At 71.5% G+C, this 56,078-nt stretch carries 53 protein-coding genes; 23 read left to right on the forward strand and 30 right to left on the reverse strand.

The features are described 5' to 3' along the window. Positions 1-656: 656 nt before the first annotated feature. From AB0B98_RS28165 to groES, 3 genes are all read right to left on the reverse strand, one after another. On the reverse strand, positions 657-2,372 hold the full coding sequence (locus AB0B98_RS28165; RefSeq protein WP_357366548.1) for a molybdopterin-dependent oxidoreductase: 1,716 nt from the start codon (positions 2,370-2,372) through the stop codon (positions 657-659). A 134-nt stretch (positions 2,373-2,506) separates the two neighbouring features. Beyond that, entirely contained in the window at positions 2,507-4,147 is a 1,641-nt protein-coding gene (groL, locus tag AB0B98_RS28170; RefSeq protein ID WP_238667598.1) for a chaperonin GroEL, read from the reverse strand. A gap of 70 nt (positions 4,148-4,217) precedes the next feature. Beyond that, positions 4,218-4,532 (reverse strand): co-chaperone GroES, encoded by a 315-nt coding sequence (gene groES, locus AB0B98_RS28175; protein WP_030330046.1) that lies wholly within the window; start codon positions 4,530-4,532, stop codon positions 4,218-4,220. Positions 4,533-4,791: 259 nt separating this feature from the next. Between groES and AB0B98_RS28180 the strand changes: the two genes are divergently transcribed. From AB0B98_RS28180 to AB0B98_RS28215, 8 genes are all read left to right on the forward strand, one after another. Next, a complete protein-coding gene (locus AB0B98_RS28180) occupies positions 4,792-6,003 on the forward strand; it encodes a methyltransferase domain-containing protein (RefSeq protein ID WP_357366550.1) in 1,212 nt (403 codons plus the stop codon). Positions 6,004-6,013: 10 nt separating this feature from the next. Further along, positions 6,014-6,493, forward strand: coding sequence for a Cys-tRNA(Pro) deacylase (gene ybaK / locus AB0B98_RS28185; protein WP_357366552.1), 480 nt, complete (start codon positions 6,014-6,016; stop codon positions 6,491-6,493). A 179-nt stretch (positions 6,494-6,672) separates the two neighbouring features. After that, positions 6,673-7,761: a substrate-binding domain-containing protein gene (locus tag AB0B98_RS28190; RefSeq protein WP_238667594.1), complete on the forward strand. Its 1,089-nt coding sequence runs from the start codon at positions 6,673-6,675 to the stop codon at positions 7,759-7,761. 112 nt (positions 7,762-7,873) lie between these two features. After that, entirely contained in the window at positions 7,874-8,692 is an 819-nt protein-coding gene (locus tag AB0B98_RS28195; protein WP_357366554.1) for an ATP-binding cassette domain-containing protein, read from the forward strand. After that, positions 8,689-9,951, forward strand: coding sequence for an ABC transporter permease (locus AB0B98_RS28200; RefSeq protein WP_357366555.1), 1,263 nt, complete (start codon positions 8,689-8,691; stop codon positions 9,949-9,951). Before AB0B98_RS28195 ends, AB0B98_RS28200 begins: the two co-directional genes overlap by 4 nt. A gap of 22 nt (positions 9,952-9,973) precedes the next feature. Continuing rightward, positions 9,974-11,155 carry an ROK family protein gene (locus AB0B98_RS28205; protein ID WP_357366557.1) on the forward strand — a complete coding sequence of 394 codons (1,182 nt, stop codon included), beginning with the start codon at positions 9,974-9,976 and terminating at the stop codon, positions 11,153-11,155. A gap of 19 nt (positions 11,156-11,174) precedes the next feature. Then, positions 11,175-11,471, forward strand: coding sequence for a DUF1707 domain-containing protein (locus tag AB0B98_RS28210; protein WP_238667589.1), 297 nt, complete (start codon positions 11,175-11,177; stop codon positions 11,469-11,471). 125 nt (positions 11,472-11,596) lie between these two features. Continuing rightward, on the forward strand, positions 11,597-12,337 hold the full coding sequence (locus AB0B98_RS28215) for a DUF4142 domain-containing protein (protein ID WP_357366559.1): 741 nt from the start codon (positions 11,597-11,599) through the stop codon (positions 12,335-12,337). Positions 12,338-12,370: 33 nt separating this feature from the next. On the opposite strand, the gene AB0B98_RS28220 is transcribed toward AB0B98_RS28215, so the two are convergent. Genes AB0B98_RS28220 through tsaB form a run of 4 tightly spaced genes read right to left on the reverse strand, consistent with a single transcriptional unit; the run spans position 12,371 to position 14,835 of the window. After that, positions 12,371-12,625 carry a hypothetical protein gene (locus AB0B98_RS28220; protein WP_039906914.1) on the reverse strand — a complete coding sequence of 85 codons (255 nt, stop codon included), beginning with the start codon at positions 12,623-12,625 and terminating at the stop codon, positions 12,371-12,373. A 14-nt stretch (positions 12,626-12,639) separates the two neighbouring features. Beyond that, a complete protein-coding gene (gene tsaD / locus AB0B98_RS28225; protein WP_357366562.1) occupies positions 12,640-13,686 on the reverse strand; it encodes a tRNA (adenosine(37)-N6)-threonylcarbamoyltransferase complex transferase subunit TsaD in 1,047 nt (348 codons plus the stop codon). Beyond that, a complete protein-coding gene (rimI, locus tag AB0B98_RS28230) occupies positions 13,679-14,161 on the reverse strand; it encodes a ribosomal protein S18-alanine N-acetyltransferase (protein WP_357366563.1) in 483 nt (160 codons plus the stop codon). Before rimI ends, tsaD begins: the two co-directional genes overlap by 8 nt. After that, positions 14,158-14,835, reverse strand: coding sequence for a tRNA (adenosine(37)-N6)-threonylcarbamoyltransferase complex dimerization subunit type 1 TsaB (gene tsaB, locus AB0B98_RS28235; protein ID WP_357278916.1), 678 nt, complete (start codon positions 14,833-14,835; stop codon positions 14,158-14,160). Before tsaB ends, rimI begins: the two co-directional genes overlap by 4 nt. A gap of 319 nt (positions 14,836-15,154) precedes the next feature. Here tsaB and AB0B98_RS28240 point away from each other — a divergent pair, with 319 nt between their 5' ends. Then, positions 15,155-15,859, forward strand: coding sequence for a helix-turn-helix transcriptional regulator (locus tag AB0B98_RS28240; protein ID WP_357366565.1), 705 nt, complete (start codon positions 15,155-15,157; stop codon positions 15,857-15,859). An 81-nt stretch (positions 15,860-15,940) separates the two neighbouring features. Here the strand turns inward: AB0B98_RS28240 and ung are convergent, their stop codons facing one another. The 6 genes from ung to AB0B98_RS28270 all read right to left on the reverse strand — a co-directional run bounded on the left by ung (position 15,941) and on the right by AB0B98_RS28270 (position 21,448). Then, a complete protein-coding gene (gene ung / locus AB0B98_RS28245) occupies positions 15,941-16,642 on the reverse strand; it encodes a uracil-DNA glycosylase (protein ID WP_357366567.1) in 702 nt (233 codons plus the stop codon). 65 nt (positions 16,643-16,707) lie between these two features. Beyond that, complete coding sequence (tsaE, locus tag AB0B98_RS28250) at positions 16,708-17,190, reverse strand: tRNA (adenosine(37)-N6)-threonylcarbamoyltransferase complex ATPase subunit type 1 TsaE (RefSeq protein WP_238659239.1); 483 nt, start codon at positions 17,188-17,190, stop codon at positions 16,708-16,710. Continuing rightward, on the reverse strand, positions 17,187-18,290 hold the full coding sequence (locus AB0B98_RS28255; protein WP_357366569.1) for an alpha/beta hydrolase: 1,104 nt from the start codon (positions 18,288-18,290) through the stop codon (positions 17,187-17,189). Before AB0B98_RS28255 ends, tsaE begins: the two co-directional genes overlap by 4 nt. Positions 18,291-18,345: 55 nt before the next feature. Next, positions 18,346-19,464: an alanine racemase gene (alr, locus tag AB0B98_RS28260; RefSeq protein WP_357366571.1), complete on the reverse strand. Its 1,119-nt coding sequence runs from the start codon at positions 19,462-19,464 to the stop codon at positions 18,346-18,348. A gap of 90 nt (positions 19,465-19,554) precedes the next feature. Next, a complete protein-coding gene (locus AB0B98_RS28265) occupies positions 19,555-21,024 on the reverse strand; it encodes an NAD(P)H-hydrate dehydratase (protein ID WP_238667576.1) in 1,470 nt (489 codons plus the stop codon). Between the two features lie 55 nt (positions 21,025-21,079). Further along, positions 21,080-21,448 (reverse strand): holo-ACP synthase, encoded by a 369-nt coding sequence (locus AB0B98_RS28270; protein WP_357366573.1) that lies wholly within the window; start codon positions 21,446-21,448, stop codon positions 21,080-21,082. Between the two features lie 174 nt (positions 21,449-21,622). On the opposite strand from AB0B98_RS28270, the gene AB0B98_RS28275 reads away from it, so the two are divergent. Together AB0B98_RS28275 and AB0B98_RS28280 are read left to right on the forward strand one after the other, a co-directional pair. Further along, positions 21,623-21,919: a hypothetical protein gene (locus tag AB0B98_RS28275; protein WP_238667573.1), complete on the forward strand. Its 297-nt coding sequence runs from the start codon at positions 21,623-21,625 to the stop codon at positions 21,917-21,919. Continuing rightward, entirely contained in the window at positions 21,916-23,508 is a 1,593-nt protein-coding gene (locus tag AB0B98_RS28280; RefSeq protein WP_357366575.1) for an alpha/beta hydrolase, read from the forward strand. Before AB0B98_RS28275 ends, AB0B98_RS28280 begins: the two co-directional genes overlap by 4 nt. A gap of 58 nt (positions 23,509-23,566) precedes the next feature. On the opposite strand, the gene glmS is transcribed toward AB0B98_RS28280, so the two are convergent. Further along, a complete protein-coding gene (glmS, locus tag AB0B98_RS28285) occupies positions 23,567-25,480 on the reverse strand; it encodes a glutamine--fructose-6-phosphate transaminase (isomerizing) (protein ID WP_238667571.1) in 1,914 nt (637 codons plus the stop codon). A gap of 235 nt (positions 25,481-25,715) precedes the next feature. Here glmS and AB0B98_RS28290 point away from each other — a divergent pair, with 235 nt between their 5' ends. Next, positions 25,716-26,735, forward strand: a complete 1,020-nt coding sequence (locus AB0B98_RS28290) for an MmpS family transport accessory protein (protein ID WP_357366578.1) — start codon at positions 25,716-25,718, stop codon at positions 26,733-26,735. 79 nt (positions 26,736-26,814) lie between these two features. Continuing rightward, positions 26,815-27,972 (forward strand): pyridoxal phosphate-dependent aminotransferase, encoded by a 1,158-nt coding sequence (locus AB0B98_RS28295; RefSeq protein ID WP_357280019.1) that lies wholly within the window; start codon positions 26,815-26,817, stop codon positions 27,970-27,972. Here the strand turns inward: AB0B98_RS28295 and AB0B98_RS28300 are convergent. Further along, on the reverse strand, positions 27,938-28,570 hold the full coding sequence (locus AB0B98_RS28300; protein ID WP_357366580.1) for a PadR family transcriptional regulator: 633 nt from the start codon (positions 28,568-28,570) through the stop codon (positions 27,938-27,940). The two genes, AB0B98_RS28295 and AB0B98_RS28300, sit on opposite strands and share 35 nt — an antisense overlap. Positions 28,571-28,643: 73 nt before the next feature. Between AB0B98_RS28300 and AB0B98_RS28305 the strand changes: the two genes are divergently transcribed. Beyond that, the gene (locus tag AB0B98_RS28305) at positions 28,644-31,469 is read left to right on the forward strand and encodes an ABC transporter permease (protein ID WP_357366582.1); all 2,826 of its coding nucleotides are present in this window, start codon (positions 28,644-28,646) and stop codon (positions 31,467-31,469) included. Between the two features lie 5 nt (positions 31,470-31,474). After that, on the forward strand, positions 31,475-32,221 hold the full coding sequence (locus AB0B98_RS28310; protein ID WP_357366584.1) for an ABC transporter ATP-binding protein: 747 nt from the start codon (positions 31,475-31,477) through the stop codon (positions 32,219-32,221). Between the two features lie 16 nt (positions 32,222-32,237). On the opposite strand, the gene glmM is transcribed toward AB0B98_RS28310, so the two are convergent. From glmM to AB0B98_RS28355, 9 genes are all read right to left on the reverse strand, one after another. Next, a complete protein-coding gene (gene glmM, locus AB0B98_RS28315) occupies positions 32,238-33,593 on the reverse strand; it encodes a phosphoglucosamine mutase (protein ID WP_357279012.1) in 1,356 nt (451 codons plus the stop codon). Between the two features lie 117 nt (positions 33,594-33,710). Next, positions 33,711-34,193 carry a 30S ribosomal protein S9 gene (rpsI, locus tag AB0B98_RS28320; RefSeq protein ID WP_357279017.1) on the reverse strand — a complete coding sequence of 161 codons (483 nt, stop codon included), beginning with the start codon at positions 34,191-34,193 and terminating at the stop codon, positions 33,711-33,713. A gap of 20 nt (positions 34,194-34,213) precedes the next feature. Beyond that, complete coding sequence (rplM, locus tag AB0B98_RS28325; protein WP_053653864.1) at positions 34,214-34,657, reverse strand: 50S ribosomal protein L13; 444 nt, start codon at positions 34,655-34,657, stop codon at positions 34,214-34,216. Positions 34,658-34,866: 209 nt separating this feature from the next. Further along, on the reverse strand, positions 34,867-36,249 hold the full coding sequence (locus AB0B98_RS28330; RefSeq protein ID WP_357366587.1) for a nitrate/nitrite transporter: 1,383 nt from the start codon (positions 36,247-36,249) through the stop codon (positions 34,867-34,869). Positions 36,250-36,409: 160 nt separating this feature from the next. After that, a complete protein-coding gene (locus tag AB0B98_RS28335; protein ID WP_091402325.1) occupies positions 36,410-36,703 on the reverse strand; it encodes a hypothetical protein in 294 nt (97 codons plus the stop codon). Continuing rightward, positions 36,693-36,950, reverse strand: coding sequence for a DUF6364 family protein (locus AB0B98_RS28340; RefSeq protein WP_091403518.1), 258 nt, complete (start codon positions 36,948-36,950; stop codon positions 36,693-36,695). Before AB0B98_RS28340 ends, AB0B98_RS28335 begins: the two co-directional genes overlap by 11 nt. Positions 36,951-37,038: 88 nt before the next feature. Beyond that, positions 37,039-37,734 carry a methyltransferase domain-containing protein gene (locus tag AB0B98_RS28345; RefSeq protein ID WP_238667561.1) on the reverse strand — a complete coding sequence of 232 codons (696 nt, stop codon included), beginning with the start codon at positions 37,732-37,734 and terminating at the stop codon, positions 37,039-37,041. A gap of 120 nt (positions 37,735-37,854) precedes the next feature. Beyond that, complete coding sequence (locus AB0B98_RS28350; RefSeq protein WP_357366588.1) at positions 37,855-38,055, reverse strand: DUF397 domain-containing protein; 201 nt, start codon at positions 38,053-38,055, stop codon at positions 37,855-37,857. Beyond that, a complete protein-coding gene (locus AB0B98_RS28355; protein ID WP_357366590.1) occupies positions 38,046-38,813 on the reverse strand; it encodes a helix-turn-helix transcriptional regulator in 768 nt (255 codons plus the stop codon). The genes AB0B98_RS28350 and AB0B98_RS28355 overlap by 10 nt, the downstream gene beginning before the upstream one ends. 262 nt (positions 38,814-39,075) lie before the next feature. Here AB0B98_RS28355 and AB0B98_RS28360 point away from each other — a divergent pair, with 262 nt between their 5' ends. The 7 genes from AB0B98_RS28360 to AB0B98_RS28390 all read left to right on the forward strand — a co-directional run bounded on the left by AB0B98_RS28360 (position 39,076) and on the right by AB0B98_RS28390 (position 47,504). After that, complete coding sequence (locus AB0B98_RS28360) at positions 39,076-39,405, forward strand: hypothetical protein (protein WP_357366591.1); 330 nt, start codon at positions 39,076-39,078, stop codon at positions 39,403-39,405. Continuing rightward, positions 39,402-39,677, forward strand: a complete 276-nt coding sequence (locus AB0B98_RS28365; RefSeq protein ID WP_357366592.1) for a hypothetical protein — start codon at positions 39,402-39,404, stop codon at positions 39,675-39,677. The genes AB0B98_RS28360 and AB0B98_RS28365 overlap by 4 nt, the downstream gene beginning before the upstream one ends. Positions 39,678-39,882: 205 nt before the next feature. After that, the gene (locus tag AB0B98_RS28370; protein ID WP_357366594.1) at positions 39,883-42,102 is read left to right on the forward strand and encodes a molybdopterin oxidoreductase family protein; all 2,220 of its coding nucleotides are present in this window, start codon (positions 39,883-39,885) and stop codon (positions 42,100-42,102) included. Further along, positions 42,099-43,538, forward strand: a complete 1,440-nt coding sequence (locus AB0B98_RS28375; RefSeq protein WP_357366596.1) for an FAD-dependent oxidoreductase — start codon at positions 42,099-42,101, stop codon at positions 43,536-43,538. The genes AB0B98_RS28370 and AB0B98_RS28375 overlap by 4 nt, the downstream gene beginning before the upstream one ends. Beyond that, positions 43,535-46,072, forward strand: a complete 2,538-nt coding sequence (nirB, locus tag AB0B98_RS28380) for a nitrite reductase large subunit NirB (protein ID WP_357366598.1) — start codon at positions 43,535-43,537, stop codon at positions 46,070-46,072. The genes AB0B98_RS28375 and nirB overlap by 4 nt, the downstream gene beginning before the upstream one ends. After that, positions 46,069-46,416: a nitrite reductase small subunit NirD gene (gene nirD, locus AB0B98_RS28385; RefSeq protein WP_091402335.1), complete on the forward strand. Its 348-nt coding sequence runs from the start codon at positions 46,069-46,071 to the stop codon at positions 46,414-46,416. Before nirB ends, nirD begins: the two co-directional genes overlap by 4 nt. Next, positions 46,416-47,504 carry a uroporphyrinogen-III synthase gene (locus tag AB0B98_RS28390; RefSeq protein WP_357366600.1) on the forward strand — a complete coding sequence of 363 codons (1,089 nt, stop codon included), beginning with the start codon at positions 46,416-46,418 and terminating at the stop codon, positions 47,502-47,504. Before nirD ends, AB0B98_RS28390 begins: the two co-directional genes overlap by 1 nt. A 113-nt stretch (positions 47,505-47,617) precedes the next feature. On the opposite strand, the gene AB0B98_RS28395 is transcribed toward AB0B98_RS28390, so the two are convergent. From AB0B98_RS28395 to AB0B98_RS28410, 4 genes are all read right to left on the reverse strand, one after another. Beyond that, positions 47,618-48,241: an ATP/GTP-binding protein gene (locus AB0B98_RS28395; protein ID WP_030329978.1), complete on the reverse strand. Its 624-nt coding sequence runs from the start codon at positions 48,239-48,241 to the stop codon at positions 47,618-47,620. Next, positions 48,222-48,587, reverse strand: a complete 366-nt coding sequence (locus tag AB0B98_RS28400; protein ID WP_007465174.1) for a DUF742 domain-containing protein — start codon at positions 48,585-48,587, stop codon at positions 48,222-48,224. The genes AB0B98_RS28395 and AB0B98_RS28400 overlap by 20 nt, the downstream gene beginning before the upstream one ends. A gap of 89 nt (positions 48,588-48,676) precedes the next feature. Next, complete coding sequence (locus AB0B98_RS28405) at positions 48,677-49,084, reverse strand: roadblock/LC7 domain-containing protein (RefSeq protein ID WP_007465177.1); 408 nt, start codon at positions 49,082-49,084, stop codon at positions 48,677-48,679. Continuing rightward, positions 49,081-52,227 carry a nitrate- and nitrite sensing domain-containing protein gene (locus AB0B98_RS28410; RefSeq protein ID WP_357366601.1) on the reverse strand — a complete coding sequence of 1,049 codons (3,147 nt, stop codon included), beginning with the start codon at positions 52,225-52,227 and terminating at the stop codon, positions 49,081-49,083. Before AB0B98_RS28410 ends, AB0B98_RS28405 begins: the two co-directional genes overlap by 4 nt. Before the next feature lie 444 nt (positions 52,228-52,671). Here AB0B98_RS28410 and AB0B98_RS28415 point away from each other — a divergent pair, with 444 nt between their 5' ends. After that, positions 52,672-53,850 (forward strand): ABC transporter substrate-binding protein, encoded by a 1,179-nt coding sequence (locus AB0B98_RS28415; RefSeq protein WP_238667552.1) that lies wholly within the window; start codon positions 52,672-52,674, stop codon positions 53,848-53,850. Positions 53,851-53,984: 134 nt separating this feature from the next. Here the strand turns inward: AB0B98_RS28415 and AB0B98_RS28420 are convergent, their stop codons facing one another. Both AB0B98_RS28420 and AB0B98_RS28425 read right to left on the reverse strand, forming a co-directional pair. Continuing rightward, a complete protein-coding gene (locus AB0B98_RS28420) occupies positions 53,985-54,842 on the reverse strand; it encodes an ABC transporter permease (protein ID WP_238667551.1) in 858 nt (285 codons plus the stop codon). Between the two features lie 105 nt (positions 54,843-54,947). Continuing rightward, positions 54,948-55,979, reverse strand: a complete 1,032-nt coding sequence (locus tag AB0B98_RS28425) for an ABC transporter substrate-binding protein (protein ID WP_238667550.1) — start codon at positions 55,977-55,979, stop codon at positions 54,948-54,950. Between the last annotated feature and the right edge of the window lie 99 nt (positions 55,980-56,078).

Genomic DNA, 56,078 nt, shown 5'->3' on the forward strand with positions numbered 1-56,078 from the left:
GCGCAGACCGTGCAGGTGTCGGCCTACCCGGACGCCTACGCCCAGTGGGAGCAGCAGGCCACCGACCTCGTCGGCCAGCACTGGAACAGCTGACCCGCACCACCGCACGGTAAGACCGCAAGACACCGACCGCTGGCCGGCACCCGCAACGTGGGGTGCCGGCCAGCGGCGTTTTTTGCTCTGAACCCCGCAGATCTTGGACACTTTCCGTTCGGAGCGAACGGAAAGTGTCCAAGATCTGCATGCACGGTCTGGGATACCACCGGTCAACCAGGCAGCCGCCCGCCGGCCCGAAGGAGAGTCGCGGGAACCCCGGCAGCGCAGGTCGCCAACAGCCCCGCTCACCCGCAGAGCAGGTCGCGGAAACCCGGCAATGCACGTCGCCAACCAGCCCAATCATCCGAAAAGCAGGTCGCAGAAACGACCCACCGATCCGACTCAGGAGCAGGTCGCGGACACCGCCCACCGACCGACCCCACAAAGCAGGTCGCGGACACCGCCCGCCTATCCGCAGAGCCTGCTAGGACACCGCCCGCCGACCCGCGGAACATGTGGCGAACAAAGCCCACCAGCACGCCAGCACAGCCCACGAACGCGCAGAGCACGTCGCGGACACACCTCGCGGACGGAGCCGGGCGGCGAGGCCATGGCGTGGATCAGCGGACGGTGACGGTGACCGTGTGCCAGCCGGTGGCGCCATCCGGGACGACGTCCTGCGTACGTTCGGTTTGGGTTTCACCGGTCGCGTCCGTCGCGCGGACCTGGAGCCGGTGCTCGCCCGGTGTGGCGTCCCAGCGCCAGGACCATTGCACCCAGGTGTCCACCGACACGGTCGGGGCCAGCGCGGCTTCCTCCCACGGGCCGTCGTCGACGCGTACCTCGACTCGGCGGATGCCCCGGTGCTGCGCCCAGGCCACCCCGGCGACGGTCACCGGGCCGGCGGTCAGCCGGTTACGTTTCCGGGGCGTGTCGATCCGCGACTGGGTCTTGATCGGCCCCTGGGGGGACCAGCCGCGCGGCACCCAGTACGCGTCGAAGTCGGCGAATCGGGTCAACTCCAGTTCGGTCACCCATTTGCAGGCCGACACGTAGCCGTAGAGGCCCGGCACCACCACTCGGACCGGGAAGCCGTGCTCGACCGGCAGCGGCTCGCCGTTCATCCCCACGGCCAGCAGCGCGTCCCGTCCGTCGCGCAGCGCGGCGGTGGGGGTGCCGCAGGTCCAGCCGTCGACCGACCGGCCGACGACCTGGTCGGCGTCGTCGTCCGGCTCGACCTCGTCCAGCAGTTCTCGCAGGGGTACGCCGAGCCATAGGGCATTGCCGATCAGGTCCCCGCCCACCTCGTTGGAGACGCAGGCAAGCGTGACGTACCGCTCGACCAGCGGTCGGGCCAGCAGATCCGCGTAGCTGTAGGTGCGTTCCCTGCCGACCCGTCCGTGGATCCGCAGCCGCCAGGTGTCCGGGTCGACCTGGGGCACCACCAGCGCGGTGTCGATCCGGTAGAACCCGAAGTTCGGGGTGACGTACGGCGCGAGCTGCGTCAACGAGAGGTCCGCGCCCGCCGGTACGGCCGGTGCGGGGGCGACCGGCGCGGGCAGGCGGATCGCGTCGCGGGCTGCGGACACGCCGCGCCGCCCTGCCAGCCAGCGCCCACCGAGGCCGGCCACCACGGCGGTGCCGAGCAGCACCCCGCTGCCGGTGAGGAACCGCCGCCGCGACTCCGGGTCCACTTCGGCGGGCCCGACCGGTTCGGCGGCGGCCGTCGGCCCGGCGGGAGTCACCGGCACCGACTCTGCGGGCGACCCGGGATCAGCGGACGACCCGGGACCAACGGGCGACACCGGACCAGCGGACGACACCGGACCAGCCGGCGACACCGGGCCAGCGGACGACACCGGACCAGCGGGCGGCGTGGGTGGTGACCAGGTCCAGGGGTTCAGCTCGAAAGGTCCGCCGATGAACAACCAGAGCACCAGTGCGCCAAGACCGGCGCCGACCACTGACGGCAGCGCGTCGGCGAGGTCGGCGCCGGAGCGGGTCAGCGCGGCGGCCACGCCGATGGCGCCGAACGCGGCAATGCCGGCCAGGCCGAGTGCCAGTCGGCGGACCGCCAGGACACCGAAGAGCGCGGCGAAGCCTCCCAGCAACACGGCAGTTCCGACCAGCAGCGCGATCTTGTCGGCGGTGCCGAAGAGGTCGATGGCGAGTTGCTTCAGCGATTCGGGGACGGCGTCGACGATGACCCCGCCGACCGCGACCAGGGGCGCCGACCGGGGACCGGTCAACACCGCGACCGGTTCGGCGATCCCGATCGCGACGGCGGCGGCGGTGATCCCGGCCAACGCGGCGTACCGCCGTGACGTGGTGCTCATCGGCCCAGTGTGCGCGATCATCTCGCCCGGTCGCCAACAACGTCAGCGTTCGGTAATGACCTGCCAGCCCGCAGGAACGAGCCGGGGCGCACCGCCTGACGGCGGTGCGCCCCGGAACGGGTGTCGCTACCGGATCAGAAGCCCGGGCCGTGCTGGTGGCCGTGACCGTGGCCGTGCCCACCGGCGGCGGCCGGCTCGGCCTGCTCCGGCTTCTCCACCACGAGGCTCTCCGTGGTGAGCAGCAGACCGGCGATCGAGGCGGCGTTGGTGACCGCGTTGCGGGTCACCTTCACCGGGTCGATGATGCCGGCCTTGACCAGGTCGACGTACTCGCCCTTGGCGGCGTCGAGGCCGTTGCCCCACTTGAGGTCGGCGACCTTCTGCGTCACGACGTAACCGTCGTGACCGGCGTTCTGGGCGATCCAGCGCAGCGGCTCGACGAGCGCCTTGCGCACTACCGAGACGCCAACCTTCTCGTCACCGGTGAAGCCCAGGTCGTCGTCGAGCACCGAGAGGATCTGCACCAGGGCGGCGCCGCCGCCGGGCACAGTGCCCTCCTCGACCGCAGCCTTGGTCGCCGCGATGGCGTCCTCGATGCGGTGCTTGCGCTCCTTCATCTCGACCTCGGTCGCCGCGCCAGCCTTGATGACGGCGATGCCACCGGAGAGCTTCGCCAGCCGCTCGGCCAGCTTCTCCCGGTCCCAGTCGGAGTCGGAGGCCTCGATCTCCTTGCGGATCTGGGACACCCGGTCGGTGACGTCGGCCTTCTGGCCACCGCCGTCGACGATCGTGGTGTTCTCCTTGTCGACCACGACGCGCCGGGCGGTGCCGAGCACCTCTAGGCCGACCTGGTCGAGCTTGTAGCCCAGCTCCGGGGCGACCAGCTCGGCGCCCGTGGAGATCGCGATGTCCTGGAGCATTGCCTTGCGCCGGTCACCGAAGCCCGGGGCCTTGACCGCGCAGACCTTGAGGGTCTTGCGCAGCGAGTTGACCACCAGGGTGGAGAGCGCCTGGCCGTCCACGTCCTCGGCGATGATCAGCAGGGGCTTGCTGTTCTGCAGGACCTTCTCCAGCAGCGGCAGCAGCTCTTCGATCGCCGAGATCTTCTGGGTGGTGACCAGGATGTACGCGTCCTCAAGGACGGACTCCTGACCCTCCAGGTCGGTGACGAAGTTCGGCGAGATGAAGCCCTTGTCGAACTGGAGACCCTCGGTCACGTCCAGTTCGGTGGTGAGCATCGAGCCTTCCTCGACGGTGATGACACCGTCGCGGCCGACCCGCTCCATCGCCTCGGCGATCAGATCACCGATCGTGGAGTCCTGCGCGGAGATCGTCGCCACGTTCGCGATCGACTCCTTGCTGGTGACCTCGGCGGCACGGCCGAGCAGCGCCTCGGAGACCTTCATGGCCGCCGCGTCGATGCCCCGCTTGAGGCCGGCCGGGTTGGTTCCGGCGGTCACGTTGCGCAGACCCTCGCGAACCATCGCCTGGGCCAGCACCGTCGCGGTGGTGGTGCCGTCGCCGGCGACGTCGTTGGTCTTGGTCGCCACCTCCTTGACCAGCTGCGCGCCAAGGTTCTCGTACGGGTTGGTGAGCTCGATCTCCTTGGCGATGGTCACACCATCGTTGGTGATCGTCGGCGCACCGAATTTCTTGTCCAGGACGACGTTGCGCCCGCGCGGGCCGAGGGTGACCTTGACCGCGTCCGCGAGGGCGTTGACACCGTGCTCCAGCAGGTGCCGGGCGTCGTCCGAGAAGCTCAGGATCTTCGCCATTAATGTCCCTTCGAAGCGCCATTGCCCCGGCCCGGCGAGCCGGACCGGGGCAGTGGCACTGATCGGTTGCTTACTTCTCGATGACCGCGAGGACGTCGCGGGCGGAGAGCACCAGGTACTCCTCGCCGGCGTACTTGACCTCGGTGCCGCCGTACTTCGAGTAGAGGACGGTGTCGCCGACCTGCACGTCAACCGGAACCCGGTTGCCGTTGTCGTCGACGCGCCCCGGGCCCACAGCGAGGACAGTGCCCTCCTGCGGCTTCTCCTTGGCGGTGTCGGGGATCACGATGCCCGACGCCGTGGTGGTCTCAGCCTCATTCGCCTGGACCACGATGCGGTCCTCGAGCGGCTTGATCGCAACCTTGGTCGCGGTAGTCACGGGCATACCCTCCTGGGGTACTGGTTTCGTTGCTGGCCAGCGGGGCTGACCAGCGTCAATCTGCCTCATGCCACCGGGCGGTGCCGTCGTCGCGGGTGCCGGTCCGCCTGGCGTGCGCACCCGGGTCGCGAGACCCGGAAGCTGGCACCCTCAGGGTGAGAGTGCTAATCGCAGGTTATTCCGTGGCTAGCACTCCGTCAAGGAGAGTGCCAGCGCGTCGCGCCCCGACAACCAGGATTTCCCTGCCGGCCGGGACAATGGCCGGGTGGATCTCGATCAGCTGGCGGCGCTGCGTACCCCTGAGGGGTCGGCCGCCCTCGCGGCGGCGGCCGACCTGGCCGGCGGTGATCCACTGGTCGCGGCGTCGGCGCTGCGCGCGACCGGGGTGCCGCCGACGTTGGCCGCGGCAGCACTGACCCAGGCCGAGCTGCGGCACCGGGCGGTGGGCAAGTTCGGCCCGGCGGCCGCTGGGATGTTCCTCACCCGTCCCGGCCTGGAGCAGGCCACCCGCCGGGTGGTCGCCGACAGTCGGGCGGCCCGGTTGTACGCGGCCGGCGTGCGCACCCTGGCCGACCTCGGGTGCGGGCTCGGGGCCGACGCGCTGGCCGCCGCCCGCGCCGGCATCAGGGTGTACGGGGTGGAGGCCGACCCGGTGACCGCGGCGATGGCCGCCGCCAACGCCGAGGCGGCCGGGCTGGCTGAGCTGTTCACTGTCGAGTGCGGCGACGCGACCGGGTTCGACGTGTCAGGGGTCGACGGGGTCTTCTGCGATCCGGCCCGCCGCACGACCGGCACCGGGCGTCGGATCTTCGACCCGCGCGCCTACTCGCCGCCGTGGGACTTCGTCACCGGGCTGGCCGACCGGGTGCCGCGCACAGTGGTGAAGGTCGCGCCGGGCGTGGACCACGCGCTCATTCCGGCCGGCGCGGAGGCCGAGTGGGTCGGCGTGGATGGGGACCTGGTCGAGGCCGCGCTCTGGTGCGGTGAGCTGGCGGAGGTGCCCCGTCGCGCCACCCTCCACCGCCAGCGGGGCGTCGAGGCCCACCGTCACCAGCTCACCGGCTCGGGTGCCGCCGAGGCGTCGGTCGGGCCGCCGCGTCGCTACCTGTACGACCCGGACCCGGCGGTGGTGCGCGCGCATCTCGTCGCCGAACTGGCCACCGAACTGGACGCCACCCTCGGCGATCCGAGCATCGCCTATCTCTACGCCGACCAGCCGGTCCGCACCCCGTACGCGCGCTGCCTGGAGATCACCGATGTGCTGCCGTTCTCGCTCAAGCGCCTGCGGGCGCTGCTGCGCGAGCGCCGGGTGGGCCGGGTGGAGATCCTCAAGCGGGGTTCGGCGCTCACCCCGGAGCAGCTCCGGCGGGACCTGCGGCTGGCCGGGGACGTTGCGGCGAGCCTGGTGCTCACCCGGGTCGACGGCGCACCGACGGTGCTGATCGGCCAGCCGGTCGACCAGCACCGTCTCGACTAGCCTCGTCGCTGTGGCGGGACAGGGCACGCCGGCAACGGCACTGTTGGTCAAGCGCGGGATCGCGCATCGCACCCATCCGTACCGGGTGTCGCCGGACGCCCCGAACTACGGCGCGTTGGTGGCGGCTGCGCTCGGCGTGGCACCGGAGCGGGTGTTCAAGTCGCTGGTGACCGCCGTCGACGGCGCGCTCACAGTGGCTGTCGTTCCGGTCACCGGCGAGTTGGATCTGAAGGCGCTCGCGGCGGCGGTCGGCGGCAAGCGGGCGGCGTTGGCCGACCGGGCGGTCGCCGAGCGGGCCACCGGTTACGTACGAGGTGGGATCAGCCCGCTCGGGCAGCGTCGACGGTTGCCCACGGTGCTGGACGAATCCGCGCTGGATCTTCCGACGATCTACGTCTCGGCTGGTCGGCGCGGTCTGCAACTCGAACTGGCAGCGGCGGATCTGGTGGCGCTGACCGACGCCCGCACCGCTGCGTTGCAGACCCGCTGACGACAGTCGTTACGTCGACTTCCCCGTGGGATACCCAGGGAGTAACAGTCGCGTTGCTGAATTGTTATCGCTCCCAACAAACTATGCACCTGCGCGGTCTTGTGGAGCCGGTGTGACGCGAAATACGTTGCCGGACACAACAAAACAACACCTCCCCCACCTCCGAAAGGACCCTGCACATGCGTAAGGGGATCCTCACCATCGCCGCCGTGGGCCTGCTCGCGACCGGCGGTTTGACCGCCTGTAGCGACGACTCCGGCACCGGCTCGGCCGACTCCAAAAAGACTCCCAAGATCGGCGTGATCCTTCCGGACAGCAAGTCCTCCCCCCGCTGGGAGACGGCGGACCGCCGCTTCCTGGAGGAGGCGTTCAAGGCTGCCGGCGTCGAGTCCGACATCCAGAACGCCCAGAACGACAAGAGCGCCTTCCAGACCATCGCCGACCAGATGATCACCAGCGGCGTCACCGCCCTGATGATCGTCAACCTGGACTCCGGCACCGGCAAGGCCGTGCTCGACAAGGCCAAGTCGCAGGGCGTCGCCACCATCGACTACGACCGGCTCACCCTCGGCGGCTCCGCCCAGTACTACGTCAGCTTCGACAACGAGACCGTCGGGAAGCTCCAGGGCGAGGGTCTGGCGAAGTGCCTGACCGAGAAGGGCGCCAAGAACCCCGTCGTGGCGTACCTGAACGGCTCCCCCACCGACAACAACGCCACCCTGTTCAAGGCTGGCTACGACTCGGTGCTCAAGCCGAAGTTCGACTCCAAGGAATACACCAAGGGCCCGGACGACGCCGTGCCGGGCTGGGACGGCCCCACCGCCGCGACCATCTTCGAGCAGCAGCTCACCGCGACCAAGGGCAAGATCGACGGCGTGCTGGCTGCCAACGACACTCTCGGCAACGCCGCCATCTCGATCCTGAAGAAGAACAAGATCAACGGCAAGGTGCCGGTGACCGGCCAGGACGCCAGCGTGGAGGGCCTGCAGAACATCCTCGCCGGTGACCAGTGCATGACCGTCTACAAGGCGGTCCGGGAAGAGGCCAAGGCCGCCGCGGACCTGGCCATCGCGCTGGCCAAGGGCGAAAAGAAGGACACCGGCCAGTCGGTGAAGGACGGTGACCGCGACGTCCCCTCGGTGCTGCTCACCCCGAAGGCCATCTACAAGGACAACGTCAAGGACGTCATCGCCGACGGCTACGCGACCAAGGAGCAGGTCTGCACCGGGGCCTACGCCAAGTTCTGCGCCGAAGCCGGCATCAGCTGACCGACGCCGCAGTACCCGCCGGAACGACCACCGCCGCCCGGCACGGGAGCACCTCCCGTGCCGGGCGGCGCCCGCCGGACGGGCCCCGACCCTCCCTTAAGAAGGAGACCCCGTGTCCGCGACCCCCCTGCTGGAACTCCGCGGGATCGACAAGAGCTTCGGTCCCGTCCAGGTGCTCCGCGACGTCGCCCTGACCGTCCACCCAGGCGAAGTGACCGCACTGGTAGGCGACAACGGCGCCGGCAAGTCGACCCTGGTGAAGTGCATCAGCGGTATCCACCCCTCCGACGCCGGAGAGTTCCTGTTCAACGGTGAACCGGTGCACATCGGCAGCCCTCGCGACGCCGCCACGCTCGGCATCGAGGTCGTCTACCAGGACCTCGCGCTCTGCGACAACCTGGACATCGTGCAGAACATGTTCCTCGGCCGGGAGAAGCGCAGCGGCATCGTCCTGGACGAGCCGACAATGGAGCAGCTCGCCGCCGAAACCCTGGCCGGGCTCTCCATCCGCACCGTCACCTCACTCCGCCAGCACGTGTCCAGCCTCTCCGGCGGCCAGCGCCAGACCGTGGCCATCGCCAAGGCGGTGCTGTGGAACAGCAAGCTCGTCATCCTGGACGAGCCGACTGCGGCGCTCGGCGTGGCACAGACCGCGCAGGTGCTCGAACTGGTCCGCCGCCTCGCCGACAACGGCCTGGCCGTGGTGCTCATCTCGCACAACATGAACGACGTCTTCGCCGTCTCCGACCGGATCGCCGCGCTGTACCTCGGCCAGATGGTCGCCCAGGTGAAGACCACCGACATCACCCACGCCCAGGTGGTCGAGCTGATCACCGCCGGGCGCTCGGGCGGGCTCGGCCTCGCCACCGACCCGGGCAGCAACGGCGACGGCCCGGAGCCGGCCGACTCGATCTCAGGAGGCGTCCGATGACCACCACCGCCGTGCGGAAGGACGGCCCCGCGGCCGTCACACCGGCGCCGACCGTCGGAGGCCACGTCCGCAACTACCTGAGTCGGGTACGCGGTGGCGACGTCGGCGCGCTGCCGGCCGTGCTCGGCCTGATCGTGCTCTGCACCGTCTTCGCGATCCTGCGGCCGTCGTCGTTCCTGTCGGCCGGCAACTTCGCCAACCTCTTCACCCAGGGCGCGGCGGTCACGCTGATCGCGATGGGCCTGGTCTTCGTGCTGCTGCTCGGCGAGATCGACCTCTCCGCCGGCTTCGCCAGCGGCGTCTGCGCGGCCGTGCTGGCCAATGTGGTCACAGTGCTCGGCTACCCCTGGTGGGTCGCGGTGCTCGCCGCGGTCGCCACAGGCGTGGTCATCGGCACCACGCTCGGCATGCTCGTCGCGAAGATCGGCATTCCGTCCTTCGTGGTCACCCTCGCCGGCTTCCTCGCCTTCCAGGGCGTCGTGCTGCTGCTCGTGCAGGAGGGCACCAACATCTCCGTCCGCGACGAGGTGCTGGTCGCCATCGCCAACCGCAACCTCGCCCCCACCCTGGGCTGGGCGCTGACCGCCTTCGCGGTCGTCGGCTACGGGGCTGTGCAACTGCTGCGTCACCGCAACCGGGTGGCCCGCGGTCTGATCACCGACCCGATCGCGGTGGTGGCACTGCGGATCGGCGGGCTCGCCGTCATCCTCGGCACCGCCATGTACGTCCTCAACCTGGAGCGCAGCCGCAACGTCCTCATCGTCTCGCTCAAGGGCGTGCCGATCGTGGTGCCGATCATCGCGGTGCTGCTGGTCATCTGGACCTTCGTGCTCCAACGCACCAGCTACGGCCGGCACATCTACGCCGTTGGCGGCAACCGGGAAGCGGCCCGTCGGGCCGGCATCGACGTCGACCGGATCCGGATCTCGGTCTTCGTGATCTGCTCGTCCATGGCCGCCATCGGTGGCATCGTGGCGGCCAGCCGGGCCAACTCGGTCGACCCGAACACCGGGGGCAGTAACGTACTGCTCTACGCGGTCGGCGCAGCGGTGATCGGCGGCACCAGCCTCTTCGGTGGCAAGGGCCGCGTCCTCGACGCCGTGCTCGGCGGCGCTGTGGTCGCTGTCATCGAAAACGGAATGGGCCTGATGGGGTACAGCGCGGGAGTCAAGTACGTGGTCACCGGCGTCGTGCTGCTGCTCGCCGCCAGCGTCGACGCGCTCTCCCGCCGCCGCGCGGCAGCCACCGGCACCCGCTGACCGCGCGGGAGGTAGCACCAGCATGCGCCCAGGACCGAGTCAGGATGACGTCCGACGGCAGAATCTCGGGGCCCTGCTGCGGCACGTGCACGTCCACGGGGCGACCACGCGTGCCGAGCTGACCACCACGCTGGGCCTCAACCGCAGCACCATCGGGGCGCTCACCGCCGACCTGTCCGCGGTGGGGCTGGTCAGCGAAGGCGCACCGAAGGAGACCGGCCGAGCCGGACGACCGTCACTGGTCGTCCGGCCCGAGTCGGCCCGGGTCTACGCGTACGCGTACTCAGTGGAGGTGGACCGGCTGCGCGCCGCCCGGATCGGGCTGGGTGGCGCGGTCCTGGACCGCCGGGATCTGGACCGGCCGCGCGGGCTGTTGGCCGCGGAGGCCGCGCCGCTGCTGGCCGGCGCGGTCAAGGAGATGCAGCAGCTGGTGCCGGCGGACGCGATCTGCGTCGGTGCCGGCGTCGCGGTCTGCGGGATGGTCCGCCGGGACGACGGCCTGGTCCGACTCGGCCCCACCACCGGTTGGGTGGACGAGCCGATCGGCGCGGCCCTCGCCGACGAGTTGGGCATCGACGTACCGATCACAGTGGGCAACGTGGCCGACGTCGCCGCGTTCGCCGAGCACGCACGAGGTGTGGCGGCAGGCTGTGACAACGTCCTCTACCTGTACGGCGACGTGGGCGTGGGTGCCGGCATCATCGCCGGTGGACGCCGACTGACCGGGCACGGTGGCTACGGCGGCGAGGTCGGCCACATGAAGGTGGTCCGCGACGGCAAGCCCTGCGAGTGCGGCTCCCGAGGCTGTTGGGAGACCGAGATCGGTGAGCACGGCCTCCTGCGCGCTGCCGGACGCTCCGACTCCCGGGGCCGCGACGCGCTGCTGGAGGTCTTCGACGCGGCCGACCGGGGGGACGCCCGGGCCCAGACAGCGGTCCGTCAGGCCGGCGACTGGCTCGGCTTCGGGGTGGCCAACCTGGTGAACGTCTTCAACCCCGAGATGGTCATCTTCGGCGGGACCATGCGTGACCTCTACCTCGCGGCGGCGGCCCAGATCCGCAGCCGGCTCAACTCCAACGCGCTCGGGGCCTGCCTGGAGCACGTCCGGCTGCGCACGCCGAAACTGGGTACTGACGCGCCCCTGATCGGTGCCGCCGAACTGGCCTTCGAACGGCTCCTCGCCGACCCCCTCGACGTGGGCTGATCCGCGTACGCTGTCCGGCGTGGATGTCGAGCTGCGCGCTTCCGACGACGACCGCAACCGGGTGGTCGCCGCGCTGCACCAGCACACCGCGGCGGGCCGGCTGACGCTTGACGAGTTCTCCGATCGCGCCGGTGCGGTGTGGACGGCCCGCACCCTCGGTGACCTGGCCGCGCTGACCCGCGATCTACCGGCCCTGCCCACAGCGGTCGTCGACGCCGGCCCGGTCGCGCGGGGGCGTCAGGAGTTGCTGATGGTCTTCGCCGCCGCGGCGATCACCCTGCTGCTGCTCGGCGGCCTGCTCGCCGTCACCCGCTGATCCGGGGCGCTCCGCGATGAACTGATCGCGCGATCAGTCCGTACCAGTGGGCGGACGGGCAACCGGCAGGGTACGGCTGCCCGGTCCAGACGCGTTCCGGTCCGGATCGAGGAGGCACCACAGACATGGCACCGCTCAGATTCGCCCATCGCCGACTGGGCACCCGGACCCACCGAGCGGCGATGCTGCTCATCGCGGTCATCGCGGGGGTCGGTGTCCTGCCCGGCGTGGCCGTCGCCGCACCCGCCGGTGGCCAGCAGCTCAACGCTGCCGACATGACACTGCTCAACGGGGTGCGGCTGGCCGGGCTCTGGGAGATGCCAGCCGGCCAGATGGCCGCCGAGAAGGGACAGTCGGCGAAGGTCCGGGAGATCGGCGCCGGCATCGCCGGCGAGCACCAGAAGCTCGATCAGCTCGTGGTCGACGCGGCCAATAAGTTGGGCGCGACGATCCCCAGCGAGCCGACCGCCGAGCAGAAGGGCTGGCTGGCCGAGATGCAGAAGGCCTCCGGCGCTCGTTTCGACCAGATCTTCGTCACCCGGCTCCGGGTCGCCCACGGCAAGATCTTCCCGGTGATCGGCGCGGTCCGCGCCAGCACCCGGGACGCCACCGTCCGCAAGCTCTGCGAGGACGCCAACGAATTCGTCCAGCACCACATGCAGATGCTGGAGAGCACCGGCCTGGTCCGCTGGCCGGAGCTGCCGCCGGCCGCGCTGCCCGCCCCGGGCGAGGACGGGCTCCTGGCCGCCGCCTCCGCCAACTCCGGCCCGCAGGTCGGAGTCAGCAGCACCGTCGTCTGGCTGGTCTTCCTCGCCGCGCTGGGCACTGGCGGAATCGCCACCTACCGGATGTTGCGCCGCAGCTGACCAGTCAGCCGGCGGCCTGGACGGTGGCTCGCGTCAGCGGTCTACCTGGGTGAAGTCCCAGGAGTGCGGGGCGCGGGCCACCAGCAGGGCTGGCGGGTCCGGCAGCGGGCGAGGGCTGCTGCGCCACTTGGAGATCACCACCACGCGGTGGTCGGTGGAGGAGAAGACCTCGCTGGAGACGTGGAGCGGGTCGTGCTCCAACTCGGGCAGGGCGGTGTCGCACACCCAGGTGATCAGGTCGGCGACTCCGTACGCCTCGGCACGCGCCTCCCACATCCGCACGATCATGTCCGCCGCTCCCGTCACACGCTGACAGTGGTCAGCGGCAGTGCCGAATCGGCTGGCAGGTCCAGTCGGCTCGGGGCGACACCAGCGGCGACCAGGTGCGAACCGAGCGCGGCCACCATCGCGCCGTTGTCGGTGCACAGCTTCGGCCGGGGTACCCGAACTCGGATGCCGTACTTCTCGGCTCGTTGCTCGGCCATCGCCCGCAGTCGCGAGTTCGCTGCCACTCCCCCGCCGATGACCAGGGTCTCGATGCCCTGTGCCCGGCAGGCGGCGAGCGCCTTGCTGGTCAGGACGTCACAGACCGCCTCCTGGAAGGACGCGGCCACGTCGGCCACCGGAACCGTCTCACCGGCGCGCTGGCGGGACTCGACCCACCGGGCCACCGCGGTCTTCAGGCCCGAGAACGAGAAGTCGTACTGGTGGGCGGCAAGATCCTTCGCGGCGGTCAGCCCGCGGGGGAAGGCGATCGCTGCGGCGTCGCCGGCCCGGGCCTCCCGGTCGATGGGCGGACCGCCCGGGAACGGCAACCCGAGCAGCCGGGCGACCTTGTCGAACGCTTCCCCGGCCGCGTCGTCGATGGTGGCGCCCAGCGGGGTGACACCCCGGGCCAGGTCGTCCACGAGCAGGAGGGACGAGTGGCCGCCGGACACCAGGAGGGCGATGGCGGGTTCGGGCAGTGGGCCGTGCTCAAGGGTGTCCACAGCGACGTGGGCGGCGAGGTGGTTGACGCCGTAGATGGGTTTCTCGGCCGCGACCGCGTACCCCTTGGCGGCAGCGACGCCGACCAGCAACGCACCGGCCAGCCCTGGCCCCGAGGTGACAGCGATCGCGTCGATGTCGGCCAGCGTGACGCCGGCCTCGGTCAGTGCCCGGTCCATCGTCGGCACGATGGCCTCCAGGTGTGCCCGGCTGGCCACCTCCGGCACCACGCCCCCGAACCGGGCGTGTTCCTCGACGCTGGAGGCGAGCGCGTCGGCCAGCAGTGTGTGCCCCCGCACGATGCCGACACCGGTCTCGTCGCAGGAGGTCTCGATACCCAGGATCAGTGGTTCGTCAGCCATGGTCGTGTGGTCCGTCCCCGGTCGGCTCGGCGTCGCGCCGCATGACCAGCGCGTCGGTGTTGCTCGGTTGGTAGTAGCCGCGCCGCACCCCGATCGGCTCGAAACCGTACGTCGCGTAGAGCCGCTGAGCTGCGGCGTTGTCCACGGCGACCTCCAGCAGGGTGCTGCGGGCGTCGCGCCGGACCGCCTCGGCGAGCAGCTCCTCCAGCAGGGCACGCCCTACGCCGCGCCGCTGGGCGTCCCGGCGGACGGCGATGTTCTGCACCCACACCTCGTCCGGCGGAACGCCGGCGAGCCCTGCGTAACCGAGCACCGAACCGTCCGCGTCGACGGCGAGCCGGTAGTGGTGCCCGTTGGCGAGTTCGCTCCAGAACATGGCGGGCGACCACTTCTCAGCGCCGAACAGGTCCGCCTCGATCGGCAGCACGTCGTCGATGTGCCACCAGCGGAACGGTTCGAGCCGTACCGCCGTCATGGCAGGACCGGTTTGCGGCCGGTCGCCGCCACCGCGTCGGGGCGGCGCAGGTAGAGCGGGGTGAGCCGCTCACTGGTCGCCCCCGCCCGGATCCGCTCGGCGGCGAGCAACGCCAGCACTGTCGCGTCCGGGTAGCGCGGCTCGACCCGAACGGGCAGGTCCAGGACCTCGGCGTACCGGTGCGCCCCGTCACCGACCGCGATCGTCGCGCCCAGTTCGCGGGCGCGCGCGGCGGCGACCGCCGGCGCGGACACCTCGGGCCCGACGATCCGCTGGCCGGCGCCGTCGTAGACGGCCCAGTAGAGCTCCTTGCGCCGGGCGTCGCTGGCGGCCAGGACGGGCGCGCCGGACGCCGCCGGGTAACCGATGGCATCCAGCGAACAGACGCCGTACGTGGGGATGCCGAGCACCTGACCCATCGTCGCGGCGGTCACCAGGCCGACCCGTAGCCCGGTGAACGGACCCGGACCGAGCCCGGCGACGATGGCGGCCAGGTCACGCGGGCGCGCGTCAGCGTCGGCGAGGACCGCATCCACCTGGGGCGCGAGCAGCTCACCGTGCGCGCGGGCGTCGACGGTGCACCGGTGCGCCCGCGACGCCACACCGTCTGCCGAGACCTCCACCAGCGCCGCGGTGACCGCGGGGGTCGAGCTGTCCACCACGAGTACGAGCACGGTAAGCCAGCCTAGCCGCCCCGCCCTCCGCCCCGGTCATGCCCCGCCCCGCCACCGCCCGCGGGCTGGCCCACTGCCATAGCCCTCGGGTGCGGCCGGGCCAACCGCCTGGCCCTCGGACAAGCGCTGGAGCCACGTTCCCCAATGAGCCTGATGTCTCTGAGTCATCGTGATGACTCACAGACATCACGCTCATTGAAGTAAGGCCCACCATCCGCCGGTTCACGGGCCTGGCGATCCCCGGGTCCGGATCGGCGGCAAGTCGCCGATCTGCCGTAGCGGGATCGCGGACATCCCGCCAGTGGCCCACCATGCCGGGATGTCATCCACTCGCCTTGTCACAGTGCTCGGCGCTGTCGTGCGGCATCAACGACACCTGCGCGACCTGAGCCAGCGCCAGTTGGCCGCGCTCGCCGGGGTCGACCAGGCAGCGGTGGCCCGGTTCGAGCGTGGTGAGCGAGCGACGACCGTCCCGGTGCTGGAACGGTTGCTCGCCGCGATGGATGTGCAGTTGGTCATCGGGGTTGAGCCGCTGGACGCGCACCTCGACGCTCGGATCGACGACCTGGCCGCCCGGCCGATCGCGGAGCGGCTCGACGGGCTGAATGTGAATCGGCTGCTGGATCGGCTCACCGACTTTCCGCAGGTGATCACCGGGTGTGCCGCAGCGCTGTTGCAGGGAGCGCCGGTGCCGGTGGACGCGCTGGAGATCGCCCTGCGCTGGCAGGACGCCAAACTTTTCACCAGATGGCTGGAGATGAACTACGGCCAGCGGTGGAACGCTCGCTGGGGTGAGTTCGGCGGCGCGTGGTTGGAGCCTGAGGAGCCGGGCGAACACTTTTGGTCGACCCGGTACGGAGAGATCAGGGCCACGATGTGCGACGAGCTGCCCGAGACGATCGAGGTGCGTCACGGTGGGCGGAGTTACCAGGTGGTGCCGCTCGTCGAGTTGGAGCTGAGCGAGCCACGCGCCGCCGAGCTGTTGCGCCGCTACCGGGGCCGGCAGTCAGCCAGCGGAAGCTGAGCCAGCGCCGGTAGCGCCAACTAACGGACGTCGACGGCCCGTTCAAGGCCGCCACGAGCAGCAGGACGTCGACGAGCGGGCTCAGCCGGCGGTGCGCTCCCAGTCGATGGTGGGCAGGCCGGCGTCGGCGAGTGCCTTGTTGGCGGCGCTGAACGGGCGGCTACCGAGGAAGCCGCGCGGGTTCATCGGGCTGGGGTGACCCGCCTCCAGCACCACGTGCTGCGGACTGGTGACCAGCTCGGCCTTCTTACGGGCGTAGCCACCCCACAGCAGGAAGACCACCCGCTCCGGTGCCGCGTCGAGTGCCCGAATGGTCGCGTCGGTGAACTCTTCCCAGCCGGCCTTGGCGTGCGAGCCGGGGGTGGCCTGCCGGACGGTCAGCACCGCGTTGAGCAGCAGCACACCCTGGGCCGCCCAACCGTTGAGGTTGCCGCTGCGCGGCTTGGGAACGCCAACGTCCTCGCCCAGCTCCTTGAAGACGTTGCGCAACGACGGCGGCACGGTCACACCGTCGCGGACGCTGAAGCTCAACCCGTGTGCCTGCCCGGCCCGGTGGTAGGGATCCTGCCCGAGGATGAGCACCCGGGTGCCCTGCGGCGGGCAGAGCCGGTATGCCGAGAACAGATCCTCCAGCGGCGGGAAGACCGTCTGCGTCGCGTATTCCCGGGCGACGAAGTCGCCCAGCGCGGCGGTGCGTGCCGGGTCGAGGTGCGGGGTGAGCACTGTGCGCCACTGCTCCGGCAGCAGGGCCAGCAGATCCAGGGCGGGAGCGTCGTCGGGCATCGGGAACCTCTCACAGCGCGGGTCGGTCTCCCGCACTCTAGGCATCGGGTACGACAGCCACCGGCCTAGCCCAGGTCGGCGAGCCGGCGGGCCCAGTCACCGCCGACCGGGTCCAGCTCGACGATGCGGGTGTCGTCGTCGCGGCGGTCGATGCGAACCCGCAGGTGCGCGTCCACCAACTGCTCCACCAGGCCCTCGCCCCACTCCACCACTGTCACCGAGTCGTCCACCGACGCGTCGAGGTCCAGGTCGTCGATCTCGGCGCGCGGGTCGGTGGCGTCACCCAACCGGTACGCGTCGGCGTGCACGAGCGCCACCCGGCCGCCCCGGGCCGGGTCGGGGCGGTGCACCCGGGCGATAACGAAGGTCGGCGAGGTGATGTCCCCGAGGACACCGAGCCCGGCGCCGATGCCCTGGGTGAGTGCGGTCTTGCCGGCGCCCAACGGGCCGGTCAACAGCACCAGGTCGCCGGCGCGCAGCAGCCCGGCCAGCCGCCGGCCGAAGTCCCGAGTGTCCTCGACGGTCGGCAGCTTGACGACGTGACTCACCGTTCCTCCACGCTCTGCAATGATTCCAGGAACCGCGCCAGGGCGGCGTTGACCTCGTCCGCGTGCTCCAACATCACCACGTGGCCGCTGTCCTCGATCTTCACGAACTCGGCGTGCGGCAACCGGCGGACGATCTCCTCGGAGTGCGTCACCGGCGTGATCATGTCCTTGTCGCCGACCACCACCAGCACCGGAGTCGCCGCCAGCGCCGCCAACGCCGGGAAGCGCGAGTGGGTGGCCAGGGTCCGCAGGTAGCGGGTCACCGTGTCGGCCGACGTCCGGGAGTTCATCGTCTCCACATAGGACACCAGCGACGGGCTGGGCTTGCGGGTACCGAAGCCGTACCTGCGGGTCAGCAGCCAGGCCACGTTCGACGTCGACTTGCGGGCCTTGTCGATCACCGGGCCGCCGTACCGGGTGGCGTTGCTGACCATGTAGAGCACCGGGCCGCCGACCCGGCCGAGCAGCGCGGGCGCGACCAGCTTGGTCTCCGCGATGAGCCCGCCCGACGTGGCCATCAGAACGGTGCCCACCACCCGGTCACCGAACAGCTCCGGAAACAGTTCGGCGAACGCCATGATCGTCATGCCGCCCATCGAGTGGCCGACAAGAACCAGCGGGCCGTCCGGGGCGGTTCGGTCGATCACCTGGCGCAGCGTCCGGCCGAGCACGGCGAGGTCGTACTCCCCGGTCTCCAGCCGGCCGGACCGGCCGTGACCGGGCTGGTCGTACGCCACGATCCGGTAGTCACCGCGGGCGGCGAGCATCTGGCGCTGGAAGTGGAACGTCCCCATGTCCAGGCAGAAGCCGTGCACCAGCACCACTGTCGGTCGCCCCGGCACCGGCCGGGTCGGCTCGACCACCTCGACGTGGATGTCGGTGCCGTCCGGCAGTTCCAGGCGGAACGCCTCGTCGTACCGCTGCTGGTCGAACGTCTCGTGCGCGTAGCGGTCGGCCGGGTCGGCCTTGAGCCGGCGGACCAGGGTCCGCTCGGTCGCGACGCCAGCCGCCAGACCTGCCGCGGCCACCCCCACCGCCGCGCCGACGATCCCCGCGACCCGACCCGCGGCCGTCCGCGGACGCGGAACGCGGTAACTCATGGCGCCACCTTGGTTCGCGACTGCGGGGCTCGCGACCCCGGCTCACTCCTCACGCTCACGGTTTCTCGCCGTCGTAGACCCGGGGCACCCGCGTGCCGCCGAACCGGGTGACGATCTCGTAGTTGATCGTGCCGACCGCCTCGGCCCAGTCGTCGGCTGTCGGTTCGCCGTCGACGCCGCTGCCGAAGAGCGTCGCCACGTCGCCGTCGGCCACCGGGTCGTCGCCGCAGTCGAGCACGAACTGGTCCATGCAGACCCGCCCCGAGATCGTCCGGCGTGCACCGCCGAGCTGCACCGGGCCGGTGTTCGACGCGTGCCGTGGAACCCCGTCGGCGTACCCGAGCGGCACCACTGCCAGGTTCGCGTCGGCTTCCGTGGTGTAGGCGTGTCCGTAGGAGATACCGGTGCCGGCGGGCACCCGCTTGGTGAGCATCACCCGGGCGCGGGCGGTCATCGCCGGCCGCAGCCCGTACGTCTCGCCGGCCACCGGGGACAGCCCGTAGATGGCCAGGCCGGGGCGGACCAGGTCGAAGTGGGTGTCCGGGCGGGTGAGGGTGGCGGCCGAGTTGGCGAGGTGCCGCCAGCGCGGCCGCAGCCCGGCCCGCTCGACCATGGCCAGTCCTTCGTGGAAGACGGCCAGTTGGCGGTCGGTGGTGGGGTGGCCCGGCGAGTCCGCGTACACGAAGTGGCTCCACACGCCGACCACCTCGACCAGGCCGTCGGCCTGCGCCTTGGCCGCGGCGTCCAGCAGCGCGGGCCAGTCGGCGACCGTCGCACCGCCCCGGGACAACCCCGTGTCGATCTTGAGGTGCAGGCGGGCGGGACGCCCGGCGAGGCGACTCGCCTCGATCATCTCGTCCAGTTGCGCCAGGCTGGCCGCGCCCAGGTCCACTCCGGCGCTGACCCCCTCGTGCAGCGGCAACCCGGGGGCGAGCAGCCAGGCCAGCACCGGCACTGTCACCCCGGCCCGCCGCAGGGTGAGCGCCTCGTCGAGGGTGCAGACACCGAGCCAGTCAGCGCCGGCGTCGAGCGCCGCGCGGGCGGCCGGAAGCATGCCGTGGCCGTACCCGTCGGCCTTCACCACCGCCATCAACTCGGCGGTGGTGCCGGAGCGGAGCCTGCTCACGTTCTCGCGGATGGCGTCAAGATCGACGCGTACCTCGGCCTGCCACATGCACCCAGCCTACTTTCCGCCGTGATCACCGCGGGCGGCGACGCACGTCCCGACACGGCGATCCGGGCACCGCACCCGGAACCGCCCCGTTCAGCCCAACCGGGCCAGCACCGGACGCAGGGCGGTCGCCACGTCGGGCGCGGTCACCGGCCCACCCCGCGCCGCCTCCCGCCCGGCGAGCCCGTGCAGGTACGCGGCCGAGGCGGCGGCCCGATCGGCGGGTACCCCGGCCGCCAGCAGTGAGCCGAGCAGCCCGGCCAACACGTCGCCGGTGCCGCCGGTGGCCAGTGCCGGGGTGCCGGTCGGGTTGACGTACGCCCGACCGTCCGGCGTGCCGATCACGGTGCGATCGCCCTTGAGCAGCACCACCGCGTTCATCCAGGCCGCCAGCCGCAGCGCGGCGCCGACCCGGTCGGCGCCCGGCTCCTCCCCGCAGAGACGGGTGAACTCCCGGTCGTGCGGGGTGACCACGATGGGCGCGTCCCGACCGCGCAGCCGGTCGGCGAGCGAGCCGTCCACCAGCAGAGTCAGGGCGTCGGCGTCGAGCACCACAGGCACCGGTGCGGCCAGTACGGCGCGCAGCTCGGCCGCCGCGTCAGCACCGGTGCCCAGCCCAGAGCCGCAGACCCAGGCCTGCACCCGGCCCGCGTCGGCGACCCGTCCGCTGGCGATCACCGACGGATGCTGGTGCAGCACCTCGGCGCGGGCGCTGCCGGCGTAGCGGACCAGGCCGGTCGGCCCGGCCAGGGCGCCGCCCACGGAGAGCACCGCCGCACCGGGGTAGGTCGCCGAGCCGGTCGCCACCCCCACCACGCCCCTGGTGTACTTCTCCGACGCCGGGCCCAGCCGGGGCCACCAGTCGACCAGGTCGGACCACTCGGTGACCCGCAGCGCCGGGGTGCCGCGAAGCCACTGCCGCAGCCCGATGTCGACCAGCTCGACCTGCCCGGCCAGGGCGGCGGCCGGCCCGACCACAAGGGCGGGCTTCAGCGCGCCGAAGGCAACAGTCACGTCGGCGCGGACCGCGGTGGGCCGGCCGGACGCGGACAGCGGCACGTGGCCGGTGTCGACAGCGACTCCGCTGGGCACGTCGACAGCCAGCACTGTGGCCCGTCCCCCGTCGCGTCCGCGCAGCTCACCGAGGCGCTGGACCACCTCGTCCGCGTTCGCCCGTAGCCCGCCGGTGCCACCGATGCCGACGATGCCGTCGAGGACCAGGTCGACAGGGCCGGCCGGTTCTGGCACCAGCCGGCCACCGGCGGCTCGCAGCGCGGCCAGGCCGGCGGCGTGCGCCCGCCCGGGGGTGAGCAGCAGGGCGGACACCTGGACACCTCGGCGGGCCAACCGCTCCCCCGCGTACAGCGCGTCGCCACCGTTGTCACCGGAGCCGACCAGCAGCAGCACCCGGCCTCCGTAGACTCCGCCCCGCTCGGCGAGCAGGAGCGCGGCCCGGCGGGCCAGGCCGGCGGCGGCCCGCTGCATCAGCGTCCCCTCCGGCAGTGTGCCCATCAACCCCGCCTCGGCCGCCCGTACGTCGGCCACCCGCCACACCGCTCTCATGCCACCGTGTCCCATCCCATTAGCGGGCGGACCTGACCGGCCCTCCCGGCCGACGTCATCGTTCCGCGACCACCATTGCCGAGGCGATCCCGCCGTCGTGCGACAGCGAGAGATGCCAGTGGTTGACCCCGCGTGCGTCGGCCACCGCCGCGACGGTGCCGGAGACAGCCAGCCAGGGGCGGCCATCCGGGTCGGGCACGATCTCGCAGTCGTGCCAGCTCAGCCCGGCCGGGGCGCCGAGGGCCTTGGCCACCGCCTCCTTGGCGGCGAACCGGGCGGCGAGCGACTCGGGCGAACGCGGGCTGCCGGCGCGGGTGCGCCGCTCGGCCTCGGTGAAGAGCCGGTCGGCGAGCAGCGGCGTCCGTGCCAGGGCCCGGGCGAACCGGTCGACCAGGACCACGTCGATGCCGACAGCGACGATCACCACATCACCCTACCGGCGGTCGAGGCCGCAGATTAGCCGTCGGGCTCGCGCTGGGCAACGCCTGTGGACACCGCGGGGTACGCCTCGACGTCGGCTGTCCACAGGGCACCGCACGACCTTCGGTACGTGCCTAGCGTCAGCGCGTCGATGCCTGTCGTCCATGGGGGTGTGGTCATGACCGACGAGCCGTTCGCCGTGCAGCCGGAGGAGTTGCGGGCGGTCGCCGTCCTGCTCGACGACGAGGCGCGCCGGTTGGCGTCGGGCCTCGCGGGGTTGCCCGGGTTGGTGGTGGCGGCGCCCGAGTGGCGAGCTGCCGCGGCGTTGGCCGGGTTGGAGGCGGCAGGGCACGCCTGGTTCTGCCGGCTGGGTGCCCGGGTCGCGGCGACCGCCGGCGGGGTCCGCGTGGCGGCCGAGGCGTACGAGACGGTGGACGACCGGGCCGCCGGCCGGTTCGCCTCCCTACCCCGGTGAGCAGCGTCGGTTACCGCCAGCTGTGGGCTGTCGATCCCGGCGGGTGGCGGGCCGCCGGGGCGACGTGGGCGGGGTTGGCCGGGCCACTCGATCTGCGCCTCGGCGAGCTGCGCGCGGCCACCGGGCGGTTGCGGGGCGGTTGGTCGGGTGCGGCAGCCACGGCTGCGGACACTCGACTCGGCGGTCTGCGTGACGAACTGGCCTCGATGGCACCCGCGTTGATCGAGGTCGACCAGGTGCTGGCCGAGTTGGCGGGTGGGCTGGCGGTGGCGAAGGCGCGGCTCGTCCAGGCGGTTGCCCAGGCCGATGCGGCCGGCCTGCTGGTGGACCGCTCAGGTGGGGTGCGGGTCGATCCCGCAGGGTTTCGGCCCACCGAGCGGGCCGGGGTCGCCGCGGCGGGGGTGGCCGCGGCCCTGCGGGCCGCGCTCGACGGGGCAGCCGCCGCGGACCGGGTCGCCGCCGACCGGTTGGATGACCTGGCGAGGGCCGCCAGCACCGGTTGGGCGTCCCCGCCCCCGCCGGGCCGACCGACCCTCGGCGCGGCGCCCTCGCTGGTCAGCGCCTGGTGGTCCGGGTTGACCCCGGCGCAGCGACGGTGGCTGATCGGGCGCGAGCCGGCCCTGGTCGGGCGGTTGGACGGGCTGCCGGTGGCCGCCCGCGACCAGGCCAACCGGTTACGGCTCGACGCCTGGCGTGCCGAGCTGCTGGCCGAGCGGCGACGGCTGTTGTCCCGGGTGCCGCCCGGGCCGCTCGCGTTGATCCGGTTGCGTGGGGTGGCCGGGCGGCTGGCCGGTCTGGAGGCGCTGGGCGGTCGGCTGACGGCCGGTGAGGTGCCCCGGGCGTACCTGCTCGGGTTGGATCCGGCGGGTGAGGGCCGGGCGGTGGTGGCGCTCGGCGACCCGGACCACGCCGACCGGGTGCTGACCTACGTGCCGGGGATGACCGCCGGCCTGGACGACGCCTCGGGCGAGCTGGGCAGAGCGGCCCGGGTGCTGGAGCGGTGCGCAGCACTCGCCCCGGGTGAGCGCAGCGCGGCGGTGCTCTGGTTGGACTACGACGCTCCGGACCTGCTGAACGAGGCCGCTTCGGCGGGTCAGGCCCGGGACGCCGGCCCGGCGTTGCACCGCTTCCAGGAGGGGCTGCGTGTCAGCCACGACGGGCCGCCTGCCCGGCAGACGGTGCTCGGGCACAGCTACGGGTCGCTGGTGGTGGGGGTGGCCGCCCGGGAGCACGGCCTGGCCGCCGACGCGCTGGTCTTCGTCGGCTCCCCCGGTGTCGGCGCGTCGCACGCCGCCGAGCTGGGTGTGCCGCCCGGGGAGGTCTGGGCGAGCAGCGCCCCCGACGACGTGATCCGGGCGGCCCGGTCACCGGAGGAGCTGGGCCGACGGGCCCTGCTCGGCGCGGCACCACTCGCCGCTGTGCTGGGTTGGCCCGGGCGGACAGGGCACGAGCTGTGGTTCGGCCACGACCCGGCCGACCCCGGCTTCGGCGGGCGGGTGTTCCCGAGCGGTCGAGGCGGGCACACCGGCTACTGGGAAGCGGGAAACCCGGCGCTGGACGGGATGGCCCGGGTCGTGCTGGGCCGGTGACGACGGAACCCCGACCGCCGCGAGGTACGGCGAGCGGGGTTCCGGACGTGGGCGGTGGCTACTCGACGGTGACCGACTTGGCCAGGTTGCGGGGCTGGTCCACGTCGTGCCCCCGGGCGGCGGCGATCTCGGCGGCGAGCACCTGCAACGGCACAGTGGTGACGAGCGGGGCCAGCAGGGTGGGCGTACGCGGCACGTAGATCAGGTGGTCGGCGTACCTGACGACCGCCTCGTCACCCTCCTCCGCGATCACGATGGTCCGTGCGCCGCGCGCCCGGACCTCCTGGATGTTGGAGACGACCTTGTCGTGCAGCATGCCCCGGCCCACCGGCGAGGGCACCACGCAGATCACCGGGGTGCCCTTGTCGATCAGGGCGATCGGGCCGTGCTTCAGCTCACCGGCGGCGAAGCCCTCGGCGTGCATGTAGGCCAGCTCCTTGAGCTTCAGCGCGCCCTCCAGGGCCACCGGGTAGCCGACGTGCCGGCCGATGAACAGCACTGTCGGCTCGGACTTCAGCTCCCGGGCCAGTTCGCGGACGGGCTCGATCCGGTCGAGCAGCTCACGCAGCTTGCCGGGAATCTCCTGCAACTGCGCGACCACGGCGCCCACCTCGTCGGCGAACTTGATCCCGCGCACCTGGGCCAGGTGCAGGCCGATCAGGTAGCAGGCGACGACCTGGGTGAGGAACGCCTTGGTGGAGGCGACGGCGATCTCCGGCCCACCGTGGGTGTAGAGCACGGCGTCGGACTCGCGGGGGATCGTCGAGCCGTTGGTGTTGCAGATCGCCAGCACCCGGGCCTTCTGCTCCTTGGCGTGGCGCAGTGCCATCAGGGTGTCCATCGTTTCGCCGGACTGCGAGATGACCACGATCAGCGTGGACCGGTCGAGCACCGGGTCGCGGTAGCGGAACTCGCTGGCCAGCTCCACCTCGCACGGGATCCGGGTCCAGTGCTCGATGGCGTACTTGGCGACCATGCCGGCGTGGTACGCCGTGCCGCAGGCCACGATGAAGATCTTGTCCACGTCGCGCAGATCCTGGTCGCTGAGGCGGACCTCGTCGAGGGCGATCTCACCGCTCTCGGTGAGCCGGCCCAGCAGCGTGTCGGCGATGGCCTGCGGCTGCTCCTCGATCTCCTTGAGCATGAACCAGTCGTAGCCGCCCTTTTCCGCGGCCGAGGAGTCCCAGTCGATGTGGAAGTCCTTGCCGGTGGCGGGCTGGCCCTCGAAGTCGGTGATCTCGATGCTGTCGCCGGTGATCAGCACGATCTGGTCCTGGCCCAGCTCGACCGCTTCCCGGGTGTGCTCGATGAACGCGGCCACGTCGCTGGCCAGGTAGTTTTCCCCGTCGCCGCGGCCGACCACCAGCGGCGAGTTGCGCCGGGCTCCGACGACCGCACCGGGCACTGCGGCGTCAACCGCGAGCAGCGTGAACGCGCCCTCCAGTCGCTGGCAGACCACGCGCATGCCGGCGGCGAGCAGTTGCGGGCTGTCCGGTTGGCCGGCGGCGCGCAGGTCGGCCAGCGCGGCGGCGAGCAGGTGTGCGGCGCACTCGGTGTCGGTGTCGCTGGTGAACTGGACGCCGTCGGCCTCCAGCTCGGCGCGGAGCTTGGCGAAGTTCTCGATGATGCCGTTGTGGATCACCGCGACCCGCCCGTCGGGGGCGACGTGTGGGTGGGCGTTGCGGTCGGTCGGGCCGCCGTGGGTGGCCCACCTGGTGTGCCCGATGCCTGTGGTGCCGTCACCGATGCCGATCGGGCTGGCCGCGCAGGAGGTCGGGTCGTCGGCGGCCCGCTCGGACAGCACCTTCTCCAGGTTGGCCAGCTTGCCGGCCTTCTTCTCGGTCAGCAGCTGGTCGTCACAGACGATCGCGACGCCTGCCGAGTCGTAGCCACGGTATTCCAGTCGCCGCAGCCCGTCGAGGACGATGCCGAGTGCGGGGCGCGCGCCCGCGTATCCCACGATTCCACACATGGCCCGCAGCCTAACCCAGTTTCACTCATCATGGTTGCTCGAAAGTCGGGTTATCAATCACGGAATCTGAGCGATCGGTGGTCGGGGGTCGCAACGGGACGAGCGTCACAGCCGCTCGCGCCCCGCTCTGACGGGCGGGGTTGCAACACGCCTTCCGGTGCGAAAGTCTCTCGGCGGGTTTGGCGCTCCCGTCCACGGCCCGTTCGTTCCATACCCACTCCCGCCCGGAGCAGCCATGTCCGATACCCCGTCGCCCGACCCAACCCCCTCATCCGCTCCGGAACCGGCCTCCCCCGCACCCCCGCCGGATCCGACGGCACCGCCGTCCTCGACTCCGTTTCCGGCCCCCGACCCGCTGGCTGCGGGTCAGCCGTGGGCACCGCAGGCCCCCTGGTCGCCGCCTCCGCAGGCCGCGCCGTGGACGCCGCCTCCGCCCGCCACCCAGTGGACGCCACAACCGTCGGCGACGCCGTGGGCACCCGACCCGCAGACGCCGCCAGGGTGGCCCGACGCCCCAGGCACGCCGTCGGCCGGATCGCCACCGCCAGCGGGGTGGCCCACGCCCGACCGGCAGCCGCCGGCCGCTGGCTGGCAGCAGCCCGGCTATCCGCCGCCCGGCACCGGCTATCCGCCGCCCGGTTGGCCACCGCCCGGCTATCCGCCGCCGTACACCTACCCCGGGTATCCGCAGGTCCCCGGCAAGCCGGCCACGAGCAGCGGGCGGATCGTCGGGATCGTCGTCGCGGCCGTCGTGGCACTCGTCCTGCTCGTGTGTGGCTGCCTCTGCGCGGGTGGTCTGTGGCTCGACACCACCAACCCGGACCCGATCGCCGAGGATCCGTGGGTGGTCCCCGACGACGACGGCTGGACGGAGCCCACCGCTGGGCCGGTCATCCCCGAGCGACCCACAGCGCCGCAGCCGCCCACCGCGTCTCCCACCCCCAGCAAGAAGCCGATCACCCGACCGACCTCAGGTCCGGCACCCGTGACCGTCGTCTACGAGCTCAGCGGGTCGGGTGTCGTCGACCTGGCGTACTTCGACGCCGAGAGTGACCTCATCCACGTCGACGGCCAGAAGCTGCCCTGGCGCACCACCATTCGCACCAACGGCAAGACCAGGGTGCTGGTGGAGGCCCGATGGGCCGACGACGAAGGTGAGAGACCACTCGACTGCACAGTCACTGTCACCGGTGCCGGCAAACCGGTCGTCAACAAGACCCGGGGGTACTGGGCGACCAGTTGCGCACCCGAATGAGGCTGGGGTTCGGGCGGCGGGTGGCCGTAGGCTGGCGCAGGTGACGACGAGCACCGATGTCGACCCGCTGGTGGCCCGGATGCGGCCGTTCGGCACGACGATCTTCGCCGAGATGTCCGCCCTCGCCGTACGTACCGGCGCGGTCAACCTCGGCCAGGGCTTTCCCGACACCGACGGCCCGCCGGAGATGCTGGCCGCCGCCGCGGAGGCGCTGCGCAACGGGCAGAACCAGTACCCGCCCGGCCCGGGGATCCCCGCCCTACGCGCGGCCGTCGCGGCGCACCAGCGGCGGTTCTACGACCTGGGGTACGACCCGGACAGCGAGATCGTGATCACGGCGGGTGCCACCGAGGCGGTCGCGGCGAGCATCCTCGCGCTCTGCGAACCGGGCGACGAGGTGGTCTGCTTCGAGCCGTACTACGACTCGTACGCCGCCTCGATCGCGCTGGCCGGCGCGGTCCGCCGACCTGTGACACTGCGCCCCGCGGCCGACGGTCGGTACGCCTTCGACCCGGCGGCGCTGCGTGCGGCGTTCGGTCCGCGCACCCGGCTGGTGCTGTTGAACTCGCCGCACAATCCGACCGGCAAGGTCTTCACCCCGGCCGAGTTGGCGCAGGTCGCCGAGTTGTGCCAGGAGTTCGGCGCGTACGCGGTCACCGACGAGGTGTACGAGCACCTGGTCTTCACCGACGCGACGGGCCCACACGTGCCGTTGGCCAGCCTGCCCGGGATGCGGGAGCGGACGTTGCGCATCTCGTCGGCCGGCAAGACGTTCTCCTGCACCGGGTGGAAGGTCGGCTGGGCGAGCGGCCCGGCGGCGCTGGTCTCGGCGGTGCTTCGGGTGAAGCAGTTCCTCACCTATGTCAACGCCGCGCCGCTGCAACCGGCGGTGGCCGTGGCGCTGGCCCTGCCGGACGACTACTTCACCGGCTTCCGGGACGGTCTCCAACAGCGGCGTGACCAGCTCGTCGGTGGTCTGACCGACGCCGGGTTCGAGGTGCTCGACTCGGAGGGGACGTACTTCGTCACCGCCGACATCACCGCCCTCGGCGGCCGGGACGGTGTGGAGTTCTGCCGCTCGTTGCCGGAGCGCTGCGGTGTGGTGGCGGTGCCCACCCAGGTCTTCTACGACGACGTCGACGCGGGCCGGAGGCTGGTCAGGTTCGCCTTCTGCAAACGCCCGGAGGTGCTGACCGAGGCGGTCACCCGGCTGCGCGCTCTGGGCCCGAGCCGCTGACCCGCCCAGAGCCGGTCGATCCCGGGTCGGTGGCCGACCGACCCGCTGTCGACGTCGCGAGTCGGGTGAGCAGTTGACCCTCGTCACCGAGCAGCACGGCCTCGGCGTCGTCCACGAACGACAGGTCCGCTGTCACGTGCCGGCTGGCCGCGGTGAGCAGCAACCCGACCACCGGGTCCTCGGCGGCCCGCCGTAGGCCGTCAAGATTGCGCAGCTCGCGCAACAGGTGCCCGCGCTGGTTGCTGAGCACCGCGCGAACCGTGGCCGCAGAGCCTGACCGGGCGGCGGCGGTGACCTTGAGGAAGAAGTCGTCCCGGAATCCGCCGCTGCGTGGGCTCGGCTCGGTCAGCCACCGCGTCAACTCCGCGCGGCCGGCCGGGGTGATCTCGTAGACCACCCGATCCGGCTTGATCGGCTGCGGCTGTCGTTCGGCGACGACCAGTTCGTCCCGGGAGAGCCGGTCGAGGATCTGGTAGAGGTGACCGATGTTCAGCGGCCCCCACTGGGGGCCGACGGCGGCCTCGAACGCGCCCTTGAGCTGGTAGCCGTGGCTCGGGCCACCAGCGAGCAGGGCGAGGACGGCGTGCTGGATCGCCATGTCACCTCCGGTACGGGTCTTGCATTGTCACAATGTATCGCGCAGAGTGAGAGCCAGCACACGGGGAGGCGCGATGCTCGGCTTCATCTGGAGACAGCTACGCGGCCGTGCGGGGCGGTCGGTGGCGCTGCTGGTCGGCGTGCTGGTGGCAACCACCGGCTTCGTGGTCCTGACCGGCGCCACCACCACCTCTCGTCTGGACGTCACCGGCACTGTCGAGCGCAACACCCAGGTCGCCTACGACATCCTCGTCCGTCCTCAGGGGACCCGCACGCCACAGGAGGCCGAGCGCGGGCTGGTCCGCCCCAACTATCTCTCCGGGCTGTTCGGCGGCATCACCACCCAGCAGTACGGGCAGGTGACAGCAGTCCCCGGCATCGAGGTGGCGGCCCCGATCGCGATGCTCGGCTATTCCACCACGCTGCTACCGACGCCGATCGACCTCACCGACGCCGTCGACCGCTCGCTGGACCAGCAGGTCATCCGGGTCGACCCGACCTTCCACGCCGAGCGCGGTCTCTCCAGCGCACCGGGCAAACCCCGGTACGTGTACGTCACCACGAAGCCGTTGATCTACCCCCGGATCGAACGGGGATTCGACAGTGACGCCGTGCCGTACTCCGATGGGCGGTCCTACCCCGCGTCGGACACCTGTGGGCCGGTCCCCCGCGAAGTGCAGCCGGACGGGCGCAGCCTTCCCATCTGCGATCCTGGATACGCGCTGCTGGGCAACCCGGGCACCTACTCCGAGCGCGAGGACTGGTCCCTGCACGCGGTCCAACTGTTGCCCGACGGCCGGTTCCAGGCCGACTCCTCCATCCTCGCCACCGACCGGGACGGTTCCGCTACACCCGCCGACCGGCTGGTGATGGCGTACGACCTGACCGTGCCGTTCCTCCTGGCCGCCGTGGACCCGGTGGCCGAGGAACAACTCGTCGGACTCGACGACGCAGTGGTCAACGGTCGAGCCGTCCGGGCTGACGACACCGTCGCCGTGAGCCGCCGGGGCGCAGTGGACAACCACGAGGTCCCGGTCCTCGTCACCAACCGGCCCTTCATCGACGAGTCGCTGACGGCCAGGTTCACCCGGCTCGCGATCAGCCCCGCGGGGGTGGAGGCGATCGACCTGGAGAAGACGTTGAGCCGCCCCGGGGGAACTCCCGCCGGGTCCGGTGGGTACGACCTCACGGCCGGGCACCAGGCGATGCTCACCGAGGAGCTTTCCCTCGCTGGGTGCTGCCACGGCCAACTTCAGACGGTCGTGCAGTCGACCGAGGTGCAGTACGACCGGCTACCCGACGGCAGCCTGCGGGCACGCCAGCAACCGCCCGGCGACCCCGAGGTGTACGGCAGGATGGAGACGTTCAACCCGCTGCCCCGACCCTGGCTCGCCGACGACACCGGCTCCCGATCGATACGGGCGCTGCCGCTACCGACCGGCCCGAGCACCCCCACTCGTTTCTGGCGGGCCATCGGTGTCTTCGACCCGGGCCGGCTGGCCGGGTTCAGTGACCTCGGCCAACTGCCGCTGGAGACCTACCAGGCGCCGACGGCAGAGGGTGCCGACGACCGCAGCCGGGCAGCGTTGGGCGGTCGACCGCTGGCGCCCAGCGGCAATCCCGCCGGCTACCTCTCCGCACCGCCTCTGCTCCTCACCAACCTCAGCAGCGTGTCGAAACTCCTGGAGGGTGGTGGCGGGCCACAGGCCAAGGCCCCGATCAGCGCGATCCGGGTACGGGTGGCCGACGTGGGCGGCTACAGCGAGCGATCGGCCGAGCGGGTCCGACTGGTCGCCGAGCAGATCGCGGCACGTACCGGGCTGGACGTCGACATCACCCTCGGCTCGTCGGCTGCGCCGCAGAGCGTGGAGCTGCCCGCCGGCTCGTTCGGCCGGCCGACGCTGCGGCTGACCGAGCACTGGTCGGCACTCGGCGTGGCCTCGATCATCACAAAGGCGGTGGACCGTAAGAGCCTGGCGCTCTTCGTGCTGGTGCTGGTGGTCTGCGCGCTCTTCCTCGGCAACGCGGTCAGCGCCGCCGTCCGGGACCGGCGCTCCGAACTGGCTGTGCTCTCCTGTCTCGGTTGGCCGGTCCGCCGCATCGCGGCGCTGGTGCTGGGCGAGGTCGCAGTGCTCGGGCTCATCGCCGGCCTGCTCTCGCTGACCCTCGCGATTCCGCTCGGGATCGCGCTCGGCATCGACGTCGACTGGCGGCGGTCCGTCCTGGCCGTACCCATCGCCCTGCTGCTCGCGGTGGCCGCGGGCCTGGTGCCGGCGCTGCGGGCCGCGCGCACCCACCCGGCCGCCGCCCTCCGCCCGATCGTCGCTCCCGCCGGCTGGGCACGCCGGCCCCGCACCCTCTTCGGGTTGGCGCTGGTGAATCTGGCCCGCACTCCCGGGCGCACCTTCCTCGGCGCCGGCGCGCTGGCCATCGGGGTGGCCGCGCTGACGCTGGTCACCGCCGCCGCGTGGGCGTTCCGGGGCGCGATCGTCGGCAGTGTGCTCGGCGACGTGGTCTCGCTGAGCGTGCGCGGCGCGGACACCGTGGCTGCCGCGGCCACAGTGCTGCTCGGTGCCGCTGCGGTGGCGGACGTGCTCTACCTGAACATCCGCGACCGGGCCGCCGAGCTGGCCACCCTGCGGGCGATCGGCTGGACCGACGCCGAACTCGGTCGGCTGGTCGGCTACGAGGGGCTGACGCTGGGGCTCGTGGGGTCGACCACCGGCGCGGCGGTCGGCCTGGCCAGCGCGGCTTGGCTGATCGGCGCCCTTCCTGGCGCGCTGCTCCTGGTGGCTGTGCTGGTCGCGCTGGCGGGCGCGTTGCTCAGCGCCGTCGCCGCGCTGGTGCCCGCCGCCCTGTTGCCGCGCCTACGACCCGCCCGACTTCTGGCAGAGGAGTAGCAGTCATGAGCGAGCAGATCGGCAGCGCGATCTCGGTCGACCACCTGACACGGCGATTCGGCACCGGGGCGGACCGGCTGACTGCTGTCGACGACGTGTCCCTGACCGTCGCGGCTGGCTCGGTGGTGGCGTTGACCGGGCCGAGCGGGTCGGGCAAGTCGACGCTGCTGCATCTCATCGGCGCGATCGAGCAGGCCGACGAGGGCACTGTGACAGTCGACGACGTGGTGGTCAGCGATCTGCGCCGGGCGGCACTGGCCCGCTACCGGCAACGGGTCGGGTTCGTGTTCCAGCGCTACCACCTGCTGCCCGCACTCACAGTGCTGGACAACGTGATCGCGCCGGTCCTCCCCCGTCGGGGCCGGGCCGATCACGCCACCCGGGCCCGCGAGTTGCTCGACGCGGTCGGCCTGGCCGGACGCGAGTGTGCCCTGCCCGCGCAGCTCTCCGGTGGCCAGCAGCAACGGGTCGCCATCGCCCGCGCCCTGATGGGGGCGCCGGGCCTGCTGCTGGCCGACGAGCCCACCGGCAACCTCGACTCCACCACCGGCGGGCAGATCCTCGACCTGCTGCTCGACCTCCGTGAACGGCACGGCATGACCATCCTGCTCGCCACCCACGAACAGGCCATCGCTGCCCGCTGCGACCGACTGGTCCGACTGACCGACGGGCGCGTCACCGAGGACCTCGACCTCACCGACGGCGAGGACCCCGCCGACACGTACGAGCGGGCGGCCCGACTGCGGTTGTGACGCCCCGGAGGTGACCTCAGGCGACCGGGCTCGCGGTACGGACCAGCTCGGCGATCCGCTCGGCCACCGCACGGGCGGTCGCCTCGGTGGCCGCCTCGACCATCACCCGGACCAACGGTTCGGTGCCCGACGGGCGCAGCAGCACCCGGCCGGTCTCCCCCAGCTCCGCCTCGGCCCGCTCGACCTCGGCGCGGACGGCGGGTGCGGCGGCACCGATGGTCCGGTCGCCGACCGGCACGTTGATCAGCACCTGGGGCAGCTTGGTGACCACCGACGCCAACTCGGCGAGGGACTGGCCGGTGGCCGCCATCCGAGCCATCAGGTGCAGGCCGGTGAGCACCCCGTCGCCGGTGGTGGCGTGCGCTGGCATCACGATGTGGCCGCTCTGCTCACCGCCGAGCGCCAGCCCGGAGGCGCGCAGCTCCTCCAGCACGTACCGGTCACCGACCTTGGTCTCGATCAGGCGGATGCCCTGCGCGGACATCGCGAGCCGCAGCCCGAGGTTGCTCATCACGGTGGCCACCAGGGTGTCCTGGGTGAGCGTGCCGGCGTCCCGCATGGCCAGCGCGAGGATCGCCATGACCTGGTCGCCGTCCACCTCGTCGCCGTCGGCGGTGACCGCCAGGCAGCGGTCGGCGTCGCCGTCGTGGGCGATGCCCAGGTGGGCACCGTGCTCGACCACCGCGGCGCGCAGCGCCTCGATGTGGTTGGAGCCACAGTCGTCGTTGATGTTCAGCCCGTCGGGCTCCGCGTGGATGGCGATGACCTCCGCGCCGGCCTCCCGGTAGGCGACGGGGGCGACCTCAGCGGCGGCGCCGTTGGCGCAGTCGACCACTACCTTGATCCCGTCGAGCCGGTGCCCAACGGTGCCCACCAGGTGCTGGACGTAGTGGTCGGCACCGTCGAGCAGGTCGTGCACCCGGCCGACGCCGGCACCGATCGGCCGGTCCCAGGCGGTGGTGGCGTTCGTCTCGACGGCCGCCTCGATCTGCATCTCGATCTCGTCGGGCAACTTGTGCCCACCGGCGGCGAAGAGCTTGATGCCGTTGTCCGGCATCGGGTTGTGCGACGCGGAGAGCATCACGCCCAGGTCGGCCTTGGCCTCCGCGGTGAGGAACGCCACCGCCGGGGTGGGCAGCACGCCGACCCGCACCACGTTGGCGCCGGCACTGGTCAGCCCGGCGACGACCGCGGCCTCCAGCATCTCGCCGCTGGCGCGGGTGTCGCGACCAACCACGGCGAGCGGCGGATGACTGCGGTCCGTCTCGGCGAGTGTGTGGGCGGCGGCCACCGCGAGCGCCAGCGCCAATTCCGGGGTGAGATCCGCGTTTGCCCGCCCGCGTACGCCGTCCGTGCCGAACAACCGACCCATACCCGCCAACCTCCGAAAGAGCACTGCCAGTGAGGAGAAAGCGGAACGGCCGACCCGCCTCCCCCGAGGGGGGAGGCGGACCGGCCGTCCGTCAGAAGTACAACGCGCTGGAAAAGATCAGCGCTTCGAGTACTGGGGAGCCTTACGGGCCTTCTTGAGACCGTACTTCTTGCTCTCCTTGACGCGGGCGTCACGGGTGAGGAAGCCGGCCTTCTTCAGGGCCGGGCGGTCGTCCGGCTCGTTGATGATCAACGCGCGGGCGATGCCCAGCCGGAGCGCACCGGCCTGGCCGGTGGTGCCGCCGCCACGCAGGTTGGCGATGACGTCGAACTGCTCGAGCTTCTCGGCGGTGACCAGCGGGTCCTTGATGAGCTGCTGGTGCACCTTGCTCGGGAAGTACGCCTCGAGGTCCTGGCCGTTGCAGGTGATCTTGCCGGTACCCGGGACGATGCGGACCCGGACGATGGCCTCCTTGCGGCGGCCCACGGTCTGGATCGGCCGGTCACCACGAGGCGCGCGGGCAACGGGCGCCGGTGCCTCGGTGACCTCGGGGGCCTCGGTGGCTTCCGGGGTGACCTCGGTCTCGATGATGTCGGTCATGCTGCTTCCTTCGCCCGCGCTCACTGCGCGATCTGCTTGATCTCGAACGGCACCGGCTGCTGCGCGAGGTGCGGGTGCTCGGCACCGGCATAGACCTTCAGCTTCTTTATCAGCTGACGGCCGAGCTTGTTGTGCGGGAGCATCCCCTTCACGGCCAGCTCGATGGCCCGCTCGGGACGCTTGGTCAGCAGCTCGTCGTAGCCGATCTGCTTCAGACCACCCGGGTAACCGGAGTGGCGGTAAGCGACCTTGGTCTGGCGCTTGTTGCCGGTCAACGCAACCTTGCCCGCGTTCACGATGACGACAAAGTCGCCCGTGTCGACGTGCGGCGCGAAAGTCGGCTTGTGCTTACCACGCAGCAACGTGGCGGCGTGGGTGGCCAGGCGGCCCAGCACGACATCAGAGGCGTCGATGACGTGCCACTGACGCTCGATCTCACCCGGCTTCGGGCTGTACGTACGCACAGGTCTACCTTGTCTCGTCGTCGGTCTGGGGTCGCGCGCCGAGGTGACCAGATCTAGCAGGCCGGACCAGCGCGCACGAACGACCAAGCGTACCTGATGGGGCACGCCTCTGGATGTCGTACAACAGCAGGCAACGATACCCGGCGCCCCGTCCGCAGGTCAAAACGGGGGTGCGGTCCCGCGCGGCGACGCGCCGAGGGTGTCTCAGCTCACACGTTGGCGAGTCGACCGGCCCTCGGACGGCGGAAGACCACCCAGGTGACCGCGAAGCACAACGCGTACCAGCCGATGAAGGCCAGGTAGGCGGCGTCGGCGTTGCCCGAGCTGAGGAACGACTGGCGGAACGCGATGTTGACCAGCACCCCGCCGAAGGCGCCGATCGCCCCCGCGATGCCGATCAACGCGCCGGTCATCCGCCGCGCCCACCGCGCCGCGGCCTCCGGATCACGCTGACCCGTGGCCACCGCGTCCGCCGACCGGGCCCGGAAGATCGCCGGGATCATCTTGTACGTGGAGCCGTTGCCGACGCCGGAGAAGACGAAGAGGGCGAGGAACCCGGCGAGGTAGAGCCCGAACGAACGCTCCCGCGCCGCGTACAGCACGGTGCTCGCGCCGGCCGCCATCGCCACGAAGTTCCAGAAGGTCACCCGTGCCCCGCCCAACCGGTCGGCGAGGTGCCCGCCCAGCGGCCGGATCAGCGAGCCGACCAGCGGACCCAGGAACGTCAGCCAGGCGGCGTCGACAGGGGTCGGGAACCGCTCGGCGAACTGGAGCTGGAGCACCTGACCGAAGGCGAAACCGAAGCCGATGAACGAGCCGAAGGTGCCGATGTAGAGCAGCGACATCACCCAGGTGTGCGGATCGCGGGCCGCCTCCCGCAACGCGCCCGGCTCGTTGCGCGCCCCGGGCACCGTGTCCAACCAGCGGGCCGCCGCCAGCGCGGCCAGCACGATCAGCGGCAGGTAGACCGCCGGCACCAACCGGGGGTACGCGGCGCCCGCCGTGGCGAGGACCGCCAGGCCGACCAGCTGCACGGCGGGTACGCCCAGATTGCCGCCACCGGCGTTGAGCCCGAGCGCCCGTCCCTTGAGCCGCTGGGGGTAGAACAGGTTGATGTTCGCCATCGAGGAGGCGAAGTTGCCGCCGCCGACGCCGGTGAGGCAGGCGAGCACCATCAGGGTGGTGTAGGAGACCCCGGGCTCCAGCAGCACCGTCATCGGGACCGCGGGCACCAGCAACAGCAGTGCGCTGATCATCGTCCAGCGTCGTCCGCCGAAGCGGGCCACCGCAAGCGTGTACGGCAGCCGCAGCACCGCACCCAGGGCGGCCGGCACTGCGGTGAGGAGGAACTTCCCGGCCGGGTCGATGCCGTACGCGGGGCCGAGGAAGAGCACAGTGACCGACCAGAGACTCCACACCGAGAAGCCGACGTGCTCCGCGAAGATCGAGACCCAGAGGTTGCGCCGGGCGATCGGCGCGCCGGTGGCCTGCCAGAAGTCCGGGTCCTCGGGGCGCCAGTCGTGCAGCGGTTGCCGGCGACCGGTGACGGCAGGCGGCTCGGCGGTGACTACGGTGCTGGTGAGCGTGCTCACGGCGGCTCCTCCTCGTCGATGTGACGAGGGGAAACGCTAGGAACGCCCGGTTACCTGGCAGTGCCCGTCGCGGGTCGGGCCGGAAACGGGGATCGCACCACGGGCCGGTGGCGATGGTGAGCACGCCACAGGGGCGGCGTGCTCATAGCTGCCGTTGCGGTCAGAGCTGCTGGAGGATGCGCAGCGCTCGGCCGACCCTCAGCATGGTGTCGGTGTCGGCGACGTCCACGCACGCGGTGAACCACTTCTTCATTGGCGAGGAGATCCGGTCGGGCATCACCACGTACCGGCCCATCGAGACGGCGAGCGGCGAGTCCCGCAGGAGCGACTCCTCGACCACCTCGACCACGATCACGATGGGCACGTCTGTGGAGTTGTAGACGTCCGAGCTGATCACGAGGCCGAGGCGTTCCCGGGCGCCCTCGATGCGCCAGATCTCACCCCTACGCAGCACGCGGCCGTCCGCCGGAGAACAGGTCGTTGACCATGCCCACCTCGCGGGCGTCGGCGAGCGCGGCCGACTCAAGGTCCAGGCTGGCGCGGCCCACGGCAGCGGCATGCGCGGTGAAGACCTCGCGCAGCGCCTTCTCCCGGGCGGCCTGGTCCATCCACGCGGAGAGCGACAGCCCCTCGCGCTTGGCGAACCGCCGCGCCTCCTCGATCGTCTCGTCCGTGAACGAGAGAGTCACCTTGGCAGTCATGCCGAGCAGACTACCCACGGGTATGACCAACAGTCATCAGTGCGCTCACCGGCTCACCCCCGGGCGGCGAAACGCACATTCCGGGGGCTCACCCGGCCCGGCCGCCGAACACCGCGAAGCGCCACTCCTTGAAGTAGCAGTCGACGTCGGCCAGGCCCGCCTCGGCGAGCCACCGGCACTGGTCGGCCACGGTGGCCGGGAGGTCGTGGCGCATCCGCTCCCGGGAGGCCGCGATCTCGTCGGGGGACGCACCCAGCTCGGTGATCCGCTCCTGCCACACCTCGTCGTATCGGCGGTCCAGCTCCGGGGTCGGGCCGGCGACCTGCTCGGCGTTGACGAACACCCCGCCCGGTGCCAGCGCGGCGGCGGCCCGCCGGTAGAGCGCACGCTTGCCGGCGTCGTCCAGGTGGTGGATCGCCAGCGCGCTGACCACCGCGTCGTACCGGCCCGGCGGCAGGTCGTCGGCCAGGTCGGCGTGGACCGTTCGATGTGGCACGGACCGCGCGTCCAACTGGTCGGTGGCGCGGGCGAGCATCGCCGGCGCTCCGTCCACCAGGGTCAGCCGGACTCCGGGCACCGCTGCGGACAGCAGCAGGGAGAGCAGGCCGGTTCCGGCGCCCAGATCCAACACCTCCGGGGTACGTCCGGCGGCGAGCGCGGCCCGCAACGGCGGTGCGGCCACCTGGACGGCGGTGCCGTAGAAGGCGTCGAAGCACGGGATCAGCCGCCTACGCGACTCGTCGTACGTGCCGGCCACCGCGTCGAAGACGTCCGTCACGCTCATCGGGGACTCCCATCTTTTGAGACAACTTTCCCACATTATAGGCGCTGCTGAGTAAGCGTCGCCGACCCCGCACACGTGAAAGGCCCCCGGTGAAACCGGGGGCCGTACGTGCTGCGCTGGTTAGCCGAGGGTGCCGATCGCCTTCGCCAGGGCGACGAAACCAGCCCAGGCCGCCGGCTCGAAGGTCAGCGTCCCGCCGTCGCGGTCCTTGGTGTCGCGGACGAGAACAACGCCAGGGAGGTTGTCAGCAACCTCGACACACGAGCCCCCGTTGTTTCCGCTCTTCGTGCTCTTACGCCACTGTGCGCCGGTCAAGTCCATGATCCCGCTGCTTTCCTGATCAGGTCGAGGGACTGTTGACGGGAAAGGGCTTCGCTCCTGATGCGTTCCCATCTGCGATTCAGCGTAACAACGTCCGGAGTCCCATTCACGATCTGCGCGCGCACCTGGCTGTCAATATGTGCGACCTGCTCACCGTCGGGCAACTCGGCCACGATGAAGCCCCCACCAAGGCCCGGGTACATCCCGACGTCCTGCGGCACCACGAGCACCTGCACAGAGGGCAGAACCGCGCACGCGGCGAGGTGGGCAACCTGCTCGCGCATCAGCGATCGGTCGCCGTATGCCGACTGGTACAGGACAAGTTCGTGCACGACTGCGATCAGCAGGGGCGGGCGTTCACGGCGGAGGATGGCCTGCCGGTCGATGCGGGAGGCGACCACATCGTCAACTTCGCCCATCGTCAACGCTTCGCCCGTCAATGTCGCCCTTGCATACGCCTCGGTTTGCAAGAGACCGGGCACCCACGCGTGCTCGAACCAGCGAATCGCGAGGGCCTCGCGTTCCCAGTCGACCCACTCGCGCAGCCATTGCGGCTCACGTCGTTTGAGGACATCCGGCCAGAGGTCCCCAACGTCCCTCCCGAGGAGCGCGGCCAGCTTCGCGCGCCGACGGGGCTGCGGCACGCGTCCCGGGCTTATCCACCGCGCTGCCGTCTTCGGATCAACGCCCGTCTGAGCTGCCAAACTTTCGGCTGTCTCGCCAGCTTCGGCCATGGCCGCCTGAAGTGCATGATTCATCCTGCCTCCACGATGAACGTCCCGAACGTCCCTGGGAATAGAGCTACGTCGTGTACTGATCCCATCGCTCTCGGCAATGTAGTCGGCAGACGGCGCGGCCGGTAGGGATCCGGGCCTGGCGGACGCGTTCGTACCGGGGCCGCCCTGGACCTGCGCAGATCTTGGACAGTTTCCGTTACGTCAGAACGGAAACTGTCCAAGATCTCCACGGGAAACACCACGGGGCGGCCCCTTCCTACAGTGACGACCAGGGGAGAGCACCGTGCCGGACGAGCCGCCGGGTCGCAGACCCACGCCGAAACCCACACCGCGGAAGCCGCAAGCGGGTGACGTCCTGCACCTGACCCGCGCCGCGAGTGTGCAGTTCATCCGCCCGGTCTTCGTTCGCGTGATTCGCGTGCTCGACTGGCCGACGTACGACGGGTGGCTGTGGATCGACGCTTACGAGCTGGCCGCGAACGGTGACGCGGTGGCGCATCGGTCCCTGTTCGTGATGCCCGCGGGCCTGATCTGGCCGGACCTGCTCGCCCCGGTGGCTCGTCGCCCGACCACCCGCACGCGCCTCAAGCGCGGCCCGGCGAGGGTCGGATGACGCGCCGCCCTCGCCCGCACCATCCGATGCGCCCGCCGTGGCTCTGCCGTAACTGCGCCGCTGCCTGGCCTTGCCCGCCGGCTCAGCTACATCTCGCGACCGAGTTCTACGGCCACTCGATCGCCCTGGCGTTCTATCTGGCGGCGAACATGCAGGACGCGGTCGACGACCTGTACTCCCTGGGCGTTCGCCCTGACCCGCGAGCGCTGCACGCCCGTTTCCTGGGCTGGCTGTCTCTGACCCGCCGACCACGCCGGGCCGATCTGCGCTGACCGCCTCCAAGGCGGAAGTGCGCTGCCCCTTGGAGCTGATGTCGCAAACGAATCAACCGCCGATGTCGTCAGCGATTCAGCTCCAAAGGCTCCGAGGCGCACCCTCCAACGCGCGCGCTGCCCCTGTGCGGTGTGAGCCCCACTTGACAGGACCGAAACAGAAGGGACCCGGACCGGAAACCGCCCGACGGCACGCTTTCCCGACATGACAGACGGTGCACGGTCGGCGACTCCGCCGGGGCTGACGCCCCGGGAAGTGGCGACGCACTGCCCCTACTGCGCACTGCAGTGCGGGATGACGCTGCGCGCGGACGACGCCGGGGTCACGGTCCACCCGCGCCAGTTCCCCACGAACCGGGGCGGGCTCTGCCAGAAGGGTTGGACCGCCGCCGAATTGCTCGACCACCCGCAGCGACTGACCACCCCGCTGGTACGTGACGCGGCCACCGGCGAACTGCACCCGGCGAGCTGGGACACCGCGCTCGACCGGGTGGTCGCCGGCATCCGCGCCGTCCAGGACGACGCCGGCCGGGACGCGGTCGCCGTATTCGGTGGTGGGGGCCTGACCAACGAGAAGGCGTACGCGTTGGGAAAGTTCGCCCGGATCGGGCTGCGCACCCGGCACATCGACTACAACGGACGGTTCTGCATGTCCTCGGCGGCAGCCGCCGGGATGCGCGCCTTCGGCATCGACCGTGGGCTGCCGTTCCCCCTCGCCGACCTGGGTCGGGCCGACACCCTGCTGCTTGTCGGAGCGAACCCGGCGGAGACCATGCCGCCGCTGGTTCGCTGGCTCACCGAGCAGCGCCGCGACGGCGGAAAACTGATCGTCATCGACCCCCGGGTCACCGCCACCGCCCGCCAGGCCGACCTGCACCTGCAACCGCTGCCCGGCACCGACCTCGCGGTGGCCAACGCGTTGCTGCACATCGCCCTCACCGAAGGTTGGGTCGACCGGGCCTACGTGGCCGACCGCACCACCGGATTCGACGCGGTCCGCCGAGGCGTCGCCGCCTGGTGGCCGGCCCGCGCGGAACAGCTCTCCGGGGTGCCGGTGGCCGACCTGGAGGCGACCGCCCGAGCGCTGGGCACCGGTGGTCGCGTGATCATCCTGACCGCGCGCGGCGCCGAGCAGCACGCCAAGGGGGTGGACACCGTCACCGCGTACGTCAATCTCGCCCTCGCCCTCGGCCTGCCCGGCCGCGACGGTTCGGGGTACGGCTGCCTCACCGGCCAGGGCAACGGCCAGGGCGGGCGGGAGCACGGGCAGAAGGCCGACCAACTGCCCGGCTACCGGCGGATCGACGACCCGGCGGCCCGCGAGCACGTGGCCGGGGTCTGGGGCGTGCCAGCCGACGAACTGCCCGGCCCGGGAGTGCCCGCCTACAAACTGCTCGACTCGCTCGGCACCCCGGGTGGCCCGCGCGCGTTGCTGGTGTTCGGGTCGAACCCGGTGGTCTCGGCACCCCGGGCGGCCCGGATCGAAGGCCGACTGCGCGACCTCGACCTGCTGGTCGTCGCGGACCTCCTGCTCTCCGAGACGGCCGCGCTGGCGGACGTCGTGTTGCCCACCGCGCAGTGGGCCGAGGAGGACGGCACCATGACCAACCTGGAAGGTCGGGTGCTGCGTCGGCGCGCGCTACAGCTGCCCCCGCCGGGCGTCCGGACCGACCTCGCCATCATCTCCGACCTGGCGGCGCGGCTGGCCGACGCCGAGTCGCCGAACGCCACCCCAGCCGACGCCACCCCAGCCGACGCCAGCCCGACCGACGCCGACTCGGCCGACGCCAACCCGGCCGGCGTGCGACCGGCCGCCGTCGCGGCGGCTCGGTTCCCGGCCGACCCGGCCGCCGTCTTCGCCGAGCTGCGCCGCGCCTCCGCCGGTGGGGCCGCCGACTACGCCGGCATCAGCTGGGACCGGATCGACGCCGACGACGGGGTCTACTGGCCCTGCCCGACCGAGGACGGGCCGGACACACCCCGACTCTTCGTCGACCGGTTCGCCACCCCGGACGGCCGGGCCCGCTTCCACCCCGTCGACCATCGGCCGGCCGCCGAGGAGGTCTGCGCCACGTACCCGCTGCACTTCACCACCGGTCGGGTGCTGGCGCAGTACCAGTCGGGCACCCAGACCCGACGGGTGGCCGCGCTGCGGCGCGCCGCCCCGGAGGCGTTCGTCGAGCTGCACCCCGACCTGGCCAGCCGGCTGGGCATCGACGACGGCGACCCGGTGCGGGTCACCTCGCGCCGAGGTGAGTTCAGCGCGCCGGCCCGGCTCAGCGCGGGGATCCGACCCGACACCGTGTTCGCCCCGTTCCACTACGCGGGGGCGGGACGCGCCAACTCGGTGACCAACGACGCTGTGGACCCGATCTCCGGGATGCCCGAGTTCAAGATCTGTGCGGTCCGGGTGGAGAAGGCATGACCGCGCGGGTGGTCATCGTCGGCAACGGGATGGCGGGCGCGCGCCTCGCCGGTGAGCTGCACGCCCGGGAGGGAGACCGGAAGGTCACAGTGCTCGGGGCCGAGCCGCACCGCGCGTACAACCGGATCCTGCTCTCCACCCTGCTTGCCGGCCGGATCGACGAGCCGGACGTGGAGCTGACCGAAGCCGCCGGGCACGGCGTCGACCTGCGCAGCGGCGTACCGGTGATCGCCGTCGACAGGTCCGCCCGGGAGGTCCGCACCGACGACGGCGAACGAATCGGGTACGACCACCTGGTGCTCGCCACCGGCGCCCGTGCGGTGGTGCCGCCACTGCCCGGCCTCGACTCGGCGAACCTGCCGGAGCGGGTGGTCCCCTTCCGGACCCTTGACGACTGCCGGCGGATCCTCGCCGCGGCGGACGGCGCCCGCAGCGCGCTGGTGCTCGGCGGCGGGTTGCTCGGCCTGGAGGCCGCCCGAGGGCTGGCCACCCGAGGGCTGGCCACCACTGTGGTGCACCCGAAAGAGCACCTGATGGAACGGCAACTGGACCCGGCTGCCGGCGCTGTGCTCGCGGGCACGCTCGCCGGTTTCGGCGTCACCGTCCAACTGGGGATGTCGGCGACCGGAGTGGCCGCGGATGCCAGCGGTGTCCGCCTCGACCTGGCCGACGGCACGTCGCTCCGCGCCGACCTGCTGGTGCTCTCCTGTGGCGTACGCCCGGACACCGCCCTCGCGCAGGCCGCCGGCCTGACGGTGCGGCGCGGCGTGGTGGTGGACGACCGGCTGCGCACCAGCGACCGGTCCATCTCGGCGATCGGCGACTGTGCCGAGCACGACGGCGTGCTCACCGGGCTGGTCGCGCCCGCCTGGGCCCAGGCCCAGGTGCTCGCGGACGTGCTGACCGGGACGGACCCACTGGCCCGGTACCGGCCCCGGCCGGTGGTGACCCGGCTGAAGGCCGCCGGGATCGACCTTGCCTCGATGGGTGAGGCGGCCAGTGGCGGGCCGGGCGAGGAGTTGACCTTCGCCGACCCGACCCGGGGCACCTACGCCCGGTTGCGGATCCGCGACGAGCGGCTGATCGGCGCGATCCTGCTCGGCGACAACCCGGCGGTCGGCACTGTGATCCAACTCTTCGACCGTGGTCAGCCGGTGCCGAGTGACCGACGGGCACTGCTGCTCGGCCGGGCACTGGGCGCGGTCGGCGCGACCCCGGCCGCCTCACCGGCGCTGATGCCGGACGCGGCAACGGTCTGTCAGTGCAACACGGTGAGCAAGGGCGCACTGGTCAGGAGCTGGCGCTCCGGCGCCCGGACTGTCGATGCGGTGGTGGCCGCGACCCGGGCCGGCACCGGATGCGGCGGATGCCGGGACGCGGTGAGCGGCATTGTCGACTGGCTGAGCCAGGCGGAATCGGTGGAGGTGACGCGATGAGCGGCGGCGAACTGGTCGTCATCGGCAACGGCATGGTCGGGCAGCGTTTCGTGGACGCGCTGCGCGCCCGTGACCCACACGGCAACTGGCGGGTGACAGTGCTGGCCGAGGAAGGACGCCCGGCGTACGACCGGGTGCGGCTCTCGGCGTACTTCGACGGGGTGAGCGAGAGCGAACTCAACCTGCACACCCCGCACGACGGGGTGCGGCTGCGACTCGGCGAGCCGGCCACCGCCATCGACCGGGACCGGCAGGTGGTGACCACAGCCGTCGGCGAATACCGCTACGACGCGTTGGTGTTCGCCACCGGGTCGTACGCCTTCGTGCCGCCGGTGGCCGGTACGGAGCTGCCCGGGGTCTTCGTCTACCGGACCCTTGACGACCTGGCGGCGATCCGGGCGTACGCGCGGGGCCGGCGGGTCGGCGCGGTGATCGGTGGCGGGCTGCTCGGTCTGGAGGCCGCGAACGCCCTGCGGCTGCTCGGCCTGAGCACCGACGTGGTCGAGTTCGCGCCCCGGCTGATGCCGGTGCAGGTGGACCAGGCCGGCGGCGCGATGCTCCGCCGCTACGTCGACGAGTTGGGCGTACGGACGCATCTCGGGGTGGCGACCACGGCGATCCGTTCCGGCCCGGACGGCGGCGTCGCGGCCCTGGAACTCTCCGACGGCACCGCCCTCGACGCCGAGCTGGTGGTGGTGGCCGCCGGCATCCGGCCCCGGGACCAGTTGGCCAGGGACGCCGGTCTGCCGCTGGGCCCGCGCGGCGGCGTGCTTGTCGACGCGACCTGTCGTACCGCCGACGAGCGGATCTGGGCGGTCGGCGAGTGCGCGGCTGTCGAGGGCACCTGCCACGGTCTGGTCGCTCCGGGGTACGCGACCGCCGAGGTGGTGGCCGACCGGCTGGTCGGCGGCGCGGCGACCTTCCCGGGCGCGGACACCGCCACCAAACTCAAGCTGCTCGGCGTCGACGTGGCCTCGTTCGGCGACGCCCACGGCACGACCGAGGGCTGCCTGGACGTCACGTTCACCGACCCGGCCACCCGGGTCTACGCGAAGCTGGTTCTCTCCGACGACGCGCACACCCTGCTCGGCGGGGTCCTGGTGGGTGACGCCAGCGCGTACCCGACGCTGCGGGCCAGTGTGGGCGGCCCGCTGCCGGCCGCGCCGCTGGCGCTGCTCGCCCCCGACGGAGGCGGCGCCGACGCCGGCACTCTGCCCGCCACCGCGCAGGTCTGCTCCTGCAACGCGGTGACCAGGGGCGACGTGGACGCCGCCATCGCCGACGGTTGCGCTGACGTGCCGGCGTTGAAGGCGTGCACCAGGGCCGGCACCAGTTGCGGCTCCTGCGTGCCGATGCTGAAGCAACTCCTGGACGCGGCCGGGGTGGCACAGTCCAGCGCGCTCTGCGAGCACTTCGACGTCAGCCGGCGGGAGCTGTTCGAAATCGTCCGCGTCCGTGGCATCCGCACGTTCTCCCGGCTGGTCGCCGAGCACGGTCGGGGTCGCGGCTGCGACATCTGCAAGCCGGTGGTGGCGTCGATCCTCGCCTCGCTGGGCAGCGGGCACGTGCTCGACGGTGAACAGGCGTCGTTGCAGGACACCAACGACCACTTCCTGGCCAACCTGCAACGCGACGGCAGCTACTCGGTGGTGCCCCGGATCCCGGGCGGCGAGATCACCCCGGAGAAGCTGATCGTGATCGGCGAGGTCGCCCGGGACTTCCAGCTCTACACCAAGATCACCGGTGGGCAGCGGATAGACCTGTTCGGGGCGCGGGTGGAGCAGCTACCGCAGATCTGGCGGCGGCTGGTCGACGCTGGCTTCGAATCCGGGCACGCGTACGGCAAGGCGCTGCGCACCGTGAAGTCGTGCGTGGGCGAGACCTGGTGCCGGTACGGGGTGCAGGACTCGGTGGGGCTGGCGGTCGCGCTGGAGCTGCGCTATCGCGGGCTGCGCGCACCGCACAAGCTGAAGTCGGCGGTCTCCGGTTGCGCCCGGGAGTGCGCGGAGGCGCGCAGCAAGGACTTCGGCATCATCGCCACCGAGACCGGTTGGAATCTCTACGTCGGCGGTAACGGCGGTTTCCGCCCCCGGCACGCCGACCTGTTCGCCACTGATCTTTCGACAGAGGCACTGATTCGAATGATCGATAGATTTTTGATTTATTACATCCGCACCGCCGACCGGCTGCAACGCACCGCCGGCTGGATCGAGGCGATGGACGGTGGCCTGGACCACCTGCGCTCGGTGATCGTGGACGACTCGCTCGGACTCTGCGAGGACCTCGACGCGGCGATGGCCCACCACGTGTCGTCGTACTCCGACGAGTGGCGCGACGTCCTGGACGACCCGGATCGGCTGCGCCGCTACACCTCCTTCGTCAACGCCCCCGACGTACCGGACCCGTCGATCACCTTCACCCGGGAACGCGGCCAGCCGGTTCCCCTACGCGACCAGTCCCCGACCGGATCCGAGCCGACCAACGGTCACCGCCGGCAACCGGTCACCCTCGGCCTACCGGAGGTACGGCGATGACCCAGACCCTCACGCTGACCTGGACCACCGTCTGCCTGCTCGACAGGTTGGAACCGGATCGGGGCGTCGCCGCCCTGGTCGACGGAGTACAGATCGCCCTCTTCCGGACCGCCGACGAGCTGTTCGCCATCGACAACCGCGATCCGGTCTCCGGGGCGTACGTGCTGTCCCGGGGCATCGTCGGCAGCCGTGGCGGAGTGCCGACTGTGGCGTCACCGCTGCACAAGCAGGTGTACGACCTGCGCAGCGGACACTGCCTCGACCTGCCCGGGGTGGCAGTGGCCCGACACGACGCACGTTGCCGCAACGGGCTGGTCGAGGTGCGGCTGCGACAGGAGGGTTGATGCGGGAAGAACTGGCGGGCTTCACCATCGGGGTGACCGCCGACCGGCGGCGCGACGAGTTGGCCGCGCTGCTCGAACGCCGGGGCGCCCGGGTGGTGCTCGCCCCGGCGCTGCGGATCGTGCCGCTGTCTGACGACACCGAGCTGCGCGAGGCGACCCGCGCCTGCCTCGACCAGCCGCCGGACATCCTGATGGCGAACACCGGCATCGGCATGCGCGGCTGGTTGGAGGCGGCCGAGGGCTGGGGGCTGGCCGAGCCGCTGCGCTCCGTGTTGGCCAGCTCGTACGTGGTGGCGCGCGGCCCGAAGGCACGCGGCGCGATCCGGGCCGCCGGGCTGCACGACCAGTGGTCGCCCGCCTCGGAAAGCTGCGACGAGGTGGTCGACCACCTGCGTCGGCGCGGCGTGGCCGGGCAGGTCATCGCCATGCAGTTGCACGGCGAGCGGCAGCCCGAGTGCACGCTCGCGCTGGAGGCGGCGGGCGCCACTGTCATCGAGGTGCCGGTCTACCGCTGGGCGCCGCCGACCGATCCGGCGCCGCTGCACCGGCTGATCGACCTGATCGCCGGTCGGCTGGTGGACGCGGTGACGTTCACCTCGGCGCCGGCGGCCGAGGCGTTGCTGCGGGCCGCCGGGGACCGCACCGACGCGGTGCTGTCCGCGTTGCGCAGCGACGTGCTCGTCAGCTGCGTCGGGGCGGTGACCGCCGAGCCGCTGCTGCGGCACGGGGTGCCGGTGAGCGCGCCCGGTCGGGCCCGGTTGGGCGCGCTGGTGCGGACCATCGTCGACGAGCTGCCCCGCCGGACAGTGACGTTCAAGGCCGGCGGGCACCTGCTCACGTTGCGCGGGCACGCCGCAGTGATCGACGGCGAGCTGCGGCCACTCGCGCCCGCGCCGATGGCGGTGCTGCGGGCGCTGGCCCAGACCCCGGGTCGGGTGTTGTCCCGCACGGCGTTGCTGAGGACGCTGCCCCGGGGCGCGGACGAGCACGCCGTGGAGATGGCCGTCGCCCGGCTACGGGCCGGCCTGCGCGCACCCCGCGTGGTGCAGACAGTGGTGAAGCGCGGCTACCGACTCCGGGTCGACTAGGGAGTGCGCCGAAGTCCCCGGTCGAGGCCAGACGGCGGTCCGGCAGAGGGGCATCGCCACACGCCCTGAAGGCGTCACGGCCGGCCGTCGCGAGCCGGCCGTGACGCGACGTTTCAGCCGACCGGCGTCGGGAAGCCCCGCCCGTGCTCCGACTGGAGCCGGAGCATGGCGTGCTCGACCACCGTCACCAGCACCTGCTTGACCGAGTCCCGCTGCCGGGCGTCGGTCATCACCAGCGGCACCTGCGGCGAGATGGCCAGCGCTTCGCGGACCTCCTCGGCCTCGTACTGCGGTGCGCCGTCGAACTTGTTCAGCGCCACCACGTACGGCAGGTTGCGGTTCTCGAAGTAGTCCAGCGGGGCGAAGGCGTCGGTGATCCGGCGGGTGTCCACCAGCACGGCGGCACCCACCGCCCCCCGGATGATCTCGTCCCACATGAACCAGAACCGAGTCTGACCCGGTGTACCGAAGAGGTACAGGATCAGGTCCTGGGCCATCGTGATGCGGCCGAAGTCCATGGCGACCGTGGTGGTCTCCTTGCCCGGCACCTTGGACGGATCGTCGATGCCGACACCCGCCGCGGTCATCAACGCCTCGGTGGTCAGGGGTGTGATCTCGGAGATCGCCCCGACCAGTGTTGTCTTACCGACGCCGAAGCCGCCCGCGACGACGATCTTCGCGGAGACGATTCCCCGGCCCGGCCGCCCCCCTGCGGGGTCATAGCCTGCGAAGTCCACTTAGCACCCTTCCAAGCAGTTCCATCCGCTCCTCGAACCCCTCGGCGGGAGCAGCAGTGTGTAACGTCAGCAGGCTCTCGGCCACCATGTCGGCGACCAACACCCGGGCGACGCCCAGCGGCATCCGGGTATACGCGGCGATCTCCGCCAGCGACTGTGCTCGGCCCTCACAGACCGTGGCGATGCGGTGCTTGTCGTGCCCGGCGAAGCGGGACTCGGCGACCTGGGTGGGAGAGGCGGTCAGGACGGCCTCAAGAGCGATGTCCTGCCGGGGCTCGGTACGACCACGGGTGACCGCGTACGGACGCACCAGCGCGCCACGCGGGTCAGCGCGTCGTTGGTCCATTCCCGATCACCTCCTCGTCCCCTGCTGAGCCGGACTGCGCCGCCTCTCGTCCCTGGTCCGGCGCTCGGAACGAGCGCCGCCTTCCGGTGCTAAGAGCGCACCGCGTCGCGCGGCAGCGGCACCAGCGCGGCACCCACCCGCTCGACCAGCAGCGCCATCTCGTAGCCGACCTGGCCCACGTCGCAGCTGCGGGCGGCCAGCACCGCCATCGAGGAGCCGTCGCTGATCGACATCAGGAAGAGATACCCGCTGTCCATCTCGATGACTGTCTGCAACACCCCGCCCGCGCTGAACATCCGGGCCGCGCCCTCGGTCAGGCTCACCACGCCGGAGGTGATCGCGGCGAGCTGGTCCGCCCGGTCTCCCGGCAGATCCCGGGAGGACGCGAGCAGCAGCCCGTCGGCGGACACCGCCACCACGTGGGCGATGCCCGCCACGCTGTCGGCGAAGTTGGTGAGCAGCCAACCCATGTCCTGCATGGCAGCTGGCCTGTTCATCGGCTCTCCTTGGTCGAGGTGCTGTTCAGGTCCGTTCCGGCCGTGCGACCGCGTTGCACACCGCGGTGGTAGGCCGACAGCAGACCACGTACTTCATCCGGCGTCCGCCGGCTGCGGTCCCGGCCGCTCTTCGGTTCGATGCCACCCGGCACGAGCTGTGCCTGCGGCACCCGCTTGGGCAACCCGGAGCGGGTGGTCCCGGCGGGAGCCGGCTCGGCAGCCCGGCTGGCCCGGGACCAGCCCTCGTCCGCCGCCGTACGCCAGGCCTCCGGGTCGGGGGCGGGCGCGGGGGCGGGCGCGGGCGGAGCCGTCCGGCCGGCCGGGGCCGGGGTGTACGTCGGCGGTGCCGACGGCCGTGCCCCGAACCCGTCCATTGTGGCCCCGAGGCCGTCGGCGCCCGGGGTTGCCGTCCCGTCGGTGCCGGAGCTGCCCGGGGTACGGGTCGGCAGTTTCGGTCGGGCCGGCGAAGCGGCCGGCACCGATCCGGCGCTGGGCGGGCCGCCGTTGCCGGTACGCAGGCCGGCGTCGGCCGCCGCGGTGGTGGCGGGCGCGGGCGGCTCGTCGAAGTTGGGCCGGGTGAAGATCGCGGTGGCGTCGTCGCCGTGCGACCGGAACCAGACCGCCTCCATCTCCCGGAAGATCGGCGCCTCGGCTGGGAAGTCGGGCCGGGTGCTGACCGGAGCGGCGGGCACCGACGGAACGACCGGCGGCGCCACGGTGCTCGGTCCGGCGACCGGTCCGACCGGGAGGCCCTGGGCACCGCGCCCATCAGCGGTGTCAGCGGTGTCCGGGGTGGAGCCGCGTCGGGGCAGCGGGTCGACTGTCGGGTAGGCCACTGTCGGGCTGCCCAGCGAGGCGCCCGCGCCGTTGCCGTAGGCCGGCTGGGCCGGTGGGAGCGGGGCGGCGGGTGCGGGGGCGGCGGGTGCCGGTGGCATGGTCGAGCGCGGACCGGTGTAGCCACCCGCCTGCACGGCCGGGGTGGTGTCCCGCGAGTTCAGCGGCGACTGCCACTGGGCGGGTGCCGGCGTGCTGGTCCGCCACTGGTCGGGCAGCGTCGCCGCCGTCGTGGCGGCACCGGCGAACTGCTCAGCGTGGCCGGCCGGGGACAGCGGCGCCTGCTCCACTGCCATCGGCTGACGCGGCCGTGTGAGGACCTGCTCGCGGCCCCGGTTGGTGGGTAGCACCACGGTGGCGGCGGGCAACGTCACCTGGGCGACGGTGCCGCCCTCGACGTTGCGGCGCAACTCCACCCGGATGCCGTAGCGGGAGGCGAGCCGGCTCACGACGGCCAGACCCATCAGTCGGAACGCGGCGACGTCGACGCTGGGCGGGGCTGCCAGCCGCCGGTTGAGCGAGTCGAGCTGGTCGTCGGTGAGGCCGAGCCCGCGGTCCTCGATCTGGATCAGCACGTAGTCGCGGATCCGGCGACCGTCGGCGACCACAGTGGTGTTCGGCGGCGAGAACCGGGTGGCGTTGTCGAGCAGTTCGGCGACGAGGCGTACCACGTCGTTGACGGCGTGCGCGGCCACCGAGATGTCCGTGTCCACGGTGCCGAACTCGATGCGGTTGTAGAGCTCAACCTCGGACTGGGCGGCGCGCAGCACGTCCACCACGAGCGCGTTGTCGTGACGCGGTGCGGCGGAGTCGGCGCCGGCCAGGACCAGCAGGTTCTCGTCGTTGCGGCGCATTCGGGTGGCCAGGTGGTCCAGTTCGAAGAGCTGCGCGAGCCGCTTCGGGTCCTCCTCGCCGCGCTCGATCGCGTCCAGCTCGCCGATCATCCGGTCGACCAGGGTCTGACTACGGCGGGCCAGGTTGAGGAACATCGCCGAGACGCTGGTACGCAGTGCCGCCTGCTCGGCGGCGACCCGCACCGCCTCCCGGTGTACGACGTTGAAGGCCAGCGCCACCTGACCGACCTCGTCGCGGGTGTTGAGCTGGATGGGGTCCCGGACCTGGCGGACGATCTCGTCCACCCCGCCGTCACCCACGCTGCCCATGTTCTGCAGCCGCTGCACGGCGTCGGGCAGGTCGTGGTTGGCCACCGAGAGAGCGCCCTCGCGCAGTCGGCGCAGCGAGTGGTTGAGCGAGCGGGCCAGCACCACTGCCAGCGACACGGCGATGATCAGGGTCAACAGCACCAGGACCGACTCGACGACCGCCTGCCGGATGACGTCCGAGCGGGCCTGGTCGGCCTGCTGGAACAGTCGGTCCTGCAGTTGGATCTCGGCCCAGCGCATCAGGTCGTTCACCGCGCCGATCGCAGCGGTGGCGTCCTGAGCGGTAACCAGCGGACGCTGCCCGACCGAGCGGGTGATGTCGGTGGCCACCCGGTCGGCCAGGCCGACCGCGTCGCCGGAGACGGTGCTGTCGACCAGGGCGCGCTGCACCGGGTCGGCGGCCAGCGAGAAGGCGACCAGGGCCTCCTGCTGACCAGTCAAGGTCGCCACGAAGGAGGAGAACTGCTCCGAGTCGAGCTGGCCGGCCGTCAGCGCGGTGAAGGCGACGGCCTCTTCCTCGGCGACGGAAGCCTTGGCGCGGGCGAACGCGGCGACCGCGCGGCGGCTGTCCGCCAGGCTCTCGTCGCCGGGCAGTTGGGCCAGGCCGTCACCGTACGAGACCAGGTCGGTGAGGATGACTCCGTAGCGGAGCACCGCCTCGGCGACCGCCATCTGCCGGCGGTCCAGCACCTCCTGCCGGGTGCCGTCCAGGGTGGCCAGGTGGTCGTCGATGGCGGCCAGCCGGTCCCGCAGGGCGGTCGGCACGTCGCCGATCCGGCCCCGCTCGGCGCGGTACTCGTCCACCCGCTGCTGCGTCTGGCGGACCCGCAGGTTGTACGCGTCGGCCGGCTGCTGCGGAGCGGCGAGGTAGGCGGCCGCGGCCATCCGTTCGGCCTGGAGGTCCTGGGTCAGGGCACTGACGTCGACCGAAAGGGCCGTCAGTGACCGCGCCCGGGTGGCGTCGAACGCGCCCTCGCCAACGGAGATCAGGCGGACCGTGGCCAGCGCGATCACCGCCGCCACCGGGACGACCAGAATCAACGCCAACTTGGACCGGATCCGGGCATCGCGCAGTCTCGGCATCCGTCGGCGCGCAGGCCGACCGCTGTCGCCGAGCGCGGGCAGGGTCGTCGGTCCGGTGCTCACGACATCGCCTCCGTCGTTTCTTCCCCGCCTGAGCCGCCGAGCCATGCCGTAAGCGGAGGGGACCACGCGCGGCACGGCCGCGATTTCATCAGAGATGATCGTGTTTGGGAAGCCGCAGTGAGGTAGGAAACGGTCGGACGGAGCGCATCCCGTGATCCGGGCAACTGATACCTTCATTTCCGCAAGCCCCTGAACAGGGCATGTAACTCCAGAGTGGTCACGCGTGCATGCAAAGTGAGCTTTTGCAAACATTGCGTTACCCCAGCATGTGGGATGGCCGTCCCGAAAATGCTGCCGGGGTCCGCGCTTGACCACAGCGCCGGCCATTGGCAAGGTTTTGCAGGCTTCGCGCACACCGTACGGCAGAGGAGATCCCGTCCTCCACTGAGGACGGATTAGCGGCGGTGACCGGGCAGCGCCCGCGCCCGCACCTGGAGGACTGAGTTGAGCCCCATCCGCTCCGCGACCATCGCGGCGCTCGCATCGGCCGTAGTGGCCACCACGCTCACCGGCTGCCAGTTTGGCGAGGCGGAGAAGGACACGAGTCCGATCGTGATCGCTGCCGATCTCGAACTCTCCGGCGCCGCGGCCACTGTTGGCCGGACATACCAGCGAGCCCTCAAACTCAAGGTCGATCAGTTGAACGCCTCCGGAGCACTGAACGGCCGGAAGATCGACCTGAAGGTGAAGGACAACCGTTCCGACTCGGCCGAGTCACTTCGCAACATCGTCGACTTCAGCAGCGATTCGAAGGTCAGCGCCATCATCATGGGCGGCTGCAACGAATGCGCTGTCGGAGCGGTCGGCACCATCAACGAGAAGCGGATTCCCACCATTGCGCTAGCCGCTTCCGGCGCGATCGCCGCGCCGGCCGCCGAACGGCGCTACGTGTTCAAGCTGGGCCCCAACGCCCCGGACAGCGCCGCAGCGCTGACCACCGAACTGCGCCGCAACAACATCCGCAAGGTGGGGATGCTGGTCAGCGACGACGACTACGGCCAGGAGGGCGCCACCGCGCTCAAGAACGAGCTGGACAAGGCCAACATCACGCTCCGACAGCAGCGGATCAAGACCACCGACACCGACGTCAGCCGGCAGGTCCAGCAGCTCGCGTCGGGCAAGCCCGACGCGATGGTCTTCTGGACCCCGCCGGAGCAGGCGACACTTGCCGCCACCAGCGTCCAGCAGACCATCTTCCGTGGGTCGATCTACTTCGACGCGGCGGCGGCCGGGGACCTCTTCCTCGGCGCGGCGGCCAAGGCGACCGAGAAGGCCACGCTGATCTTCACGCAGACCATGGTGATCGATGACGTGATCGCGACCACGCCGGCCAAGGCGGCGCGGCGGCAGTGGTTCCAGGACTACACGGCCCGCTTCGGTGGCTACAACGGGTCCTCGTCGTTCGCCGCGGACGCCGTCCAGCTGATCGCCGACGCCGAACTGCGCGCCGGTGGTGAGATCGGAAAGGTGGACCGCAACGGCCTCCGGGACGTGCTGGAGACGTCCCAGATGGACGGCCTCTCCGGCCCGATCCGCATGACGCCGGACAACCACAGCGGCCTGATGCCGCAGGCGCTCACCACGCTGGTCGCCCGCAACGGTCGCTGGCGGTTGGCTGGGTAACGCTCGGGCCTTGCATCTGGCGGGTTCGTCGGGGTGCCGGGTCGGGTGTGGCCTCGACGAAAAGGGCCGGCCTCCTCAACGGGAGGCCGGCCCTTCGCGTTTCCTGGTGTTGATCCTGTCTTGGCGCTGGTGGGTCAGCGGCTGCTTGTGGTCTCGCGTACCCAGGGCAGGGCGAACCGCTCGATCAGCAGGAGCGCCGAGTAGAGCAGGATGCTCACCAGCGCCACCAGCATGATCGCCGCCCAGGCGGTGGCGGTGTCGCCGACGCCGGCGTACTGCGTGATGACGTAGCCGAGGCCGCTCTCGCCCGCCTGGAACTCACCGATCACCGCACCGATCGCGGCCAGTGGCATGGCCACCTTGAGCCCGACGAAGATCTGCGGCAGCGCGGCCGGGAAACGTACCTTGCGGAACGCCTGCCAGCGGGAGGCGTTCCAGGAACGCACCAGCTCGGCCAGGTCGGACGGCGTGGTGGTCAAGCCGGTCGCCGTGGAGAGCACGATCGGGAAGAAGCAGAGCAGGAACACCATGGTCAGGATCGGCTTCTGGCCCCAGCCGAGCGCCACCACCAGCAGCGGGCCCAGCGTGATCTTCGGCACCGCGTTCACCGCCACCAGCAGCGGCGTGAACATCCGCTCCACGGTGCGGGAACTGGCCAGGGAGAGCCCGATCAACACACCGGCGGCCACCGACAGGGCGAACCCGGTCAGGATCTCCAACGTGGTGTCCCAGGTGTGCTCCAGCAGCTGCGCCGGCTTGTCGACGAACGCGGTGAGCACGTCGCCGGGCGGCGGCAGGGCGGCGGGGTGGACCAGCTCCAGCCGGGCGATCAGCCACCACGCCGCCAGCGCGACCAGGATGCCGACAGCGGGCAGCACGGCGTCGGCCCCGGCCCGAAGACCGGCACCTCGACCCACGCGTCCCGCTTCAGGGCCGCCACTCGGGGGCGGGGGTTCCGCCACCGCCGGGTCCGCTGACCGGACGTCGGTCATCTCTCTGTCCTCCTCGAAATCCCACGGCCCGCCGGGGGCCGACGAGCGACGGGGGTACGCCCCACCGGGATCGGCGGGACGTACCCCCTGATGACGACCGGACGATCAGGCCTTCGGCGCGAGGCTGAAGTCGATGATCTGCTCGGGGGTGATGTTCTGCTTCAGCGCGCCGGCGCCCTGCAGGATGGCGATGCTCTTGGCGACCCGACCGCTGTCCAGGGTGCCGATCGCGGTGCCGGTGTTGCCGGAACGGACGTACGCGGCCATCAGCTCCAGCTCGGCGGCGGCGGAGACCGGGTTGGTGGCGTCGACGTTCTTCTTCAGGATGTCGGCGGCCTCCTTGGAGTTCGCCAGGCTGTACTCCAGGCCCTTGAGCAGCGCGGCGGTGAACTTCTTCACCATCTCGGGCTTCTCCTTGGCGATCTTCGAGGAGGTGATCAGCACGTTGCCGTAGAGGTCCTGCATCACGTTGCTGTACGGCAGCATGACTGCCTTCTTCTTGGCCACCGCCTCGATGGTCGGCTGACCGACGACGAACTGACCGATGCCGTCGACCGAACCCGCGGCCAGCGTGCCGATCAGGTTCTGCGCCTCACCGTTGACCCAGGTCACCTTGCTCGCGTCCACACCGGCGAGCCGGGCGTACGTCGGGAAGAGGTTGCGCACCACGGACCCGGGGGTGTCGGCGAGCTTCTTGCCCTCCAGGTCCTTCGGCGAGCTGATGTTCTTGCCCTCGACGGTGGCGATGCCCGCCATGGTGCGCTGCTGGATCGCGGCCACCGCGGTGAAGTCCTTCGCCTGGCCGTTGCCGAGCTGGAGCAGGCCGCCGGTGAGGTCGATCGGGCCGAAGTCGGCCTGGCCGCCGACGACGGTCTGGATCACACCACCGGTGCCCTGACCGGCCTTGATCTCGACGTCGAAACCGGCTTCCTTGAAGAAGCCCTTGTCCTTCGCCACCCAGGCGTAGGAGTCACGGCCGAAGTTGCCGAACGAGGTGAGGTAGGTCACCTTCGTCAGCGTCGCCCCGTCGCCGCCCTTGGCATCGTCGGCCGAATCCGACCCGCTGCTGCAGGCGGAGACAAGGGCGAGGGCGGTGGCCAGCGCGGCCGTAGCGACCGTACGGGTCAGCCTTCTCATCAGTTGCACCATGTCCTTTCCGACCGGGGCCGGCAGGCCACCGGAGGGGGTTGTTATGACGGGCCGGCGGGAGGGGTGGAAGCCGGCTCCGCCGTCGTG

Origin of the sequence: Micromonospora sp. NPDC048947 (assembly GCF_040649495.1) — a bacterium.
Taxonomy (GTDB): domain Bacteria; phylum Actinomycetota; class Actinomycetes; order Mycobacteriales; family Micromonosporaceae; genus Micromonospora; species Micromonospora alfalfae.

Excerpts from the sequence above, each read along its gene's own strand:
- AB0B98_RS28255 (WP_357366569.1), bottom strand. The coding sequence starts at position 18,290 with ATGAGTTACCGCGTTCCGCGTCCGCGGACGGCCGCGGGTCGGGTCGCG.
- groES (WP_030330046.1), bottom strand. The coding sequence starts at position 4,532 with ATGCCCGTGACTACCGCGACCAAGGTTGCGATCAAGCCGCTCGAGGAC.
- AB0B98_RS28305 (WP_357366582.1), top strand. The coding sequence starts at position 28,644 with ATGCTCGGCTTCATCTGGAGACAGCTACGCGGCCGTGCGGGGCGGTCG.
- AB0B98_RS28400 (WP_007465174.1), bottom strand. The coding sequence starts at position 48,587 with ATGGACCAACGACGCGCTGACCCGCGTGGCGCGCTGGTGCGTCCGTAC.
- AB0B98_RS28275 (WP_238667573.1), top strand. The coding sequence starts at position 21,623 with ATGACCGACGAGCCGTTCGCCGTGCAGCCGGAGGAGTTGCGGGCGGTC.
- AB0B98_RS28375 (WP_357366596.1), top strand. The coding sequence starts at position 42,099 with ATGACCGCGCGGGTGGTCATCGTCGGCAACGGGATGGCGGGCGCGCGC.
- AB0B98_RS28215 (WP_357366559.1), top strand. The coding sequence starts at position 11,597 with ATGGCACCGCTCAGATTCGCCCATCGCCGACTGGGCACCCGGACCCAC.
- AB0B98_RS28200 (WP_357366555.1), top strand. The coding sequence starts at position 8,689 with ATGACCACCACCGCCGTGCGGAAGGACGGCCCCGCGGCCGTCACACCG.
- groL (WP_238667598.1), bottom strand. The coding sequence starts at position 4,147 with ATGGCGAAGATCCTGAGCTTCTCGGACGACGCCCGGCACCTGCTGGAG.
- AB0B98_RS28355 (WP_357366590.1), bottom strand. The coding sequence starts at position 38,813 with ATGAATCATGCACTTCAGGCGGCCATGGCCGAAGCTGGCGAGACAGCC.
- alr (WP_357366571.1), bottom strand. The coding sequence starts at position 19,464 with ATGTGGCAGGCCGAGGTACGCGTCGATCTTGACGCCATCCGCGAGAAC.
- AB0B98_RS28300 (WP_357366580.1), bottom strand. The coding sequence starts at position 28,570 with ATGGCGATCCAGCACGCCGTCCTCGCCCTGCTCGCTGGTGGCCCGAGC.
- AB0B98_RS28265 (WP_238667576.1), bottom strand. The coding sequence starts at position 21,024 with ATGAGAGCGGTGTGGCGGGTGGCCGACGTACGGGCGGCCGAGGCGGGG.
- AB0B98_RS28390 (WP_357366600.1), top strand. The coding sequence starts at position 46,416 with ATGCGGGAAGAACTGGCGGGCTTCACCATCGGGGTGACCGCCGACCGG.
- ung (WP_357366567.1), bottom strand. The coding sequence starts at position 16,642 with ATGCCCGACGACGCTCCCGCCCTGGATCTGCTGGCCCTGCTGCCGGAG.
- AB0B98_RS28420 (WP_238667551.1), bottom strand. The coding sequence starts at position 54,842 with ATGACCGACGTCCGGTCAGCGGACCCGGCGGTGGCGGAACCCCCGCCC.
- glmS (WP_238667571.1), bottom strand. The coding sequence starts at position 25,480 with ATGTGTGGAATCGTGGGATACGCGGGCGCGCGCCCCGCACTCGGCATC.
- AB0B98_RS28370 (WP_357366594.1), top strand. The coding sequence starts at position 39,883 with ATGACAGACGGTGCACGGTCGGCGACTCCGCCGGGGCTGACGCCCCGG.
- AB0B98_RS28205 (WP_357366557.1), top strand. The coding sequence starts at position 9,974 with ATGCGCCCAGGACCGAGTCAGGATGACGTCCGACGGCAGAATCTCGGG.
- AB0B98_RS28310 (WP_357366584.1), top strand. The coding sequence starts at position 31,475 with ATGAGCGAGCAGATCGGCAGCGCGATCTCGGTCGACCACCTGACACGG.
- AB0B98_RS28425 (WP_238667550.1), bottom strand. The coding sequence starts at position 55,979 with ATGAGAAGGCTGACCCGTACGGTCGCTACGGCCGCGCTGGCCACCGCC.
- AB0B98_RS28290 (WP_357366578.1), top strand. The coding sequence starts at position 25,716 with ATGTCCGATACCCCGTCGCCCGACCCAACCCCCTCATCCGCTCCGGAA.
- rpsI (WP_357279017.1), bottom strand. The coding sequence starts at position 34,193 with ATGACCGACATCATCGAGACCGAGGTCACCCCGGAAGCCACCGAGGCC.
- AB0B98_RS28405 (WP_007465177.1), bottom strand. The coding sequence starts at position 49,084 with ATGAACAGGCCAGCTGCCATGCAGGACATGGGTTGGCTGCTCACCAAC.
- AB0B98_RS28165 (WP_357366548.1), bottom strand. The coding sequence starts at position 2,372 with ATGAGCACCACGTCACGGCGGTACGCCGCGTTGGCCGGGATCACCGCC.
- AB0B98_RS28340 (WP_091403518.1), bottom strand. The coding sequence starts at position 36,950 with ATGACTGCCAAGGTGACTCTCTCGTTCACGGACGAGACGATCGAGGAG.
- AB0B98_RS28240 (WP_357366565.1), top strand. The coding sequence starts at position 15,155 with ATGTCATCCACTCGCCTTGTCACAGTGCTCGGCGCTGTCGTGCGGCAT.
- AB0B98_RS28295 (WP_357280019.1), top strand. The coding sequence starts at position 26,815 with ATGCGGCCGTTCGGCACGACGATCTTCGCCGAGATGTCCGCCCTCGCC.
- AB0B98_RS28350 (WP_357366588.1), bottom strand. The coding sequence starts at position 38,055 with ATGGACTTGACCGGCGCACAGTGGCGTAAGAGCACGAAGAGCGGAAAC.
- AB0B98_RS28345 (WP_238667561.1), bottom strand. The coding sequence starts at position 37,734 with ATGAGCGTGACGGACGTCTTCGACGCGGTGGCCGGCACGTACGACGAG.
- nirB (WP_357366598.1), top strand. The coding sequence starts at position 43,535 with ATGAGCGGCGGCGAACTGGTCGTCATCGGCAACGGCATGGTCGGGCAG.
- AB0B98_RS28365 (WP_357366592.1), top strand. The coding sequence starts at position 39,402 with ATGACGCGCCGCCCTCGCCCGCACCATCCGATGCGCCCGCCGTGGCTC.
- nirD (WP_091402335.1), top strand. The coding sequence starts at position 46,069 with ATGACCCAGACCCTCACGCTGACCTGGACCACCGTCTGCCTGCTCGAC.
- glmM (WP_357279012.1), bottom strand. The coding sequence starts at position 33,593 with ATGGGTCGGTTGTTCGGCACGGACGGCGTACGCGGGCGGGCAAACGCG.
- tsaD (WP_357366562.1), bottom strand. The coding sequence starts at position 13,686 with ATGGCTGACGAACCACTGATCCTGGGTATCGAGACCTCCTGCGACGAG.
- rimI (WP_357366563.1), bottom strand. The coding sequence starts at position 14,161 with ATGACGGCGGTACGGCTCGAACCGTTCCGCTGGTGGCACATCGACGAC.
- AB0B98_RS28220 (WP_039906914.1), bottom strand. The coding sequence starts at position 12,625 with ATGATCGTGCGGATGTGGGAGGCGCGTGCCGAGGCGTACGGAGTCGCC.
- AB0B98_RS28190 (WP_238667594.1), top strand. The coding sequence starts at position 6,673 with ATGCGTAAGGGGATCCTCACCATCGCCGCCGTGGGCCTGCTCGCGACC.